Origin of the sequence: Streptomyces niger, assembly GCF_000718305.1 — a bacterium.
Classification (GTDB): Bacteria; Actinomycetota; Actinomycetes; order Streptomycetales; family Streptomycetaceae; genus Streptomyces; species Streptomyces niger.
In genome coordinates, this window is record NZ_JOFQ01000001.1 from 791,161 (window position 1) to 848,831 (window position 57,671).

The following is a 57,671-nucleotide window of genomic DNA, read 5'->3' on the forward strand; positions in this document are numbered from 1 at the left end:
GCGGCCGCGATGCCCGTACCGATGAACGCGGCGACGATGCCCACCGCGATCGTCCACAGGACGCCGATGCGCTGGCGTCCCGGCACGACGAGCCGGCCGAGGACACCGATGACGATGCCGATCACGATCGCGCTGATGATGCCTGAGATTTCCATGCCGGTCTTCCGTGGTTGCTCGTGCCTGCCGCGGAAGGCGGCAGGGCGTCACGCCACAGGCTACGAGATAGTTCTACAGCTCTGTAGAAAGATTCGCGACGGCGATCATTATCGGCCACCCCGGAAGGGCGGCGGCACCCGCGTCGCGCGGGACGGCAGCCCCTAGACTGTGGGGCGCAAAACCGTGCCGACGGCGCGGACCGGGCAGGACGGGAGAGCGATCGTGGCGGCAGGTGCCGGGGACTTCGACGATCCGTCCGCCGAGGTGTTCGCCGAGTCGGCCGCCGTCTTCGGGCTGCTGGCCTCGCCTGCGCGACTGCACATCGTCTGGGCCCTGGCGCAGGGCGAGAGCGATGTGTCGGGGCTCGCGGAGCGGGTGGGCGGCGCACTGCCCGCGGTGAGCCAGCATCTGGCGAAACTGAAGCTGGCCGGGTTCGTACGGTCGCGGCGGGAGGGCCGGCGGCAGGTGTACTTCGTCGACGACCCCGACATGGTGACCGCGGTGCGGCTCATCGTGGGACAGCTCTCGGACCGTACCGCACAGACCCCCGCCCGGCGCCGTCGTGACCTGGGCGCCTGAGACCGACGGGGCTCCCGGCGCACCGTCTGCCGGCGGAGGGGTGCGGACGGCGGAGCGCGGCCCGACGCCGGACGGTGCGTTCTTCGGGGCGGACGCCCTGCCCACGATGCAGCTGTTGCGGCGTCTGGACACCGGACCGCGCGGGCTGACCGAGCGCGCGGCCGAGGAGCGGTTGGCCCGGTTCGGCGAGAACACCCTCCCCGAGTGGCGCACCACGTCCTGGCCGCGCCGTTTCGTGCGGAGCCTGCGCGATCCCTTCACCGCCGTGCTGTTCTGCCTGGCCCTGGTGTCCGCCACCGTGACGGCCTGGGGCACGGCGGGGGTGATCCTCACGCTGGTCGTGATCAGCTGCGTACTGCGCTCCTCCGGCGAGTACCGCGCCGACCGCTCCATGGCCGCGTTGCGCGACCTGGTGGCCACCACCGCCACGGTGCTGCGCCGTACGGAGCGGGACGCGCCGGCGCGGGACCGGGAGACACCCGTCGCCCTCCTCGTGGTCGGGGACGTGGTCCGGCTGGGCCCGGGCGACCTCGTACCGGCCGATGTGCGGCTCCTGCGCGCCACCGGCCTGACAGTGCATCAGGCCGCGCTCACCGGGGAGTCCGCTCCGGTCCCCAAGCACCCGGTCGACGCACCGGAGCCGCCGCGGGCCGGCCTCTTCGACCAGCCGCAGCTGTGTTTCCAGGGCAGCAGCGTGGTCTCCGGCAGCGCCACGGCGGTCGTCGTGGCGACCGGGGCGCGTACCCGCTTCGCCACCGCCAACGGCGGGCCGGCGCGCCGCCCGGCCAGCGCGTTCGACCGGTCGGTGCACCGGGTCTCCTGGCTCCTCGTACGGTTCATGCTGCTCACGCCGCCGCTGGTGCTGATGGCGAGCGCGCTGCTGCGTGGCCGCGGTCTGGAGACGCTGCCGTTCGCGGTGGCGGTGGCGGTCGGGCTGACGCCGGAGATGCTGCCGGTCATCGTCACGTGGTGTCTGGCGCGCGGCGCCTCGCTGCTGGCCCGCGACCACGGTGTGATCGTCAAGCGGCTGCCCGCACTGCACGACCTGGGCGCGATCGACGTGCTGTGTCTGGACAAGACCGGCACGCTCACCCAGGACCGCCCGGTGGTCCACCGCGCGCTGGACACCGAAGGGCGGGACGCGCCCGAGGTGCTCCGGTGGGCGGCCGTGAATGCCTGGTGGACGCTGCACCTCGCCGACCTGCCCGTCCCGGACGCGTTGGACGAGGCGGTCCTCGACGCGGTGGACGAGGCCGCGTTGCCGCCGTACGACGGGGTGGCCGCGCTCCCCTTCGACCCCGTACGCCGGCTCGCCACCGCGGTCGTCCGCTCCCCCGGCCGGCTCGGCGTCCACACGCTCGTCGTCAAGGGCGCCGTCGAGGACGTCCTCCAGCGGTGCGCGCTGGGCGACGAGGAACGGGACCGGCTGCGCGCGCTCGCCGCCCGGGAGACGGCGGACGGGCTGCGGCTGCTCGCCGTCGCCACCGCCGAACGGCCCGCCCGGCACCGCGACTGGACCCCGGCCGACGAGCGCGGCCTCGCCTTCAGCGGCTTCGTCGCGCTGCGCGACGCGCTCACGCCCACCGCCGCCGACGCGCTGGCCGGCCTCGCCCGGCGCGGCCTCGCCGTCAAGGTGCTCACCGGCGACCACCCGGGCACCGGCGCCCGGGTCTGCCGCGACCTGGGTCTGGAGCCCGGCGCCGTGCTCACGGCGGAGGACATCGACGCCCGGTCCGACGCGGAGCTGGCCGCGGCGGCCCACCGTACGACCGTCTTCGCGCGCTGTACGCCCGCCCACAAGGCCCGGGTGGTGGCCGCGCTGCGGGCGGGCGGGCACACCACCGGCTTCCTCGGCGACGGCGTCAACGACCTGCACGCGCTGCACACCGCGGACGTGGGGATCTGCCCGCGGGACGCCGTCGACGTGGTCCGCGACAGCGCCGATGCCGTGCTGGCCGAGAAGGACCTGACGGCGATCGACCACGCGATCACCGCGGGCCGGCACAGCAGCGGCAACATCGCGACGTACCTGCGCATCACCCTCTCCTCCAACCTGGGCAACGTCCTCGCGATGCTCGCGGCCGGCCTGTTGCTGCCGTTCCTGCCGATGCTGCCGGTACAGGTCCTCGTGCAGAACCTGTTCTTCGACACGGCCCAGCTCGCCTTCGCCTACGACCGGCCGCCCCGGTCCGCGCTGCGCCGCCCCACCGAGCTGCTGCCCCGCGCGCTCCTGCGTTTCATCACCGGCTTCGGGCTGCTCAACGCCGTCGCCGACCTCGCCACCTTCGCCGTACTGGCGCTCGCCGGGCACACGGCGGGCAGCGGCGGCGAAGCGACGTTCCACGCCGGGTGGTTCACCGAGAACCTGCTCACCCAGGCCCTGGTGATGGTCCTGCTGCGCACCGGCCGCCGCGCCGCGGAGGGGCGCACGCCGAGCCCCGTACGGTGGGCCGCCGCCGGGCTCGCGGGGGCCGGCATCCTGTTCCCGCTGTCGCCGCTCGGCCCGGTGCTGGACATGGCCGCGCTGCCGCCCGTGTACTACCTCCTGCTGACCGCCGTCCTCACGCTGTACGCGCTCGCCCTGTCGGCCGCCAGGGCGCGCCACGAGCGGGGAGAGCGGGACGGCTGAGGACGCAGCGGGGGTGCTGAGGGCTCCTGCGGGAGGGCTGGGGGCTCCGGCGGGACGGCCGAGGTCGCCTACCGGCCTCGGACCTCCTTGCGCATGCAGACGCGGGGCCACCGGTCCAGGCCGTGGGCGGCCTCCTGGCGCCGGATCCCCTGCAGCAGGGGACCGATCTCGGCGTCGTCGAGGATGCGGAAGCCGCAGCGCGCGTAGTACGGCGCGTTCCACGGGACGTCGGCGAAGGTGGTGAGAGTCAGCGCGGGCAGCCGACGGTCCACCGCATGCTCCGCGCAACGGTCCAGCAGGGCGCGCCCGATGCCCCGGCGCGCGCTGTCCGGGTGCACCGAGACCTGCTCGACGTGCAGGTTGCCGTCGACGTGTGCGGCGATGAGGTAGGCGACCGGGGCGTCGGCATCGTCGGCCGCCACCCAGGCCAGGCCCGTCCGCTGGTGGCGGCCGAGTACGGAGAGCGGGGGCGGTGCGTCGTCGGCGATCTCCGGCATGCCGATGTCGCGGAAGCACCGCCCGGCGGCCCTCTCGATGTCCTGGAGGCGTGGCAGTTCGTCGGCGCGGGCAGCTCGGATACGCATGGGCCCATTGTCCGCCCGAGGCAGTGCCGTGCCGTGCTCGGGGCGGCTGCTCCACGCCGGGCACACCCATGCCGTTCCCCCGGTTCAGCCGTAGGAGAGCCGGGAGCAGGGTGAGTCGGCGGCCGAGCGGGCGTCGTCGGCCACCTCGGACGGGACCTTCGCGGGCACGTCGGAAGCGGCGGCGGAGGGTGCGTCGGAAGCGGCGGCGGATGCGGCGTCCGCGTACGAGCTGCCCAGGGTGACGCTGATGCCCGGCTTGCTCCCCGGGCGGACTTCCGCGTCGGGGAAGAGGCGCGCGACGGTGCGGGCGTGGTCCTTCTCGCCGGGGCCGTACCGGACGACGGTGGTGGCCAGGCCCTGACCGCCGGCGGTGGCCGTGCCGGTGACGGTGAAGCCGTGGTCCTCCAGTGCTTGCGCGCCCTGGGCGGCGAGGCCCGTGACGGTGGTGCCGTTGTAGACGGCCACCTCGATGCCCGCGCCGGAGACCGGTTCGGACGAGGGCGACGGAGAACCGGCGCCTGCGTCCTCGGCCGTGTCCTTGGCGCCGCTCTTCCCGCTCTTCCCTCGCTTGCCGCCGGCGTCCTCACCGTCGATCGTGCGGTCCTCCCGGAGCGCCGCCCACAGCGCGTCCGCATCCGGCTCGACGATCGCCACCCGTGCGCCCTCGTACCGCCAGGGCACCGTGACGAACTTCGTGTTCCGCAGGTCGATGTCCTTCAGCGACAGCACGAAGGAGAGCAGCTTGCCGGCGGAGTCGAGGCCCGGGTCGACGGTCATGGACCGGACGGCGGCGTCCGCGAGCGGCAGCAGCTTGCCGGGGGTCAGCCCATCGCTCTTGACCTTCTTCAGGAGCGCGGCGACGAACGCCTGTTGCCGTTTGATGCGGCCTATGTCGGAGCCGTCACCGATGCCGTGCCGCAGGCGTACGTAGTCCAGCGCGCGTCGCCCGGAGACGTCCTGCTCGCCCTTGGCGAAGATCCGTTCGCCGCGCTCGGTGCGGTGCGGGTCGAGGTCCTTCTCGTACACGTCCTGGGGCAGGCAGACCCGGACGCCGCCGACGACCTCCGTCAGTTCGGCGAAGCCCTGGAAGTCGACGACGACGGTGTGGTCGACGCGTACGCCGGTGAGCTTCTCGACGGTGTTCTGGGTGCAGGCGGGGTTGCCCTGGGCGGTCTCGCCCACGGAGAACGCCGAGTTGAACATGGCGTTGTGCCGCGGCGCGGTCCACGAGCCGTCCGGCAGCCGGCAGGCCGGGATGTCCACCAGGGCGTCGCGCGGCACGGACACCGCGAGCGCGTGCCGGTGGTCGGCGTACACGTGCAGCAGGAACGCCGTGTCGGACCGGCCGATGTCGCCCTTCTTCCCGCCGCCCAGCGCCCGGTTGTCGCCGGTCCGCGCGTCCGAGCCGATGACCAGGACGTTCTGTCCCTCGGACGAGGCGTCCGGCCGGTCCTTGGACAGCCCGTCCGCGTCGAAGGCGGAGATGTCGCCGCCCAGCTCCAGGTAGAGCCAGCCCGCCCCGGCCGTCACTAGCACCAGCAGGGAGAGCGCGAGGAGGAGCGTACGCCGCGCCCAGCCGCGTTTCCGCCGCCGGCTGCGGGCCGCGGACCGTGCGCCACCGTGTCGCGGTGCTGCCGTCCGATGGCCTGTCGTCATGTCTGCGCCCTCACCCGTTCGGTTCCCGTCGGGGGGTGACCGGTTCGGCCAACCCTCGACGGTTGTACAGTTGCGCAATGTAGCAACTAAACGAACGGGGGCTGTTTCCCGGGGTCACGCACTTCGGGAGGGACCACCGTGGACACGAGGAGGATGAGCGGAATGTTGCGCAACGGTCTGGAGCCGTGGCACCTGCTGATCGTGGCAGTGGTGTGCATCCTGCTCTTCGGCGCCAAGAAGCTCCCGGACACCGCCCGCGCCCTGGGGAAGTCGCTGCGCATCCTCAAGAGCGAGGCCAAGGCGATGAAGGCGGACGACGCACCGCCCGCGTCCCCCTCGCCCGCTCCACCCGTTCCGACGCGCGACCGGACCGACGACCGCCCCTGACCGCCGATCCCCTCGCCGCGCCGTCGATGGGCCGTCGATGGGCCAGTAGGCGGCACGCCATGGTGCGAAGCCGGGAAGTTCGGTGTACCGACGTATACCGAACCCGGCCGGATACCGACGTCCGGACGGGCCGCCCGGCGCAGAGTGGGGCGGGCTCGCGGACAGGGGTGGCGCGCGGGCGGAACGCTGCTGGAGGAAGCCATGTCGGAGGCGAGCGACCAGGCACCGACCGACCTGATCGGCCGGGACCGGGAACTGCACGAGTGGGAGCGACTCCTGCGTACCGAACGGCTGGTCACCGTCTCCGGGCCCGGCGGCGTGGGCAAGACCGCACTCGTCACGGAGTTGGCGCACCGCATACGGACCGGACCGTGGCAGACCGTGGCGCGGGCCGACCTGGTCCGACTGGACGATCCGCAGCTGCTGACGTACCGGCTGGCCGGCGCCCTGCTGGGGGGCGGACTCCCCGGCCGGCCGCACGTCGGCGCGCTGGCCGACGCGTTGGGTGACACCCGGGCGTTGTTGGTCGTGGACACCTGTGAGCACCTCGCCGACGCCTGTACCGACGTCCTGACCGAACTCGTCCGTTCCTGCCCTGGATTGCATGTACTGGCCGCCGGCCGCACGCCGATGGCCGGACCGGCCAGCTGTCCGCTGCGCCCGCTCGCGCTCGACAACGCCATCCGGATGTTCGAGGCGAGTGTCCGGCAGTGGGGTGTGGCCGAGGTGCCGGACACCGATGACGTCCAGCACATCTGCGGTTTCCTGGACGGTCTACCGCTCGCCGTGCGCATCGCGGCGGGGCAGCTCACCCGCCATTCGCCCCAGGAAGTCCTGTCCCTCGTCTCCCGTGCGGAGACGCTCCTCGACCTGACCGGGCCCGGGCTGCCCGCGCGCCAGCGCACGTTGCGCGACTCCCTGCTGCGAACGCATCAACTGTGTACGGGCGACGAGCGGTTGCTCTGGGCGCGCTGCTCCGTCTTCCCCGGTGCGTTCGGGCTGCCCGACGCGGCGGAGGTGTGTGCCGACGAGCGGTTGCCCGCCGACGCGCTGGCCACGGCGTTCCACGGCCTGGTCCGGCACGCGCTGGTCCAGCCCCAGGAGCGGGGTGCCACCACGTACCGGATGCCGTGGTCCACGCGGGCGCACGGGCGGCAGTGGCTGGACCGGCTCGGTGAGGAACGGGAGTTCCTGCGGCGCTGCCTCGCCTGGACGCTGCGGGAGGCCTGATCACCACCGCGCGGCCGGCAGGCCGTCGCCGCGCGGCCCGGAACCACCGGGACGAGCCCGCTCGGCCGGGAGCCACATGGGCGAGTCGTCCGCGCGTAGCGTAGGGACTCGTACTTGGGCGCGGAGCAAGCAGAGGGGCGAGCACAGGATGGTGCTGGGACACGTCACGGAGCAGGCCGGCGGGCTGCCCCTCGAAGTCACCGGATTCATCGGACGCGAGCGGGAACTCCGGGAGATCGGGGCGCTGTTCGACAAGGCCCGGCTGGTGTCGCTCGTCGGCCCCGGCGGCGTGGGCAAGACGCGGCTCGCGCTGCGGACCGCCCGTGCCTCCCTGTCGCACTATCCCGACCGCGCCTGCTTCGTCGAGCTGTCGTCACTGCGCGACCCGGTGCTGCTGCCGCACACGGTGGCGGCCGCGCTCGGCCTCTCCGAGCAGGGCGAACGCGATCCGGTCGGGCTGCTCGTCGGCTATCTCGCGGCCAAGCGGCTGCTGCTCGTCCTGGACACCTGTGAGCACCTGCTGGACGCCTGCGCGATGCTCGCCGACCTGGTGCTGCGGACGGCGCCCGGCGTCACGGTGCTGGTCACGAGCCGCCAACCCCTGGACGTACCGGGCGAGTTCGTCTATCCGATCTCCCCGCTGCCCACCGACTGCGACGCGGTGCGGCTGTTCGCCGAGCGGGCCGCGGCCGTCGTGCCCGGCTTCGTCGTCACCGAAGCCAATCGCGCGGACGTGACGTCCGTCTGCCGCCGGCTGGACGGGATCCCGCTGGCGATCGAGCTGGCGGTGGTACGGCTGCGGGTGCTGCCGCTGAGTGATCTGGCGGCCCGGCTGGAGCACCGGTTCCAGGCGTTGACCGGTGGCCGCCGCGGGGCGGTGCCCCGGCACCGGACGCTGCGGGACGCCATCGACTGGAGCCACGACCTGTGTACCGGGCAGGAGCGGGTGTTGTGGCGGCGGCTGACGGTGTTCGCCGGGGAATTCGACGCCGAGGCCGCGGAGACCGTGTGCGGGGGCGGTGAGCTTCCCCCCGACGAGGTGCTGGAGCAGCTCATCGGCCTGGTCGACAAGTCGGTGGTGCTGCGCGTCGAAGCGGACCGCGCGTGCTACCGGTTGCTGGACACCCTGCGCGAGTACGGTGCCGAGCGGCTGACGGCGAGCGGGGAGCAGGATGCTTACCGCCGCGCGCACTTCGACTACTTCGCGGCGTTCGCGGAGCGCGCCGACCGGCCCTTCCACAGCGACCGGCAGGCGGAGCACCTGACCGCCAACGCCCGTCGGCTGCAGGACTTCCGGGTCGCCCTGGAGTACGGCACCGGCACGGAAACGCCCGAACTGGCGGTGCGCGGGCTGGCTTTGGCCACCCGGCTGTGGACGCACTGGATCACGACGGGCCGGCTGCGGGAGGGGGCCTGCTGGCTGCAGCGCGGCCTGGCGAAGGTGGTGCACGACTGCCCGGAGCGGGTCGAGGCGCTGCACCGGCTCACCTGGATCCTGACGGTCCTGGGCCGGCACGACGACGCCGAGCCGTGCATCCTGGAGTCGCTGGCGATGGCCGAACGGATCGGCGACCGGCGCGGTGGGCTGTACGCGACGGGCTTCCGCGGCTGCCTGTGGATGGTCCGGGGCCGGCTGGACGAGGCGCACCGCGACTTCGACGCGGCGCGCCGTGGTTTCCGGGACGTGGGCGACGGCGACGGGCTGGCCGTCACCTGCTTCATCCAGACGTTCGGCGCGGCGGTGACCGGCGATGTGGCGCGTGCGTGGGAGGTGTCCGGCGAGGGGCTGGCGGCGCTGGAGGCGGCCGCCGGTGAGTGCTGGACGCGTAGCTACTGCCTGCTGTACCGGCAGTTGGCGCTGTGGATGTCGCACGACGAGGCCCGGGCCGTGGAGCGTGACCGGCTCGGCCGCGAGGCGCTGGTCCTGAAGTCGGCCGTGGACGACCGGCTCGGCACGGCGGTCGCCATGGAGCTGCTGGCCTGGTCGGCGGCGCGGTCCGGGCGGTTCGAGCGGGCCGCCTGGCTGCTGGGCGCCGCCGAGGCGCTCTGGTCCAGGATCGGCGGCGTGCACCTGTTCAACGTGCCGGCCCTGCTGGCGGAGCACGACACGGCTCGGGTCGCTGCCCGTACGGCGTTGGGCCCCGCCGCGTACGAGGACCATCACGCGCGCGGGGCGGCCTTGGACCTCGCGGAGTCGGTGGCGTACGCGGTGGAGGAACAGGACGTGCTTCCCGGGTCACCGGCCGATGCGGTGGCGTCCCCTCCCGCGGCCGACGACGTCCCGCCCGCGTCGGCCGCGCCCGCCGCCGCGGTGCCGCGGGCGCGGGACCGCGGCGCGGGCGGCGCGCGGCCGGGCGGGCTCACGAACCGGGAGCGGCAGGTGGCCGCGCTGGTCGCGGCGGGGCTGACCAACCGGGAGATCGCGGAACGGCTCGTCGTCTCCAAGCGGACGGCGGACGCGCACGTGGAGCACATCCTGAACAAGCTCGGCCTGACCTCGCGGACGCAGATCACGGGGCTGGAGTGACGCCCCGACGACACCGCCCGATCCGGCTCAGTGCAGGTGGTGCGCCATGACGTCGAGCGCGAGGTCCGTGGGTTCCTCGGTGCCGGGCCGGGTCAGGAAGCCGTGCAGGGTGCCCCGTACGCATACCTGGGTGACGTCGGTGCCGGCCGTGGCCAGTGCGGCGGTGAAGGCTTCGCCGGAGGGCCGGAGGTCGTCGTACTCCGCGTTCAGGACGGTGGTGGGCGGGAATGCCGTGAGGTCCGCGAGTGCGGGGGCCGCGTAGCCGTCGGCGGTGCTGAGCGGGCCGCCGAGATAGTTCTCGAAGACGCGCGCGAAGTCCGTCAGGAGTCGGGCGGCGCGCGGGACGTCCGCCATCAATGCGGTGAGGTGCGGGGACGGCGCCGGGAGGACCGCATGGACGGCCGGATAGACGAGGACCACGTGCGCGGGGGCCCACCCCGCCTCGTCCCGCAGCCGGAGCACGGCGCCGGCGACGAGGTTGGCTCCGGCGCTGGCCCCGCCGACGGACAGCGGCCCGTCGGCGAGCCCGGCGCCGATCTCGTGGCGGTGGTCCCGTACCCAGGTGAGCGCGTCGGCGACGTCGTCCAGCGGTACCGGATAGGCGGTGCCGACCACGGCTTTGCGGTAGTCGACGCTCACCACCGTGGCGCCGCTCCGCGCCACGATCTCGCGGGCCGCCCAGTCGGCCTCGGCCATGTCGAGGTCGCCGAAGACCCAGCCGCCGCCGTGTACCCAGACGAAGCAGCGGCCGGTGGCGGGCGTTCCCTCGGGGGCGGTGTAGACGCGTGCCGGGATCTCGCCGTGCCGTCCGGGAAGGGTGATCGGCTCCACCGTCGCCGCGGGGGGTGTGTAGTCGTGCGCTTCGTTGAAGCGTGCGAGTCGTGCTTCCTGCTCCGGAGTCAGTGGGCAGTCGAACCCTTTGGGCAGATCGTCCAGCAGATACAGCTTCGAGGCGATCGCGGCGTGAAGCGGCATCATGAGCCTTTCTCGTGAGATCCGAGGGCACAGACGTTCTCCAGTGACACACGTTACCGAGGGTAAGAATAGGGTGACCGGTCCGTCGCCGCGCCGTGCGCTGCCAGGCGCCGGACGGGAGGGCAAAATGGCCTGGTGAGGGAGTTCATGACCTGGTCGCGTACGCGTCGCTGGATCCCCGCCCTGGTGATTGTGCTCGCCGCGGTGGTGGATCTGCTCACGCCTCCCTCCGTGTCGTCCGCTCCCCTGCTGGCCGTGGCGCCGGTGGCGGCGGTGACGCTTCTCCGGCCGTCCGGCATCCTGGCCACCGGCCTCGTCGCGATGGCGGTGCACGCGGCGCTGGCCTACGCGAGCGACACCTTCGGCTGGCAGCACGGCGTCGCCAACCAGGTCACCCTCGCGGCCGTCACCGCACTGGCCATCGGACTGAACCGCTCCCTGCACTCCCAGCACGTCAGCGCGAGCCGGGCGCGGTACGCCGCCGAGGTGGCCCAGCGGGCCGTGCTGCCCCGGCCTCCGAACCGGCTGGGTGCGCTGCGCATCGCCGCCCGCTATGTGCCGGCCGAGGACATGGCGTTGATCGGCGGCGACCTGTTCGTCGTGCAGGACACCCCGTTCGGGGTCCGGGCCATGGTCGGCGACGTACGCGGCAAGGGGCTGTCCGCCGTCACCGCGGTCGCCATCGACATCGGCGCGTTCCGCTATGCCGCCGACCACTCGGCCGACCTGCCCGATCTCGTGCAGTGCATGGAGGAAGCGCTGCTGCGCGAGGGGCAGCGCAGGGAGGGGCTGGACGAGACGGAGGGGTTCACCACCGCCCTGATCGTGCAGTTCACCGCGGAGCTGGACCGGGTGCAGCTGGTCAACCGCGGCCACCCCGCTCCCCTGCTGCTGCACGCGGACGGGCAGGCGCGCGTGTTGGAGCCGGCGGAAGAGGCACCGCCCCTGGGCATCACCGCGCTGGGCACCTGGTCGTCGCCGGTGGAGACGTACGACTTCCCGCCCGGGGCGATGCTGCTGTGCTTCACCGACGGTGTCACCGAGGCCCGCGACCGGGCCGGCGTCTTCTACGACCCGGCGGACCGCGTCCCCGACATGGTGCGGTCCTATCTGCGGCAGACCGGGTATCCGCCGGAGCCGTCGGCCGTCCTGGACTTCCTCGCCCGCGACGTGAGCCGGCACAGCGGCGGCGCCCCGCAGGACGACCAGGCCCTGCTGGTCCTGCACCGCCCCCGCCCGCAGAAGGACCTGCTCGCCCGGGGGACCGTCGGGCCGTAGGCCTCCGCGCATGCCACGGCCGGCGGCCGCATTTCCTGTGCATTACCTCGGCGGCAGGTCCCGGACGTGCCGGCAGCCGCTCGCCCGCGCGCTGCTCCGCCGGGCTCCGGTGCTGGTCCTCGACGAGCCGCCGGCCGGGCTCGGCGGGCCGGCGGCGGACGACACGCTGTCGCTTCGCGCCTGAGCAGCCCGCCTCCCCCGCCCGGCAGCGGCGTTTTCCGCGGCGTCGCCCGGGCACCCGACCGGCCGCACCCGGCAACGGGGCGACCGGACGGGCGGGCACGGGAGGCGGACGATGACGGAAGTGGCGGCGGGCGTCGTGCGGGTGACGGAGCGACCGGCTCCGCCCCTGGGCAGGCGGCTGATCCGGCTGACCCGGACCACCGACCACAAGGTGATCGGCAACCTCTACCTGGTCACCTCGTTCTGCTTCTTTCTCTTCGCCGGTGTCCTGGCGATGTTGATGCGGGCCGAGCTCGCGCGCCCCGGACTGCAGATCGTGGACGAGCACACCTACAACCAGCTGTTCACGATCCACGGCACGGTCATGATGCTGCTCTTCGCCACCCCGCTCTTCGCGGGGTTCGCGAACGCCGTCATGCCGTTGCAGATCGGGGCGCCGGACGTGGCCTTCCCCCGGTTGAACGCGCTGTCGTACTGGATGTACCTCTTCGGCGGGCTGATGGTGGTGAGCGGCTTCCTGATACCGGGGGGCGCGGCGGCCTTCGGCTGGTTCGCCTACGCGCCGCTCAACTCCGCCGTCCGTTCGCCGGGCGCCGGCGGCGACCTGTGGACGATGGGCCTGGTCGTGGCCGGGGTGTCCACCACGCTCGGGGCCGTCAACTTCCTCACCACCATCATGTGCCTGCGGGCCCCCGGCATGACGATGTTCCGGATGCCGATCTTCACCTGGAACGTGCTCTTCACCTCGGTCCTGGTGCTGCCCGCCTTTCCGGTGCTGACGGCCGCGCTGCTCGCGCTGGAGGCGGACCGGAAGTTCGGGGCGCACGTCTTCGACGCGGCGAGCGGCGGGGCGATCCTGTGGCAGCACCTGTTCTGGTTCTTCGGCCATCCCGAGGTTTACATCGTCGCGCTGCCGTTCTTCGGGATCGTGACGGAGATCCTGCCGGTCTTCTCCCGCCGGCCGGTCTTCGGCTACCTCGGGCTGATCGGCGCGACCATCGCGATCACCATGCTGTCGGCGGTGGTCTGGGCGCACCACATGTTCGCCACCGGCGCGGTGCTGCTGCCGTTCTTCTCCCTGATGTCGTTCCTCATCGCCGTGCCCACGGGGGTGAAGTTCTTCAACTGGGTCGGCACGATGTGGCGGGGCTCGCTGTCGTTCGAGCCCCCGATGCTGTGGGCGGTCGGCTTCCTGGTGACGTTCCTGCTCGGCGGGCTCAGCGGGGTGCTGATCGCCTCGCCGCCGCTGGACTTCCACCTCACCGACTCGTACTTCATCGTGGCGCACCTGCACTACGTCCTGTTCGGGACGGTGGTCTTCGCGATGTTCGGCGGCTTCTACTTCTGGTGGCCCAAGCTCACCGGCCGGATGCTCGACGAACGGCTCGGGAAGATCCACTTCTGGACCCTGTTCGTCGGCTTCCAGACCACCTTCCTCGTCCAGCACTGGCTCGGCGAGAACGGCATGCCCCGGCGGTACGCCGACTACCTCGCCGCCGACGGCTTCACCCTGCTCAACACCGTCTCCTCGATCGGCGCCTTCCTGCTGGGCCTGTCCACACGGAAGCGCTGCTCTTCACGGGCGTGGCGGCCTTCTTCGCCGTCACCTCGGGCGTCTACGGCAGGTACGGCCACGATCCCGCGGGCACCAGCGTGCTGATCGTGGCCTGCCTGATGGCGGCCGTCGTCGCCTTCTTCCTGGCCGTGCAGTACCGGCGGCGCGGGCGGCGGGCGCAGGACCGGCGCGACGCGGAGGTGGTCGAGACGGCCGGCCCGCTGGACTTCTTCCCGCCCAGCGGACCGTGGCCCATTGTGGTGGCCGCGGGCGGCACCGTCGTCGCGCTCGGCGTCGTCTTCGGAGCGTGGCTGGCACTGCTGGGCGTGGGGGTACTGGCCTTCGGCGTCTTCGAGCTGGTCTTTGAGCACGTGGGCCGTTACGACGACTCCGGCGAGCCGCCGGCCGGGCGCTCGGGCGGCTGACCAGCGGCCGGCAGGCGCTCCTCCAGCAGGCGGCGGCCGGCCGGCGCCGTCCCCGCCGCGAACCAGTGGCTCAGCGCCGACCGCACGCGTCCCGTCCGTGCCCCGTCAGCGCGCCGGCCGCCCACCGGCAGCGGCGCGGCCGCCGGCCGGCTCCCGTGCAGCACCTTGTACCGCTCCGCTGCGTCGACCGGCCGGTGCTCGTCCTCGAAACCGCCCGCGATCGTCTGGCGTACCCGGCCGGTCTCCTCCCCCTCGGCCAGCCGCGTCAGCTCGGCCTCGCGCAGCGCGATGCAGACCCGCTTGGTCACCATGAAGACGACGACGGGCAGCACCACCAGGGCGGTCCGCAGCACCCAGGTCAGGGCGTTGAGGGAGATGCCGAAGGTGTGCGCCACCACGTCGTTGCCGCCGGCCAGCAGCAGGACCGCGTAGCCGGTGACGGCCGCGGCGCCGAAGCCGGTACGGACCGGCCGGTCGCGGGGCCGGTCGCAGAGATGGTGCGCGCGCCGGTCGCCGGTCACCCACGCCTCGACGAAGGGGTACGCGTACAGCAGGGCGAAGAGCGCGAGCGGCAGCACCACGGCGGGCAGCAGCACGTTCCACATCACCGTGTGCCCGGCGACCGACGTCTCCCACGGCGGCACGAGGCGCAGCGCGCCCTCCAGGAAGCCGACGTACCAGTCGGGCTGCGCCCCGGTGGACGTCTGGTCGGGCCGGTAGGGGCCGTACACCCAGACCGGGTTGATCTGCGCCAGCCCGCCGAGGGCCGCGATCACCCCGAAGACCATCAGGGCCAGTCCGCCCGAGGTGGCCGCGAAGCGGGGGAAGAGCGGCTTGCCGACCACATTGCGGTTGGTGCGTCCCGGGGCCGCCCACTGGGTGTGCTTGAGGTGGAAGACCAGGATCAGGTGGACGGTGACCAGCGCCAGGATGAGGCCGGGCAGCAGCAGGATGTGCCCGGCGTACAGCCGGGAGATGAAGTCGTGGCCGGGGAACTCCGCACCGAACGCGAACATGCTGAGGTAGGAGCCGACCAGCGGGACGGACATCATGATGCCCTGGGCGATCCGCAGGCCGGTGCCCGACAGCAGGTCGTCCGGGAGCGAATACCCGGCGAACCCCTCCGCCAGCGCCAGCAGGAAGAGTGTCACTCCGATCAGCCAGTTCACCTCGCGGGGCTTGCGGAACGCCCCGGTGAAGAAGATCCGCAGCAGGTGGACGCCGATCGCCGCGAGGAAGACCAGCGCGGCCCAGTGGTGCATCTGCCGGATCAGCAGGCCGCCGCGGACGTCGAAGCTGATGCGCAGGGTGGAGTCGAACGCCTCGGACACGCGGACCCCGGACAGCGGGGTGTACGCGCCGTGGTACGGCACCTCGCGCATGCCCGGCTCGAAGAAGAGGGTCAGGTAGACGCCCGTCAGGATCAGCACGACGAGGCTGTAGAGGGCCAGTTCGCCGAGGAGGAACGACCAGTGGTCGGGGAACGGCTTGCGTAGCAGGCCGGCCCCCTCGGAGACCGGCAACCGGGCGTCCAGCGCCGTCACGGCGCGCTCCCCGGCCCCGCCGCCTGATCGTCCCGCTCCCCGTACTGCTCCCGGGTCTTCCGCCATGTCCGGGTGTCCCTTCGCCGTCCGCACGTACGCGGCACACGCGTTGCCCGCACGCCGCGCGGCAAACCGCGCGTTTCCGGCGGGCCTGCTCAGCGGGGTGCCGGACGCCCCAGCGTGCTCTCCCGCTCGATCAGCCGGTAGTCCGCCCATACGCGGCGGGGCGCGGCGGCCTCGCCGCTGACCCGGGCCAGGACCGACTCCACCGCCAGCCGGGCGATGGCCCCCTTGTCCGGGGAGACGGAGGTGAGGGTGACGGTGCCGAACCGGCCCTCCTCGACGTCGTCGAAGCCCACCACGGCGACGTCCTCGGGCACCCGCAGGCCGCGCTCGGACAGGGCACGCATCGCGCCGATCGCCACCGGGTCGTTGTAGGCGAAGACGGCGTCCGGGCGCCGCCCGGTCTCCAGGATGCGGTGCATGGCCGCGGCGCCGTCCGCGTGGCCCCAGCCGTCGGTGGTGGCGACCAGACCGTCGTCGCAGGACAGGCCGGCGGCGGACAGCTCCTCGCGCCAGCCCCGTACGCGGAGTTCGGCCGGCCGGCTGTTGCCGCGGCGGGCGCCGATGAAGGCCACCTCGCGCCGCCCCAGCCCGGTCAGGTGGCGGACGGCGAGCCGGGCGGCGGCCACGTTGTCGATGGCGATGTGGTCGTACGGCAGGTCGTAGTGGCGCTCGCCGAGGAGGACGAGCGGGACGTTCTCGGTCCGGTCGCTGAGGTCCTCGGCCTCCAGCTCGATGGGGCTGAGGATCAGACCGTCGATCACCCGGGCCCGGAACCCCTGACTGACCAGGACTTCTTGAGCGCGCCGGCCGCCGGTGTGGTCCAGCAGCACGATGTAGTCGTGCTCGGCCGCGGCGTCGATGACCGCGGCGGCGAGCTCGGCGAAGTAGGGGTTGCCCAGTTCGGGCAGGGCGAGAGCGATCATGCCCGTCCGGCCCTTGCGCAGGTGCCGCGCGGTCAGGTTGGGCCGGTAACCCAGCTCGTCGATGGCCCGCTGCACCCGGTCGCGCATCTCGGGCGTCACGTGCTGGTAGTTGTTCACCACGTTGGAGACGGTCTTGATCGACACGCCCGCATGCGCGGCGACGTCCTTGAGGCTGACCCGCACGACTTTCCTTCCGGCGACAGGTGGCAAGAGAGGACCGACCGCGGCCCGGTCCCCGGGCCGCCCCCCGATTCTGCTGTACGGGGGACGGGCCGGAGTACCGTGGGCCGCGGCCGGCCGGTGGTGCCGACGGGTCAGGACGCCGAGCAGCCCGCCGGGACGGCCTGCGACGCGTCGTGGATCAGCGCCTCGTGGGCCGCCTTCAGCCGCTTCACGTCGGGCTTGACGACCTTGCGGTCGTACGTCAGCAGGCCGTTGAGCTCGCCCTCGACGTCCGAAATCTGCGTGTAGACGGCGCCGTTCCCGCCCTTGCAGGCGAGCTGGTGCACCTCACCGAGCTTGGTCAGGTAGTCGTCGGTGTAGGTCGTGGGGTCGACGTCCACGTAGGACTGCTGGACCGACCAGGCGTGGCCCGGCACCGCGAGTCCGAGGCCGCCGTACTCGCCGGCGACCAGGGCGCGTTCGCCGTCCGGGTGCGGCGGCAGGGCCGGGCTCGGGTAGCCGTGCTCGTCCATGATGTCGCCGGCGTTGCCGTCGGCACCGAGGTTGAGGCCTGACTGGTTGTTCACCAGGCGCGTCGGGTCCCAGGCCTTGGCCTGCTCGGCGACGCGGCCGATGTCGTACTGGCCCCAGCCCTCGTTGAAGGTGACCCACATGACGACCGACGGGCTGCTGACGTGCTCGTCGATCATCTCCTTCATCTCCCGCTCGTACTCGGCGCGGGAGGCGGCGCTCGGGTTCACGCCCGCGGTCATGGCGGGCATGTCCTGCCAGACCATCAGGCCCAGCTTGTCAGCCCAGTAGAACCAGCGGTCGGGCTCGACCTTGATGTGCTTGCGGACCGCGTTGAAGCCCATCGCCTTGTGCATCTTCAGGTCGTACGCGAGGGCCTCGTCGGTGGGCGCGGTGTGCAGGCCGTCGGGCCAGAAGCCCTGGTCGAGCGTGGCCATCATGAAGGTGGGCTTGCCGTTGAGCACCGTGCGCGGCGTGCCGTTGATCTTCTCCACGGCGATGGAGCGCATGCCGAAGTAGCTGCCGACCCGGTCGGCCCCCACCTTGACCTCGAGGTCGTAGAGGAACGGGTCGTCCGGCGACCACAGGTGCGGCTTGGCGATCTTCAGCTTCAGCGGGGTGCCCGTCCGGCCGCTGACCTCGGCGACCTTCTTCTTCCCCGCGTACGCGGTGGCCGTGACCGGCACTCCGGCGCGCACGCCGCGCGGTTCGACGGTGACCTGCTTGTTCGCGACGTCCGGGGTGAGCTTCAGGGAGTCCGCGTGGTCGGCCGCGACCGGCTCCATCCACACCGTCTGCCAGATGCCGGAGGACGGGGTGTACCAGATGCCGCTGGGGTCCAGCCGCTGCTTGCCGACCGGCGGGTTCTCGCCGTCCTTGGCGTCGGTCGGGTCGTAGACGCCGACGATCAGCTCCTGGGTACGCCCTGGCTTCAGCGCGTCGGTGACGTCGGCGCTGAACTTGTCGTAACCGCCCTTGTGCGCGGCGACCTTCCTGCCGTTGACGTACACCTCGGACTGCCAGTCGACGGCGCCGAAGTTCAGCCGCAGCCGCTTGCCGTCGCCGACCTTCCAGTCCCGGGGGACGGTGAAGGTGCGGCGGTACCACATGCGGTCCTCGTGGCGTTCGATGCCGGAGAGCTGGGACTCGACCGGGTAGGGCACGAGGATCTTCTCGTCGAGGTTCTTGCCGACCGGGGGCTGCTCGCCGGCCTCGGCGCCCTGGAACTGCCACCGTCCGTTGAGGTTCTGCCACTTGTCGCGGGTGAGCTGCGGGCGCGGGTACTCGGGCAGGGCGTTGTGCGGGCCCACCTCGTCGGCCCACTTGGTGCGCAGCTCGTACTCGGAGTGGTTCGGGCCGCTCGCCCAGAACGCGTCGACGGTCTTGCCGTCCTTGCCGCTCAGGCCGCCCTCGCCGTCGTAGCGGACGTCGGCGAGGCCGCGCGCGCCGCCGCCCTTCTTGCCGACGACCGGCTCCTTGAGGCCGACCAGCAGGGCCGTGGGGTCGGCCGGGTCGGGCTTCGCCTTGCCCAGCGGCCATTCGGCGCCGCCGATGACGGCCCGCAGGTGGTCGGCGAGGCCGGCCGGGGGCGCGGCGAGGGGCTGCGCGAAGTCGAGGCGGAGCGTGCGGCCGTCCTTCAGGACGTCGGCGGCGAGCGCACCGTTGTACGCGTAACCGTCCGGCAGGCGGAACGCCGAGGAGGGGATCGCCTCCTTGGCCTGGCCGGGCTCGGTCCACCGCAGGTGGAGGTTGGACCCGCCGTAGTGCTCGAAGTACTCGACCTTGATGTCGTAGGCCTTGCCCGCGGTCAGCTCGACCGGCTGGGAGGTCTGCTCCTTGTCCCAGTCGTCGATCCAGTGGTCGATGGCGAGCTTGCCGTCCACCCACAGCCGGAAGCCGTTGTCGCCGGTGACCGAGAAGGTGGTGGGGCCGGACTTCTCGGGGACGACCTTGCCGGTCCACCGGATGCTGACGTCGTCGGACTGTCCGGTGGCGGACTGGAGCCGGGGCTCCAGGTTGTCGAAGTCGATGGCCTGGTCGAAGCCGGTGGCCTTGAGCTCGTGGAAGTCGAAGGCGCCGGGCGCCGACTGGGTGTAGTACTCGCCCTTGAGGCCGTGGGGTTCGGCCGGGTCTCCGGCGGCCGACGCGGACGGGACCGCGGCGAGACCGGTGACGCCGAGGGCCGCCGTGAGCAGTAACGCCAGCTGTCTGACCGGGCGTCTGGTGCGCATGGTTCCTCCTTTGCCGAGAAAACCGAGAAAGCCGAGCAGCTCGACACCGAGCTTGTACAACGTTGAAAGAGAGGGCCGTCGGAATGACAGCACAGCCTCGTACGGGGTGTCCAGAGTGGTGACCGCGCAACGGTCCGTGACGGCCGACGGGTTGAAAGCGCCTCACATGCGGCCCCTGGGTGCCCGGCCGGGTGAGACACGAGCGCGGGCGGGGTGCGCGGTATTGACATCGTCGAGGGGTGTGACAACGCTGTAAAGGCTCTTGCTGACAACGTTGTCTGCCCTCGTTCGGAGGCTGCAAGTGATACGTCCCCCACGCGCCCGGCGCCTCGCCGGACCGCTCGTGACGGTGCTCTGCGCAGGACTGCTGGCCGCCACGCCGCCCGCCACCGCGGCACCGCAGGCCCCGCCCGGCGCGACCGGGGACCTCACCGGCCTCGTCAACCCGTTCATCGGCACCCGCAACGAGGGCAACACCTTCCCTGGTGCCGCCGTCCCGTTCGGCATGGTCCAGCTCTCCCCGGACACCGGGCACAGCACGGGCTACGACTGGGACGAGCGCAGCATCCGCGGCTTCTCCGCCGTGCACCTCTCCGGCGTCGGCTGCGGCCTGGGCGGCGACCTGCCCGTCCTGCCGACGATCGGCGACCTCACCAGCACCGACAACGCCTCGTACGCGGCGCCGTTCAGCCACGACGACGAGAGCGCGAGCCCCGGTTCGTACCGGGTCGCTCTCGGCGAGGACGGCGGGATCGAGGCCGAGTTGACCGCCACCGCGCACACCGGGAAGCAGCGCTACACCTTCCCCGCCACCGACAAGGCCAACGTCCTGCTGAACACCGGCCAGGCGCTGCACAAGGTGACCAATAGCAGCGTGCGGATCCTCGACGACCGCACCGTCGCCGCCGCCGTCACCGGCCAGGGCTTCTGCCAGGACACCAAGCCGTACACGGTCTACACGGTCACCCGCTTCGACCGGCCGTTCGCGTCCGCCGGCACCTGGAGCGGCGACACGGTGACCGCCGGCAGCCGGTCCTCCGAGGGCGGCGGCCGGCGCGGCGCGTACGTACGCTTCGACACCCGCGGCGGCGACCGGGACGTCGAGGCCACCACCGCGCTCTCCTACGTCGACCAGCGGGGTGCCGCGCGCAACCTCGCCGCGGAGGGCGGCCGTTCGTTCGACGCCACCCAGGACGCGGCGCGCCGTGCCTGGCAGGAGCGGCTGGCCGAGGTGCGGGTGAGCGGCGGCAGCCGGGAGCAGCGACGGGTCTTCTACTCCTCGCTCTACCGGGCGCTGTTGCACCCGAACACCGGCCAGGACGTGGACGGCCGCTACACCGGCTGGGACCGGAAGATCCACCGGTCCAGGGGCCACACGTACTACCAGAACTGGTCGCTGTGGGACACCTACCGCACCCAGGCACAGCTGCTCGCCCTGGTGGCGCCGCGCGAGTCCCGGGACATGGCGCTGTCGCTGCTGGACGTGGACGAGCAGGGCGGGTGGCTGCCCAAGTGGGGTTACGGCACCGTCGAGACGAACATCATGACCGGCGATCCGGTCACCCCCTTCCTCACCAACGCCTACCGGCAGGGGCTGCTCAAGGGGCACGAGGAGGCGGCGTACCGGGCGCTGAAGAAGAACGCGGACGGGGTGCCGCCCGCCGATTCGCCGTACTCGGGCCGGATGGGCAACGCGGAGTACCTGAAGAACGGCTTCGTGCCGTACCAGCCGGACCACGCGAAGAAGCCCGGCGACTCCGACTTCGAGCACGGCGCCTCCGCGACCCTGGAGTACGCGCTCGCCGACGCCGCGCTGGCGGGGATGGCGAAGGACCTGGGGCACACGGCGGACGCGGCACGGTACGCGAAGCGTGCGCAGCACTACCGCGACGTCTTCGATCCGGACACCGGCTTCTTCCGGGCCCGCGACGCGGCGGGGACGTTCACCGGGCCCGCCGATCCGGCCAAGAGCGTGGGCTTCCACGAGGGCACGTCCTGGCAGTACATGTGGCTGGTGCCGCAGGACCTGCCGGGCATGATGTCGCTGACCGGCGGCCGCGACGCGACCGAGCGGCGCCTGGACTCCTTCTTCGCCTACGACCAGCTGCTGAAGGACCCGGCGAAGACCGCCCGCGAGGTGTGGGTCAACGGCCCGTACGACTACTACAACGCGGACAAGTACAACCCGCAGAACGAGCCCGACCTGATAGCGCCCTACACCTACCTGTCCACCGGCACGCCGTGGAAGACCACCGACGTGGTGCACGCGGCGCTCGGCCTCTTCACCGACGGGCCCGACGGCGTCACCGGCAACGACGACCTGGGCACCATGTCGTCCTGGATGGTGCTCTCGGCCATCGGTGTGTTCCCGGTCTTCCCCGGGACCGACACCTGGGGCCTGTCCACGCCGGTCTTCGACAAGGTGGAGCTGACGCTCGACCGGGCGTACTACCCGCGCGGGCACTTCACGGTGACCGCGGCGGGGACGAGTGGGACGGACCGGTACGTCCGGTCGGCCGCCCTCGACGGCACCGCCCTGTCGCGCACCTGGCTGACGACGGAGGACATCCGGCGCAACACCACGCTGTCCTTCACGGTCGGCTCGAAGCCGTCCGCCTGGGGCACGGGCGACGGCGACGCGCCGCCGCCCGCCACCCCCTCGTCGGCTCAGTGATCGGAGTAGCTGAAGTCACCCACCGTCCAGGCGCCCACGTCCTTGATGGCGACGCGGTACATCCCACCCGTTTCGGGGATGCCGACACTGCCCTGCAGGATCCGCGCGAGGTGGAAGTGCAGGTGGGTGGGGGTCGGGACGCCGTCGGGCGCGGCGCCGTTCGCGGGTCCGGTCCGGTCGGCCGGGCCCTGGGCGTCCGTGCTGAACAGGGCCGCGAAGGGGCCCAGCCGCTCCGACTCCTCCAGCACCTCGGCCACGCGCTGTCGCCACACCTTTTCCGGAGCCAGCCGGCCGGTGACGACAGCACCTCGGACGACCACGGTGAGGGACATCTGATTGCTCTGCTCCGACTCCACCCTGGCGGCGATGTCGACGAGCAGCTCATCGGGGATCGACATGTCCAAAGATCTTACTCGGGGTGCCCCCGGGCCGACCCCGGTCGGCCGGCATTCCGCCGGTCCGGGGACCGCCCCGCGGGCCGGCGGCTGAACCGGGCGGCCACCACACGCATCCTTTGCGGCTTTCCTTCCGTTTGTCCGGCGGGAATGTGTGCACTCGTGCGGGGCCGCCTCCGCCCGCCGGGTGGGGCGGCGCGGTCGGTGTGCGGGGCAGCGGGAAGAGGAGCGGTTCACGGTGTGGGAACGGATCGCCGCCGGATGGCGATGGCTGGGGCGTGAGGGTGCCGCGGTCGGGCGTACGGTGCGGTACGCGGCGCGCGCTTCGGGTCCGGAGCGCGACACGATGGTGCAGGCGCTGAAGATGGCGGGGGCGGCGATCGCCGCGTGGGCGCTGGCCGGGTGGTGGCTGAAGGCCCCGCTGGCGCTGATGGCACCGTGGACGGCGCTCGCCCTGGTCGACGCGACGGTCTACCGTTCGCTGCGCTCCGGACTGCAGCAGATCTGCGTGATCGTGATCGGCGCCGTGTGGGCGTCCCTCGCGATGGCGATGGCCGGCGGATCCACCCTGGGCGCCATGATCATCGCCCTGCCGGTGCTGGCCCTGGTGGGCACCTACCGCCGTTTCGGCACGCAGGGCGTCTACGGAGCGACGACGGCGTTGTTCATCATCACGTACGGCGCCTACTCGCTCAGCGAAGTGGGCCACCGGCTGCTGGAGACCTGCATCGGCGCCGTCATCGGCATCACCGTGAACGCGTTCGTCTTCCCGCCGGTGCATCTGCGCAACGTCCGTGAGCAGTTGCAGCGCCTGCCGCGCGACAGCGCCGACCTGTTGCGCCGCATGTCCGAGGAACTGCGCGAGGAGTGGGGCACGGCCGAGGCCGAGGAGTGGCGGGACCGGGCGCGGCGCCTCCAGCCGATCCTGCGCTCGCTGGCCGACGCGCGGCAGTGGACCGATGAGAGCCTGCGGCTCAACCCCGCCTGGAACCTGCGGCGGACCGGTGCGCATCCGCCGCCGGAGTCGGAGGACGCCCGCTGGCACGGCATCGCCGAGCACCTGACGGTCATCACCCGGGCGCTGTCCAGGTCGGCGGACGAGGAGAGCCAGCTCGCCCGCCCCACGCCCGCGTTCCTCGACCGGTACGCGAAGCTGGCCGAGTGGACGGCGGAGGCGTGCGCGGCCGAGGCCGACCTGTTCGACGAGCCCGAGGACGGGGCGACGGTACGGGACCGGCAGCACCGGGCGGCGCAGGAGGCCTGGCAGATCTACCACGAGCTGGCGGGCGCCTTCGGCGAGCACACCGGGCCGGCCGCGGCGGTGAGCGGTGAACTGCTGGTCGAGACCCGGCAGCTGCTCTCCGCGCTCCCCCTCCCCGACGGCAGCGGGTCGCAGGAGCCGAAGCGGAGCCCGCGGCGCGGCCGGCGGACGGGCCCGACCGTCAACGGCGTGGCGGGAGGCGGAGCGTGAATCGGACGGTTCTTCCGTCCTCCGTCGGGTGGGCGCCCCGGCTGTCGGCGAGGCCGTCGACGAGGAAGAGGCATCGCCCGGACTCGGCAGCGTATGCACCCCCTCGCCGGGCGCGGCCGGCAGGACCGGCAGGTGTCCGGCCGAGCGGATGGTCAGCTGCCCGGCGTCCGGCCTGATGACCAGGTAGCAGCAGGTGACCAGCCGGCCGGGGAGGTCGGCGACGGCCGTGTCCAGTACCTGTAGGAGCCGGTCCGGTGGTATGCCCGGTTCGGCCAGGGCGTTGGCCGCTGACCGCAGTTGCCCCGTGACGGACGTCTCTCCTACGCCGGGTCGGGGGCGGGCGGGTCGCCCCAGGGGGTTTCGAGGGCCGCGCGCAGGGCGTCGGCCGTCTCGCGGCCGATGCGTGCGGCGAGCCGGCTCTCCAGCCGGGCGAGGACGCGCTCCGCCTGCTGATGCGCGTGCGCGCCCGCCGGGGTGCGCCGGATCAGGCGCTGCCGGGCGGAGGCGGGGTGGGCCGTCTGCTCCAGCAGCCCGGCGTCGACGAGGCCGTGCACGGCCTGGTGGGCGGTCTGCCGGGTGACGCCCATGCGCCGGGCCAGCTCGGAGACGGTGGTGCCCGCCTCGTCCAGGACGGCGAAGAGCTGGAGCTGGGGCAGGGAGACCGGTGTCGCGCCGTCGGCCGCCATGGCTGCCAGCAGGCCCTCGTCGAACCAGCGCCGGGCGTCGCCGAGCAGCTGCGGAAGGCTGCGGTGGGGTTCCGCCGTCACGTCCGCCCCTTTCCTCTGTCGTGCTCACGCCGGGCGTCCGCGATCGGTTGCCACGGCCCGGACTCCCATGTCAGTCTACCTGACACAGCGGTTGTCAGCCTGCCTGACATTCGCCTGCCGCCGTTCAAGGAGAGACCGATGACCCTCGAATACGCCACTCGCTACCGGAGCGCCTCCCGCATACCGCCCGAGCCCGGCAAGCCGTACTTCATCGAGAAGGGCGAGGGCGACCGGGCCCACCTCTTCGGCGACCTGATCACCGTCTACGCCGGCGGCGAGCAGACCGAGAACACCTTCAACTTCTTCACCGTCGAGGGCCCGAAGGGCGACATCATCCCGGCCCACGTGCACGCCGACACCTACGAGGTGTTCTACGTGACGGCCGGCGCGGTCCGGCTCTTCGTCGTGGACACCGAGGGCGAGGAGCAGGAGAAGCTGCTCACCCCCGGCGACTTCGGCTTCGTCCCGAAGAACTGCACGCACGCCTACCGCATGGAGCGCCACCACAGCCAGGTCGTCGGCGTCGCGGCGGGCCCCGGCGGTACCTTCGAGCGGTTCTTCGAGACCCTCGGCGCGCCCACCGAGCAGCCGGGACTGCCGCCGGAGCCGGTCGTCCCCGCGCCGCACAAGTTCGGCACCGTCCCGCACGAGTACGACGTGCGATTCCTCCCCGACCACCAGTGGCGGACCCGGTGACCGCCGCCCCGCCGACGGTCCGGGAGCTGATCCCCGCGCCGCACCCGGACGTCGCCCCGCTGCCGCCGGCCGCCCCGCGCGAGCCCGGCGTACGCGTCCTGCGCGGCGTTCCCTACGGCGAGCTGCCGGGCAGCCGCCCCCTGGAGCTCGACCTGTGGCTGCCCGGGGCCAACGCGTCCGGGCCCGCCCCGCTGGTGCTGTTCGTGCACGGCGGGGCCTGGCGGCGCGGCCGGCGCGACGACATGGGCATGCGGATGCGCGACTGGGCGCCGGGGCCGTTCGCGCGCCTCGCTGCGGCGGGCCTCGCCGTCGCCTGCGCCGACTACCGGCTCAGCGGTGAAGCCGCCTTCCCCGCCCCGCTCGACGATCTGCGCGCCGCGCTTCGCTGGCTCACGCTGCGCTCCGCCGAACTGGGCATCGACACCGGCCGGACGGTGGTGTGGGGCGAGTCGGCGGGCGGCCACCTGGCGTCCCTCCTCGCCCTCGCCCCGGGCCCCGGCGTCCCGGCCCCCGTCGGCGCCGTCGTCTGGTACGGGCCCAGCGACCTGACCGCACCCCGTGCGCCCTTCGACCCGCACGACGCCGGTACGCCCGAAGCGCTGCTGCTCGGCGCGGCCCCGGCCGGCTGCCCGGACCGAGCCCTGGCCGCCAGCCCGCTCGCCCACGCACACGCCGGGGCGCCACCCTTCCTCCTCGTGCACGGCGATGCCGACACGATGGTGTCGTGCACGCACAGCGAAGCCCTCGCCGACGCCCTGCGGTCCGCCGGCGCACCGGCCGAGCTGCGGGTGGAACCGGGCGCCGACCACGGGTGGCACGGACTCACGGACGACCGGGTCGCGGACGTCTTCACCCACTCCCTGCGCTTCGCCCGGCGGCTCGTCGCACGAGGGGACTGAGCGTTCGTCGCACGAGGGGACTGAGCGGGGGCACGAGCCGGACGACCGTACGTGGCCCGGCCCGCCGCCGGCCGGCCTCACCCCGCCGTTCGCGGCATGAGTCGGGGCCCGATACGAGGTCAGCGGCGGGGGGCGACGGTGGGCGGTCAGCGGGGCGCGGCGGAGCCTCCCGCGCGGTCCACCAGGCGGGCCAGCTCCAGCCGGGAGCGCACGCCCAGCACCGCGAAGACGTTCCGCAGGTGGTGGTCGACGGTCCGGGGACTCACCGAGAGCCGGAGGGCCACCTCGCGGTTGGTGGCGCCCTCCGCCACGCAGCGGGCGATCCGCAGCTGCTGCGGGGTGAGGTCCGCGAGCGGGCCGGGTCGCCCGGGGGCCGGTGGCTCGGCGCCGGCCGGTGCGTCCCCGGTGGCACGTAGTTCGGCGCGGGCCTGCTCGGTCCAGGCGCGGGCGCCGCATCCCTCGAACGCGACGAGCGCGTCCCGCAGCAGGCCTCTGGCGGGACCGGGACGGCGGCGGCGCCGCAGCCACTTGCCGTGCAGCAGCAGGGTCCGGGCACGTTCGAAGTCGTTGACGGTGTCCTCGTGGCGCGCGCGGGCCTCCTCGTAGTAGGCGTCGGCCGCCGCGACCCGGCCACCACCGGCCCCGGCCCCCGCCAGCAGCGCACGGCAGCGCGCCAGTTGGGCGGGGGCCGCGGGGTCGGCGCCGAGGTCGGCCCAGACGGCGAACTCCTCGACGGCGGCGCGTGCCGCGTCGGGCGCGCCCGCCTGCACCGCCGCCTCCGCGTAACAGGGCACGGCCAGCATGCGGACGGCGAAATGGCCCTGCCGCGGGCCGGGGCGCACCAGCGGGCCGAGCCGGGCAGCGGCCTCGTCGACGCGGCCGGCGCCCAGGTCGGCCCGCGCGAGGGCCCAGCCGGTGAGGGTGAGGACCTGGACCAGGCCGTGCGGCGCCGCGACGGCGCCGGCCGCGCTCGCATGGGCGGTGAGCGCGTCGGTGTCGCCCTCGACGGAGGCGACGAGCGCCAGGATCGCGTGCTGGTGCGCTGCGATGTTGCGCTGCCCGGTGCGGTACGCGGTCCGCAGTCCTTCCTCGGCGTGGACGCGGGCGCGCGGGTGCCGGCCGGCCCGGAGTTCGCCGTAGGCCAGGTGCTCCAGGGCCTGCGGTACGAGCGTGGTGCGGCCCAGCGCGCGGGCGCTCGCGAGGGCGCGGGCGTTGATTCGGCAGGCCGCCGCGAGGTCGCCGACGATCAGCGCGGCGACCCCGGCCCGCAGCAGTACCTCGGGGGCCGCTGCCTGATCGGTCCGCGCGAGCAGCCGCCGCAGCGGCCCGACCCCGGCGTCGAGCCGCCCGCTCAGCACGGCCGCCATGCCGATGCGGTAGTCCTCGGGAAGCCGCCCGAAGACTCCCCCGCCTGCGTCCCCTCCCCCTCCCCCTCCCCCTTCCCCTTCCTCTTTCTCTTTCTCGTCCGGCGCGTCGCCGAGCGCTTCCACGTACGCGGCCGCGTCGCCCATGGCCCAGGCGGCTTCCGTGGCGGCGAGCCGTGCGGTCAGGGTCGCGGCGGGGTCGTGGGGGCCGAGGAGGGCGGCCGCGAGCAGGAGTTCTTCCCTGGCGTCGGCGACCGGGCCGTCCCGGAGGGACAGCAGGCCGTGGACCAGTTCGGCCCGGCCGCGTACCGGCAGCGCGGCGGGCAGCGCCCGCACCGGGGCCAGCAGCTCGCGGGCGTGTGCGTGGCGGCCCGCGAGGCGCGCGTGGTCGGCCGCCTCGGTCAGCCGGGTGGCCCGCTCGGTGTCGTCCTCGGTGAGACGCGCCGCAACGGCCAGCGCCACCGCGCGTTCCTCGTGCGAGAGGTACGTCCCTTCGGCCTGTGCGGCGCCGGCCAGCCGGGCGGCGAGCGCGGGCGCCGGCCCGTCGGCCGCCAGGGCACGGTGGACCAGGTGCGGCAGCGGACGCCCAGGGTCGCCTTCGCTCGCCGAGGCCAGCAGCGCGTGGGCGGCGCGCCGCCGGGCGAGCGGCGCGCCTTCGTACAGGGCCCGGCGCAGTGGCGCGCCGGCGAAGTGGATTCGGTCGTCCTCGATACGCACCAGCCCCGCGGCCTCCGCCGGTTCCGGAGCGGTGTCTCCGAGCCCGGCGGCAGTGGCGGCCCGCAGGACGAGTGCCGCATCGGCGCCCGGGCCGTCGGGGTGGTGTTCCTGCGCGGCGGCGGCCAGCAGCAGGAACCGGCGGGTGTCGGGCGGCAGTTCGGCGGGGCGGGCGCCGTAGGCGCGGAGCAGCGTGGCGGGGTCGGCGAGCGGGCGCGGCAGCGGGGCGAGGCCGGCGAGCTGTTGCGGGGTGAGGCCTGCTGCGAGTTCGCGGAGCAGCCGGGGGTTGCCATCGGCGGCGCGGGCCAGCGCGTCCCGGACGGCCGGGGCTGCGCGGCCGTCGGTGAGGTCGGCGAGGAGTGCGGCCGCTGCGGGGCCGTCGAGGGGGCCGAGCCGGAGGCGGGGCAGTCCGGCGAGGGCGGGGTCGTGGGCGCGGTGGTCGGCGACCGACAGCAGCAGGCCGACGGGGGCCGGCGAGGTGCGCAGGAGCCGGGCACAACGGCCCAGTTCCATAAGGGTCGGCGTGTCCCACAGGTGGACGTCGTCGACGCACAGCAGGAGGGGGTGGTCCGCGGCCGCGGGCCGTAACGACATGAGCAGGTCGTCCCGTTCGGGTGCCCGGCCGCGGCCGGCCGGCGGCCGGGCGCCGGTGACCGCGTGGACGAGGGCGCGGACTCCCCCGTACGGCCGCGCGCCGTCCGCGGCGGTGGCCCGTACGAGGAGGGCGCGGCCCGGCCGGAATTCCTGGACGGCGCGTTCGAGGAACGCGGTGCGGCCCAGGCCGGGGCCGGCCGCGCACACCAGAGCGCCTCCCGTGCCGTGTGCCAGGCTGCTCATGAGGGTGTGCGCGGTGGACAGTTCGGTGTCCCTGCCGTGGATCCGGAGAGGACTGCGCGCGGTCTGCGATCCGGTCACGTCCGTCACGTTACTGGCGTGTAACCGGTCACGGAACCCCTCCGTCCGGCCGGCTCACCGGCCTCGTCGGTCCCCGTGGGCTCCGGTCAGGAGGTGTGCGGGCAATTGCCCCGGTACTCCTCGATCGTCAGGCTCGGCCGGGGCAGCGGGCAGAGGAACTGCTCGTAGCGGGTGTCGTTGTCGATGAACCGCTTGAGCCACGAAATGCTGTACTTGGCGATGGTGGTGTTGGAGGTGTTCGGCGTGAAGTGGGTGGCGCCGTTCAGCTCCAGGTACGCCTTGTCCAGCGATCCGGGCAGACTCTCGTAGAACGGCTCGGAGTGCGTGGCGACCGGGGCGATGGTGTCCCCGTCCGCGCCGACGACCAGGGTCGGAGTGGAGATCTCCGGCCAGGTCTTGTCCAGGTTCCAGCCGGTCAGCGGGATCGCCGCCTGGAGGGACGGCCGGCTCTTGGCGGCCTCCAGCGTGCCGCCGCCGCCCATCGAGTGGCCCATGACGCCGAGTCGGCTGCTGTCGATGCGGCTGCGCACCGCGCTGCGCTGGGTCAGGTAGTCCAGTGCGGCGAGGAGCTGCCGGCCCCGGCTGTCGGGCTGGTCGAGCGTGGTGTTGGTGTCGATGGTGAACACCACGAAGCCCTGGGAGGCCAGCCGCGGGCCGAGCCAGGCGATGGACGACTGGTAGGCGGTGTAGCCGGGCGAGATCGCGATGGCCCCGAAGGTGCCGTCGGCGGTGGAGGTCGGGTAGTAGATGGTGCCGCCGCCGAAGCCGGTGACGCTGAGGGAGGAGACGGTGGTCTGGGAGACGGCGTACGGGCCGCGGGAGGCCTCGATGCTGGACTCGGTGGGTGCGGGCCCGCGCTCGTACGGATTGTCCGCGGCTCCGGCGGGCAGGGCCTGGGAGGTGAGCAGGGAGCCCGCGGCCAGGAGCCCGGCCAGTCCCCACCGCGTCAGGCGGGTTCTGAGCCGGCCGGGTCCCCGGCGCTGCGGAGCACTGACGGACACACTGCTGTGCTGCTGCACGACGAAGTTCCTCTCGGTCGCGGTCGCTGACGGCTGCCACTTTCGTGCCGCGCCGCTCCCGGCACATCGGCAGAATCACCGGCCTTGACCGTGCGCGCGTCCGGCCGTCGTCAGCGCAGCCGGCCGGCGCCTGCCCGGTGGCCGACGAGGCCGGGCACGGCACGCGGGTCGTCGACGCGGGTCCGCAGGGTGGGCGTCCAGCCGGCACCGGACTGCAGTGGTTCCGCGGGGAACTCCGCGTTGTGCAGGGCGATCAGGTCGGCCGGGCGGCCGTTGACGCGGTTGCCGGCCGCGGTGACCGGCGCCTCCTTCCACTTCTTCAGGACGCGGCCGGCGCCGATGCCCGGTGGCAGGGTGAACGCGTTCTTCTCGGCGACCAGCCGGGACTCGATGCCGATGCCGAGGCTGTAGGCGTACGCCGTGCCCGGCCCCGCCACGTAGTGGTTGTTGTACGCGTCGACCTTGCCGAAGCGGACGCGCGGCGCGCGCTCGGTCACATCGCGGAAGAGGTTGTGGTGCAGGGTGACGCGCAGCTTGCCGCGGTCGGTGGCGCCCGCGCTGTCGCTGTTGCCGATCATCAGGGTCTTGTCGTGGTCGGCGAAGACGTTCCAGGAGACGGTGACGAGGTCGGCGCCCCGCACGACATCCAGTTCGCCGTCGTGCTGCTGGTACACCTCGCCGTAGTACGAGGGCAGTGCGCTGTCGGGGTGGGCGCCGTCGGTGAAGGTGTTGTGGTCCAGCCAGACGTGGCTGGAGCCGGTGACGACCATGCTGTCGTACTCGGAGTTCCAGGCGCCGGTCGCGCCGTCGGTGGGGTCCCACTGCGGGAAGCAGTCCAGCGGGCTCTCCACGGTGAGGTTGCGGACGACGACGTTGTCGGCGCCCTCGATCTGCAGGCTGCCGCCGGTGATCCCGGCGTGCTCGCCGACGCCGACGAGGGTGGTGTGCGACGGGACGTACGCCTTGACGGCAGCGGCCTGTCGGCGTTGCGAGGCGGCGCGGAGGTCTTCCTGCGGACCGCTGACGGGCCGGTCGCGGCCCCAGACGGCGGGGTCGTAGTCGGCGAGGTAGCGGGCGAGGTCGTAGCCGTCGGCCTCGTACGCGGCGCAGCCCGCGGTGGTCGCGTCCAGGGTGCCCTTGATCCTGACGATGCGCGGCGCTCCGGGGTCGTCGGCGAGCGCCGCGCGCAGCTCGTCCCAGGTGGTGACCGTGTAGGTGTGCGCCGCGTCGGCCCGGGCCCCGCCCGTCGTGCCGCCGGTGGCGGACGCCCAGCCGTCGCGCGGCGGCAGGACGTCCCGGCCGGGCGGGGCGGCCTGGGCCGGGCCGGTGGCGGTGAGCGCGAGCAGGGCGCAGGCCGTCGTCGTGAGGGCCAGGGCAGTGGTACGTCTGGTCCTGCTCCCTCTCCTTGTGGACGTCATGTTTCTTCTCCTTCCGGCCAGGTGATCCAGGACGTGGGGACGTCGTCGTCCAGGCGGCGGACCGCGTGCGGTGCGAGCAGCCGCTCCTCGGCCAGTCCGGCCGCGACGAGCCGGGCGACGGCGGTGGCCCCCGGCGGGTTGAAGTGGGTGTTGTCCTGTTCGCTCGGCGTCCAGTTGAAGTACGCCTTGGTCTCCTCGGGGCCGAGCTGCTGCCACAGCGCGAGGGACCGCGCCTGGAGGTCGAGCAGCGGCACGGCCGCCTCGGCGGCCAGGGACCGCATCGCCGCGGGGTACTCGCCGTGGGTGGGCAGGGCGTTACCGCCGGCGTCGAATCTGCGGCGCTCCACGGAGGTGAGCAGCACGGGCCGCGCGCCCCGGTCGCGGGCCCCGTCGAGGTACTGCCGCAGATAGTCCTGGTACGTCGTCCAGGGCTCGGTGTACCGGGCGGGGTCCTCCTTCTTCTCGTCGTTGTGGCCGAATTGCACGAGGAGCAGGTCGTCCGGGCGGAGGGCGGCGAGGGCGGCGGCCAGCCGGCCCTCGTCGACGAAGCTCTTCGCACTGCGGCCGTTGACGGCGTGGTTGACGACGGGCACGTCCCGGTGGAGGAAGAAGGGGAGCGCCATGCCCCAGCCGGTCTCGGGCGCGGCGTCGGCGTACTTCTGGGCGGCGGTCGAGTCGCCGGCGAGGTGGAGTGCGGGCTTACGGCGGTGGCCTCGTGTGGTGGCGAGGGCGGCCGGGGCCGCGGCGCACGCGAGGGGGAGCGCCGCGAGGGCCGCGGCCGCCCGGCGGCGGGCGAGGGTCACTTGTCCTGCTGCTTCCACTCGGCCTGGGCCACGTTGAACTGGTCGGCGAGAGAGTCCAGGAACGCCTTGGGCGTGGTCTTGCCGAGCAGCACTTTCTGGAAGGCGGGTTCGTTGTCGGCCTTGGAGAGGGTGTTCCAGTCGGGGAGGTGGTACGGCAGGTCGACGATCTTCGTGCTGTCGCTGTTCAGTGCCTCGGCGCCGAGCTTGGTGGTCTCGGACTTCTGCACCCACTCGTCCTCGGCGGCTTCGAGGTTGGCGGGGACGGTGCCGGCCGACTCGCTCCACTTGCTGTTGGCCTCGTGCGAGGCGGCGAACTCGATGAACTTCCAGGCGGCGGCCTTGTTCTTGCCGGACTTGAAGAGGCCGAGCCCGTCGACCGGGTTGGAGACCATCACGCGGGTGCCGTCGTCCAGCGTGGGGTTCGGTATGCCGCGGAACTTCTTCGTGCCGAGCGCCTTCACGTGGTCCTGGTAGGAGCCCATGTTGTGGTTGAGCATGCCGATCTCGCCGCTGTCCCACTGGGCGACCATCTTGGTGAAGTCGTTGTTGATGTCGGCCGCCGGGGTGTTTTTCTTGTAGAGCGCGACGTACTTCTCCAGCGCGGCGACGTTCTTCGGGTCGTTGACGGTGGTGTGGAGGCCGTCCGCCTTCCAGAAGCTCGTGATGCCGGACTGGCCGTACATGGCGTCCAGGGCCTGCGCGATGGAGCCGGCGCCGCCGCGGATGGTGTAGCCGAACTTGTTGGCGCCCTTGTCGGTGAGCTTCTCCGCCGCCTTGTAGAACGCCGACCAGGTGGTGGGCGCGGGCAGGCCGGCGGCCTTGAACAAGTCGGTGCGGTAGTAGAGCACGCCGTTGGTGGCGTGCATGGGGACCGTGTAGAGCTGCTTGCCGCCGGCGGCCGAGCGGACGCTCTTCACCATGCGCGTGTTGAGCTTGCCGTCCAGCGCGCTGTCCTTCAGGCGCCCGTCGAGCGGTTCCAGCGCGCCCTGGGCGCTGATGCCGGCGAGCATGGCCGCGCCGATGCCGCCGACGTCGGGCAGCCCGCCGCCCTGGATGGCGGTGTCGTACTTGGACTGCGCCTCGGTCGCGGCGACCCCGACGTAGTCGACCTTGATGTCGGGGTGCGCCTGCTCGAAGTCCTTGATGATCTCCTTCCACACGTCGGTGCGCACCCCGCCGTTGTTGTCCCAGAAGGTGATCGTGCCCTTGCCCGAGCCCTCGGCGCCGGACTCGCCGGCGACGCCACTGCCGTCGTCGCCACAGGCGGTGGCGGTCAGCGCGAGGATCGCGGTCACGGCGAGCGCGGCGGTGCCGCGAGGTCTGCCGGGCTTACGGAAAATGGTCATGGTCGGCTCATTTCTGTGCGGGTGGATGAGGTGTCAGCGGCGGTGCGGAGCCCAGCCGTCGGTGCCGCGGAGGTAGTCGGCGACCTCGTGGCGGGCGGCGTCGGCGGTGCTCAGTTGCGGCCGGTCGGCGGTGACCGCCGCGCCCGGGCCGCGGTTGTGGTACTCGCCGAAGCGCGCGTCCCGCCAGGAGAAGCCGCCCATGTCGGTCCAGGGCGACGCCTTGATCGCGGCGGGCAGTGCGGTGTCGCGAATGAGGACCTGGCCGACCGCGTCCGGTTCACCGCCCGGATGCCAGGGGCGGCCGAGGTGGAAGGTGCCGGCCGGTGCGTCGCTCTCGATGCGCGAATCGGTGATGAGGAACCCGTACGGGTTGCCCCGCCAGGTGGACGGGGCCGTGATGTAGCCGTTGTTGGTGTCCGAGCCGCGGCTCAGCGCCTTGATGACGGAGTCCTCGACGACGGTGGTGGCACGCCCGTAGAGGAAGTCGACGTCGCCCTCGATGTACGCGTCGTGGACGTACACCCGGCTGACGGTGTCCAGCTTCGGGCTGTCCGTCATCAGGGTGTCCTGGTTGCCCTTGAAGGCGGTGTCCTCGAAGACGATCCGGTCACCGGTCGTCTTCACGGCGAGGGCCTGTTCGCTGTCGAGGTCGTGCGCGGCCTCGTCGAAGTCGTTGACGAAGGTGAGGTGGCGCGCCGTGGTGTCGTGCGCGGCGAGCAGCACGGTGGCGCTGCCGGAGGAGCCGCCGTACTCGTTGGGCGTGTCGTACACGATGACGGTGTCGCCGCGGTCGTCGCCGGTGCCGAGAAAGGTGAGGTACGGCTTGCCGGCCGGGACGCGGACCTGCTCGCGGTAGGTGCCGGGTGCGAGGGCCAGGGTGACGGCGCCGTCGTTGCCGTCCGGCACGGCGTCGACGGCGGCCTGCACGGTCGGGTAGTCGGCGGGAACGCGCAGGACGGTGCGGGTGCCGAGCGACCGCTGCGGCCCGGCGGCCTTCTTCACCAGGGCGGGCACGGCGGCTGCCGGGTCGGCCCGGTACGGGTAGAAGTCGTGCGGGTCGAAGGCGGTGCCGCGGGTGTCGTGCCGCCCTGTGGTGTTCTTCAGGACGGAGCCGCGCTGCACCAACTCCGCCGTGTCGTCGGCCTGGTAGGGATGCTGGACGCCGTCGTAGTAGCTGTTCTCGATGACCATCTTGGTGCGACCGCGCGCCCAGTTGCCGTACGTCCACACCGGGTCGTCGTCGTCGACCTGCCCGGAGAGGTAGTTGTTGTAGAGGTGGGCGTAGGCGCAGTTGTCGGCGGAGGGGTTGCGCTGCTTGGTGCCGTGGAACCAGTTGTGGTCGATGGTGATCCGGGTCTTGACGTCCTCGGTCCAGCCGATGCCGAAGGCCTTGTTGTGGGTGTCGAAGCGGTTGTAGGAGACGGTGAGGTACTCACTGGCCTTGCGGACGTCGAGCAGGCCGTCGCCCATGTGCGTGAAGCGGTTGTGGTCGATCCAGACGTGGTGCACGGAGTCCATCTGGATCGCGTCGAAGTCCTGCGTCTTGCCGTCCCGGTCGCCCTCCACGTAGGAGTCGCGGATGGTGAGATTGCGGATGATGACGTTGTGCGTGCCGGGGTTCAGGTGCAGCTCGCCGTGGACGATCTCACCGCTCGTGCCGACGCCGACGATCGTCTTGTCGGAGGCGACGACAATGTCCGAGCCGAACGGCGCCACCTCGATGGCGGCTGCCACGCGGATGATGTACGGCTCGTCGGCTGCGGCGTACTCGGCCAGCTCGGCCTGCGTGCGGACGGTGACGACCTTGCCGCCCGCGCCGCCGGTGGTGGAGCCGGCGAGGGAGGCGAAGCCGTGCGGGCGGTCGGCCCACGGGCCGTTCGCCGACGTGTGGCGGGCGGTCTCCCGCGGCCGGGGCGCGGCGGCCTCGGCGGGGGTCAGCGGGCCGAGGGCGAGGGCCGCGGCCAGGGCGGTGGCGGCGGCCAGGGCGCTGCCCAGTAAGCGCTTGCTGCGGAGGTATGTCATAACGACTCCCGAGGGGCGTTGCGGGTGACGGAGGGGCTCGGCTCAGCCGGCCGGGGCAGGACCGGCGGGCGCGATGCGGAAGTGCCTGAAGAGCGCGGTGCCGGCGGGTTGGGCGCCGGTGGCGGCCTCGGCGGGCTCGGGCGTGGCGGCGAACAGGCCGAGCAGGGCGCCGACCCAACGCCAGGGCAGGGCGGCGAAGACCTGTCCGTACGGGGTCCAGCCGGCGCCCGTGTCGGCGGCGAAGCGGCAGCGGGCGCCCGGACCGACGGCGATCCGCAGCCGGGCCTGCCCGTCGGGCGCGGGCGTGGCATGCGCGGCGTCCCGCTCCGCCTCGGCGACGGACTCGGCGAACCGGTGGACGAGCCGCACCGTCCCGTCCGTGCCGCGCTCCAGCCCGATCCAGCTGAACGCGTCGCCGAGCACGGCCAGTCCCGCCCTCGCGCCCGGCTCGGTGCTCTCCAGCCGCAGCCCGACCTCGACGGTGACCGGGCGCGCGGGCAGCCGCTGGGTGAGGACGTGCGGCAGCCGGCGCAGGTCGAGCGCGTCGGCGGAGCGGACACAGGTGAGCCGCAGCCCGTCGCCGGAGTGGGGCAGTGTCCACCCCTCCGCGGGGTTGGCGGTCCACTGCCACTGGCGGCCGAACCGGCCGCCGGGGAAGTCGTCGTCGGTGACGGGCGCGGCGGGCGGCTGCGGCGGCAGGGTCGGCTTGCGGTGCTCCCGTACCGGGCTGCCGTCCTCGCCCAGCACCGGCCAACCGCCCGCATCCCAGCGCATCGGCTGGAGGTGGCCGAGGCGCCCGTACGCGCCCAGCTCCTGGAAGTGCACGAACCAGTCCTCGCCGGCCGGAGTGCGCACCCAGCCGCCCTGGTGCGGTCCGTTGATGTCGGTGTCGCCCTGGGCGAGGACGACGCGTTCCTCGTACGGGCCGAAGAACGCGCGCGAGCGGAAGGCGCCCTGCCAGCCGGTCGCCACGCTCCCGGCGGGCGCGAGGATCCAGAACCACCCGTCGTGCCGGTAGAGCTTGGGCCCTTCGAGGGTGAACCAGCCGGGGAGGCGGTCGGCGTCGACGAGTGTGGTGCCGTCGTCGAGCAGGCCGGTGGCGTCGGGGCGCATGCGGTGGCCGGTGAGCCGGTTCTTGATGCCGGAGCGGGACCGGGCCCAGGCGTGCACGAGGTAGGCCGCACCGGTCTCCTCGTCCCACAGCGGGCACGGGTCGATGAGCCCCTTGCCGGCCTTGAGGAGGTGCGGTCGGCTCCACGGGCCGCGTACGTCCTCGGCGTTGACCTGGAAGATGCCGTGGTCCGGATCGCCCCAGAAGATCCAGAAGCGGCCGTCGTGGTGCCGGATCGAGGGCGCCCACACCCCGCAGTCGTGGCGCGGGACGGCGAACGCCTCGGCCGGTTCCAGCCGCTCCAGGGCGTGCCCGATCAGCGTCCAGTTGACCAGGTCGCGGGAGTGCAGCAGGGGCAGGCCGGGGACGCGGCCGAAGCTGGAGGCGGTCAGGTAGTAGTCGTCGCCGACGCTTACGACGTCGGGGTCGGACCAGTCGGCGGCGAGGACGGGGTTGCGGTAGGTGCCGTCGCCGCGGTCGGCGGAGAGCCAGGCGGCGTGCCGGTCGGCGGCGGTCATGCCGTCACCGCCTTCCGTGCCAGCCCCGCGGCTTCCTCGCGGGTCAGGCGCCCGTCGGCGACCACCGTGACGATGCGGCGGACGACGGTGCCGCCCGCGGCGACGGGTAACGGCTCGGTGTGCGCGAGCGAGGAGCCCACGCCCGGGTAGTCGGCGGCGCGGACGAACCACGGGTCCCGGCGGGTCGGTTCGGTGGCGCCGGCGAAGACCAGCGTCCATCCCCCGCCGCTGAGCGCGAGCCAGTCCGCGGGGCGGCCGTGCACGGCCGCTTCCCCCTCGGCGTCGGCGGTGTACGCCTCGGGCACGTCGGCCTCCTTGGGGGCGCGCCAGAAGAAGCCGCCGTACGCGGCGCCCGGGCGGCCGTTGGTCGCGGGGCTGCCCAGGGAGACCGTCCCGGCGGTGGTGTTGGTGAGGGAGAAGGTGAAGTCCAGCGCCCAAGCGGTGTCGGTCAGCGCGGTGGCCGCCACGGTGCGCCGCTCGCGCAGCAGTTCCTCCTCCCCCACGCTCCAGCTGAGCTCCTGCACGAAGCCGTCGGGGTCGCGGAGGTTGAAGGCGGTGTGCCGCTGCACGCCGTGGTTGTCCAGTGCGGTCGGGCCGCGGTCGCGTACGTAGGTCCGGCCGCCCCAGAAGTTGTGGCCCGCCACGTCGGGGACGGCGATGCCCACGCCGAGGTGGTGCGGGTGGTCGGCGGGCATCAGCTCGGTGACGGGGGTGCCGTGCAGGGTGGTCACGGGGTGCAGGTACGGGCGCGGGGCGAGCCGGGCGTCGAGGTGGGGGCGGTAGGTGTACCGGGCGACGGGGCGGCCGGCGCAGCACAGGGTGAGGGGCGGGGTCGTGCGGGGCGCGGTCATCCGGAGCGCACCTCCTGCGGGAGCGCCCAGCGGGCGCCGAGTTCGGAGTAGAGGGAGAGGGTGTCGGCGCTGGCGGCCACCAGGCCGTCGATGCCGGGGACGACGCGGCGGAGCGTGCTGCCGTCGGCCGTCGTGCCGGGCGCGGTGTGCCACGCGTCCGACGGCAGCGCGGCCGGGTCCGGGGCGCACCGCACCGCTTCGAGGACACGCATGAAGGCGCCGGTGGCGGCGGGCGGGACGAGCAGCGGCGTGCCGTGGGTGAGGTGGTCGAGGAGGTTTTCCAGCAGGTCGGTGCGGCCGTACGTGGTCTCCTCGGGTGCGTGTCCCGCGCGCTGGAGCAGGACGCGGTCCTGCTTGTACCAGAAGGTGAGGCGGCCGCGGGTGCCGTGGACCACGACGTACGGCTCGGCGGCCGTCGCGGCGCAGAGGGTGGCGGCGACCGTGACGCGGCTGCCGCGCGCGGTGGTGACGCGGACGCAGGAGGTGTCGTCGGACTCGATGGCGTGGGCGCGGAAGAGTTCGGTCTCCACTCGGGTGACGTCCTCGGCGGCGGTGCTGCCGTCCAGCGCGAGCGCGGTGGCGACGGCGTGCGCGAGCGGGTTGGTGAGCACCCCGTCCAGCACGTCGGTGCCGTCGAGCCTGCGGTGGCCGGCCCAGGGGGCGCGGCGGAAGTAGGCCTCGTCGCGCACCCAGGCCCCGGCGGCGCCGATGCCGGTCGGTTCGCCGAGGGCGCCGTCGGCGAGCAGGGCGCGGACGGCCGGGAGGGCGTGCGAGCCGAGCGACTGGAAGCCGATGGTGCAGGCCACGCCGGCTGCCTCGACGCCGTCCGCCAGCCGCCGGAACTCCGCGTACGAGGGTGCGGGGGGCTTCTCGACGAGCAGGTGGACGCCGTGCCGTGCCGCCGTCAGGGCCAGGTCGGCGTGGGTGGGGATGGGCGTGCAGAGGACGGCGACGCGGGCTCCGGTGGCGGCGAGCAGCTCCTCGAAGTCGTCGGACTGCGCGACGGGCCCGAGGCCGTCGAGTTCGGCGGCGGTCAGCGGGGTCAGGTCGCAGACGCCGGCGAGGCGTACCGTGCCCTGCGCGGCCAGCCGGCGGAGGTTGGCGAGGTGCCACCGGCCGTGGCCGCGAGCACCCACCAGCACGACGGGCCAGGGGAGTTGGGGGGTGGTGCCGGTCATCCCTTCACCGCCCCCGCGCTGAAGCCGGTGATCAGCCACTTCTGGATGTACGCGAAGACGATGACGACCGGTACGGCCGCGATGACGCCGCCGGCGGCGAGCGCGCCGAGGTCGACGCTGTCCGCGCCCATCAGGGTGTTCAGGCCGACGGGGATGGTCTGCTTCTCCTGGTCGCTGAGGAACATCAGCGCGAAGAGGAAGTGGTTCCAGGCGTGCACGAAGGCGAAGGAGCCCACGGCGACCAGGCCGGGCCGCAGCAGGGGCAGGACGACGACGCGGAAGGCCCGCAGCCGCCCGCAGCCGTCGACCCAGGCGGCCTCCTCCAGCGCGTACGGCACGTTTTTGATGAAGCCGCTGATCAGGATCATGGACAGCGGGAGCTGGAAGACGGTCTCCGCGAGGATGACGCTGCCCAGCGAGTTGATCATCCGCAGCTCGGCGAAGATCTGGAACAGCGGCACCAGCAGCAGCGCCCCGGGCACGAACTGGGAGCACAGCAGGGCCAGCATGAAGCCCTTCTTGGCGCGGAAGTCGAAGCGGGCGAGCGCGTAGCCGCCGGCCAGCGCGACGAGCGTGGTGAGCACCAGGGTGGCGATGCCGATGAGCACGCTGTTCTGGAAGTACGTCGCGAAGCTGCGCTCGGTCCACACCTTCGCGAAGTGCTCGAAGGTGATCGGCCAGGGCACCAGGGAGGTGGAACCGGCGGGGCGCAGTGCGAAGAGCAGGATCCAGTAGAAGGGGACGAGGGTGAAGAGGAGGTAGAGGGCGAGCGGCAGGTGGATCTGCCAGCGGGGGGCCTGGTCCCAGGCGCGCCGCTTCCCGGTGACGGTCAGCGTGGTCACTTGTCGTCACCTCCGAACTTGCTGAGCCGTAGGTAGACGAGTGAGCAGAAGAGCAGGATCACGAACGCGACGGTGGTCAGCGCGGACGCGTAGCCGAAGTTGTGCGCGTCGACGGAGGTGTTGGCGATGTAGAGCGGCAGGGTGGTGGTCTCCCCCGCCGGGCCGCCGCCGGTCAGGGTGTAGAGCAGGTCGACGTTGTTGAACTCCCACACCGCGCGCAGCAGCGTGGAGAGGATGATGGCGTCCTTCAGGTGCGGCAGGGTGATGTGGAAGAACTGCCGGAACCTGCTCGCGCCGTCCACCTCGGCCGCCTCGTAGAGGTCCTTCGAGACGGATTGGAGGTCGGCGAGGATGAGGATGGCGAAGAAGGGCACCCCGCGCCAGAGGTCGGCGACCACCACGGCCGGGAAGACGGTGGCGGTGTCGGAGAGCCAGGAGGTGCCGTACTCCCCGATGCCCGCGTCCGCGAGGTAACGGCTGATGCCGGTCTGGGAGTTGTAGAGCAGGACCCAGATCGCGGAGGTGAGGACGCCGGATACGGCCCAGGGCGAGAAGACCAGTGCGCGGGCCAGCGCCCGGCCGGCGAAGGTCTGGTTGACGATCAGGGCGAGGGCCAGCCCGAAGAGCAGTTGGAGCCCGACCTCGACGACGACCCACTTGAGGCTGAACGTCAGGGTGCCCCAGAAGAGGGGGTCGCCGGTGAAGATCTCGGTGAAGTTGTCCAGCCCCGCGAAGCCGTTCCGCCACGGCTTGGTGGGGTTGGCGTGCTGGAGCGCCGTCCAGAAGACGCTGAGCACCGGGTAGGCGATGAAGCCCAGCATCAGCAGGACCGCGGGCGCGATGAGCAGGTAAGGCAGCCGGCGCGGGTGGCTGCCGGTGCCGCGGCGGCGGCGCTCGGGCGGTGGCGTCGTCCCGTGGCGGCTTCTGGGCGGTGACTCGGCCACGGCTGCGGCTTGGGCCATGACTCTTCTCCGTTCTGGGTGACCGGGGATTCCGGGTAACCGGAAAGCAGGACGCTGTTCGACATATCGGCCGTGCCGGTGCATCGACCGGAAGGAGAGGGGCGGGCGCCGGGTGCGGCTCAGCCCGCGTACGGATCGGGCACGGTGCCGGGGCGGGCCAGGAAGGCGAAGTCGCAGCCGGTGTCGGCCTGGGTGATCTGCTCGGCGTAGAGCGCGCCGTAGCCGCGCTCGTACCGCTCGGGCGGCGGGGTCCAGGCGGCGCGGCGCTCCGCCAGCTCCTCGTCCGACACCTCCAGGCGCAGGGTGCGCGCGGCGACGTCGAGGGTGATGAGATCGCCGCTGCGGACGAGGGCGAGCGGCCCGCCCACGTAGGACTCGGGGGCGATGTGCAGCACGCAGGCGCCGTAACTGGTACCGCTCATCCGGGCGTCGGAGATCCGCACCATGTCCCGCACGCCCTGCTTCAGGAGGTGGTCGGGGATCGGCAGCATGCCGTACTCGGGCATGCCGGGGCCGCCCTTGGGCCCGGCGTTGCGCAGTACGAGCACATGGTCGGCGGTGATGCCGAGCGCCGGGTCGTTGATGGTGCGCTGCATCGCCTTGTAGTCGTCGAAGACGACGGCGGGTCCGGTGTGCCGGAGCAGGTGCGGTTCGGCGGCGATGTGCTTGATGACCGCGCCGTCGGGGCAGAGGTTGCCGCGCAGCACCGCGACGCCGCCCTCGGCGGCCACCGGGTTCGCCCGGGTGCGGATGACGTCGTCGTTGTGGACCAGGGCGCCGGCCAGCTGCTCCCGCAGCGTGGGGTGGGCGACGGTGGGCCGGTCCAGGTGGAGCAGGTCGGTGATCCGGGAGAGGAAGCCGGGCAGCCCGCCGGCGAAGTGGAAGTCCTCCATGAGGTACGGGCCGCCGCCGGGGCGGACGTTGGCCAGCACCGGCACCTTGCGGGCGATCCGGTCGAAGTCGTCCAGGGTCAGCCGTACCCCGGCGCGGCCGGCCATCGCGATGAGGTGGATCACGGCGTTGGTCGAACCGCCGAGGCCGAGGACGGTGGTGACGGCGTCCTCGAAGGCCTCCGCGGTCAGCAGGTGCGTCAGCCGCACGTCCCGGCGGACGAGGTCGACGATGCGGATGCCGGAGGCCGCGGCCATCCGGTCGTGCCCGGAGTCGACGGCGGGGATGCTCGACGCGCCCGGCACCGTCACGCCCAGGGCCTCGGCCGCGGCGGTCAGGGTGGAGGCGGTGCCCATCGTCATGCAGTGGCCCGGCGAGCGGGCCAGCCCGCTCTCCAGTTCGGCCAGCTCGCAGTCGCCGATGAGGCCCGCGCGCCGGTCGTCCCAGTACTTCCACATGTCCGTGCCGGAGCCGAGGGTCTCGCCGCGCCAGTGCCCCGGCAGCATCGGCCCGGCGGGCACGAAGACCGTCGGCAGGTCGACGCTGGCGGCGCCCATCAGCAGCGCCGGCGTGGACTTGTCACAGCCGCCGAGCAGCACCGCGCCGTCCACCGGATAGGAGCGCAGCAGCTCCTCGGTCTCCATCGCGAGCATGTTGCGGTAGAGCATCGGCGTCGGCTTCTGGAAGGTCTCGCTCAGCGTGGCGACCGGGAATTCCAGCGGGAAGCCGCCGGCCTGCCACACCCCGCGCTTGACGGCCTGCGCGCGGTCGCGGAGGTGCTGGTGGCAGGGGTTGATGTCGGACCAGGTGTTGAGGATCGCGACGACCGGCTTGCCGAGGTGTTCCTCGGGCAGGTAGCCGAGCTGCCGGGTGCGGGCGCGGTGGCTGAAGGAGCGCAGGCCCGATGAGATGCCGCTGCCGTACCACTGGTGGCTGCGGTACTCCTCCGGGCGTCTCACACCGACCACCCGGCGGCGAGCGCCGCGACCTCGGCGCGCTGCTCCTCCGGCAGTGGTTTGCTCGGCGGCCGGACGTCGCGGCGGCACAGTCCGAGCGAGGCCAGCGCCTCCTTGACCACCGTCACGTTGTTGGCGGAGCCGTTCGCGCCGCGCAGCTCCTCGAAGCGGCGGATCTGCTCCCAGACCTTCATGGCGGCCGGGTAGTCGCCCGCCCGGAGCGCGTGGAGCATGTGCAGCGACACCGCGGGGGCGACGTTCACCAGACCGGAGGTGAAGCCGGTGGCCCCGACCGAGAAGTACGCGGGGGCGTAGGTCTCGGCGAGGCCCGCGATCCACACGAAACGTTCGAGGCCGGCGTCCCGCGCGAAGGCGGCGAAGTGTGCCGCGTCCGGGACGGCGTACTTCACGCCGATGACGTTGGGGCAGGCGTCGGCGAGTTCGGCGAGGCGTAAGCCGCTCAGTGCCGGATTGCGCAGGTAGGGGACGACGCCGACCTCGGGTACGGCCTCGGCGATCGCGCGGTGGTAGTCGACCCAGCCGCCCTCCGAGACGTAGGGGTGGACCGGCTGGTGCACCATCACCAGCTGCGCGCCGACGTCGCGGGCGTGCCGTGCGGCGGCCACCGCGGTCGGCACGTCGTGGCCGATGCCGACCAGGACGGTGGCCCGGCCGCCGGCCTCCTCGACGGTCAGCTCGGTGACGGCGCGCCGCTCGTCCGGGGTGAGGGCATAGAACTCGCCGGTGTTGCCGTTCGGGGTCAGGGTGCGGATGCCGCCGTCGAGCAGGCGGCGCAGCAGGGTGCGGTGGGCTTCGGTGTCGAGGGCGCCGTCCGCGGTGAACGGGGTGACCGGGATGGCCACCACATCGGCGAGTGCCGCCCGGTGGGTCTCGTACGCGGCCGCTGTCATCTCTGCGTCCCTCCTCCGGTGGGGGCCTCGTCCGTCGCGGGGAAGGCCCGCTCGACGAAGGAGGCGATGTGGGTGTGGACCGCGCGGGCCGCGCCGTCGGCGTCGCCGGCCGTGGCCAGCCGGAGGATCTCCTCGTGCTCGGCGGCCTCCCGCTCCCAGGACGGCACGGCCGCCCAGGCGACGGTGGACACCAGGGCCGCCTGGTCGCGGACCTCGTCGAGCATGCGGGTCAGCAGCGGGTTGCCGCAGGGCAGGTACAGCGCGCGGTGGAAGTCGCGGTTGGCGAGCGACCGGTCGGCGGGGTCGGCGGCCTCGGCCGCGCGGGTCAGCGCCGTGCGGGCGTCCTCCACGGAGGCGGCGCTGCGCACGGTGCGGCGGACCGCCTCCGGCTCCAGCAGCAGGCGTACGTCGTAGACCTCGCGGGCCATGGTCGCGTCGACCGTGCGGACGGTGACGCCCTTGTACTGGCTCATGACGACGAGTCCGGTGCCGGCCAGGGTCTTCAGCGCCTCGCGCACCGGGGTCTTGGAGACCCCGTACTGGGCGGCGAGTTCGGTCTCCACGAGCGACTGCCCGGGGCTCAACTGCCCGGTGAGGATGCGGTGTTTGACCGCCTCCAGCACGTACTGCGTGCGGGAGGGGATCGGGGCGGGGGCGAAAGTCATGGGCGGCCGCTCTCAGTTCTCATATCTCGCGCATCACGTCTCATATATGACGTATGAAGTACGACGCGATGAAGCTAGAGCGACCCGGAGGGTTCGTCAACGCTTCTGACAGAGAACGCGGAAAGAGCGGCCGCCCGGCGGCCTACCGGCCCTGGAACAGGGTCAGTTGTACGAGATGTCGGACGCCGAGTAGCGGCAGTAGGTGCCGTCCGGGCCGCTGCCCGTCTCGACCGGCTCCTTGCCGGTGTTGTTGCCGGTGTAGCGCACGCACGGCTTGATCTTCTTGCTGCTGTCGCCGTGGATGCGGATGCTCCTCAGCGTCGCGGTGTCGCCGTAGTTGGTGTTGATGCCGACCAGGGCCTTGCCCGGCGCGGTCACGTCGACGTCGCTGACGCTGATGGTGCGCTTGTACTGGGTCGAGCAGTTGCCGCAGCTGCGCACCAGCTTGCCGAAGTCGGCGACCTGGAAGCCGCTGATGTTCAGCTTGCCGGCGCCGTTGAACTGGAAGACCTTGTCGTCGGCCTTCTTCGCGCCGCCGCCGGTGACGGTGTACGTCGCGCCGGAGGAGGTGCCCTTGAAGGTGGCGGCGTCCTCGCCGACGTCCTCCCACCACACGTTCTGCAGGGTGCAGCTGCCCGAGCAGTGGATGCCGTCGGCGGCCGGCGAGCCGATGACGACGTTCTTGAGTACCGCCCCGTCCTTCAGCTTGAAGATCGGATCCTGGCCCTCGTCCTGGCCGTCGCCGCCGAGATCACCGCTGCCGTAGAACCGCTTGAGGCCGCCGTCGTAGGTGCCGGACACCTCGATGGTCTTGCTGACCGCCTGGCTGCCGCCGGGCGTCGGCCAGCCGGCGGCGTTCGCCGTACCGGTCAGCGACGTGGCGAGGAGGGCGGCGCCGGTCAGCCCGGCCGCGGTGATCCCGCCGAACACCGCCTTGCGGCGGGCGAGCGTCCTGCGGTGGCGGCCGGCGGGCCGCCGTGCTGCTGATGTCATGTCCGATGCCCTTCGATGGGGGGTGCATTCGGTGGGACCGAGACCCACGCCGTGCTGTCGCCACCGGAGGCGGAAGGGTTGCCGGGGCCCGAAAAAATCTCTCCTCAGCCGCGTCGGGGCGCGAAGTCGCCACGCACCGCCGCCCGTTCGTCGCCGTACCGCACGGTGACCGCGTAGTCGTCGGCGCCGGCGTCCCGGCCACCGCGCGCGTGGTCGTACTGGCCCGCGAAGACATGCCGGCCCGCGGGCACCGTACGGCCGTCCTTCAACGTCCAGCGGTAGACCAGGAAGTCACCCTCGGCGCGTGCGGTGGAGGTGAAGTCGGTCTCGGGCAGCGTGCGCCAGGCCCCGGTCGGCCGCACCCCCGCGGTCCGCGCGATGCGCAGCTCGACGGTCAGCGCGGTGAGCGGCTCCGCCGTCTGCAGGGTCACGTTGCTCTGGGCCCAGTAGTCGTTGCTGTGCGGGTCGACGGAGCCGTCGCTCCACAGCGGGCCGTCCTCGGTGCGGGTGCCGTGCGGCGCACCACCGGGCGATGCGGAGGCGCGGGGCGCGGGCGGTGCGCTGTGCGCGGGCGGTGCGGCACGCTCGGGTCCGGCATCGCGGTCCTGGTCGTGCAGTACCGCGGCCACGCCGTAGCCTCCGGCCGCCAGGACCCCGGCGACGGCCGCGGTGGCGGTCACGATGCGCAGCCAGGGCGCCGCGCGTCGGGAGCGTCCCGGCACCGGCCGCTCGGTGGGAGTCATGCCGCGCTCGACCCGGGCCAGCATGCGTGCGCGGTCCGGGCGGTGGGCCGCCGCGGCCTGCCGCAGCTGGCGGCGCACCTCGTCCATCACGTCCTCCTGCCGACGAGTTCCCCCGCGGCGCGGGCACCCAGCAGCCGTTCCAGCTGCGCCATCCCCTTGGAGGTCTGGCTCTTCACCGTACCCACCGAGATGCCGAGCGCGAGCGCGGTCTCCCGTTCGGACAGGTCGAAGGCGTGCCGCAGCACGACACAGGCCCGCTTGCGGAACGGCAGGGTGCGCAGCGCCTGTTGCACGTCGACGACGGCGGGCACGTCCGGCGCGTCGGCGTGCTCGGAGCACTGCGCCCAGAACAGCGCGATGCGGCGGCGTTCCCTTATGGCGCTGCGGATGTGGCTGCGGGCCAGGTTGGCGACGACGCCCCGGGCGTACGCGGCGGGGTGGTCGGCGGCGCGGACCCGGTCCCAGCGGTGCCACAGGGCGACCAGCGCATCGGCCGCCAGGTCGTCGGCGCCTTCGGTGTCACCGGTCAACAGCCTGGCCAGCCGGCCGAGTTCGGCGTAGTGGGCTTCGAAGAACGCGCGGAACTCCGTGGCGGCGTCGACGGGAGCGGCCACCGCTCCGTCCACGAACCCGTTCACCCACCCACCCCCTCGTTCGGCATTTCGACCGCTCCTCGACATGGCGAACACAGGCTAGGGGTGGGCCGTTCATCGAGCAACCGCCCGGAAGGCCCGCTCCGGTTCGGCGGACGGCGGCGATGACGGCAAGGACGGCAACCCTTCCGGGCGCGGCGCCCACCGGAGCACACGGGAGCCCTCCCGTACCCCACTCGCCCCGCACGCCAGGAGGAAACGTGCAGCATCCCCACCTCCCCCGCCCCCGGCGGAGACGACCCCACGACCGCCGGCGCGTCCTGATCACCGCCGTGCTGGCCGGCGCGCTCGCCGCGGCCGGGCTCGCCGCGCTGCCGGACACCGCGTCCGCCGCGCCCGTCCGGCAGGCCGAGCAGCTCGACCGCGGCGTGGTCAGCGTCCACACCGGCGGCGGCAACCTGGTCAGCTGGCGCTGGCTCGGCACCGACCCGGACGACGTGTCCTTCAACGTCTACCGGGCCGGCACCAAGGTCAACTCCACCCCCGTCACGCGGTCGACGAACTACTTCCATGCGAGCGCCCCCGAACAGGCCGACTACACGGTCCGCGCGGTCGTGAACGGCGTCGAGCAGGGCGACTCGGTGCACGCCGTGCAGTTCCGCGCCGGCTACAAGGACGTGCCGATCGCTCCCCCGGCGGGCGGCACCACCCCGGACGGGGTGGCGTACACCTACGAGGCCAACGACGCGTCGGTGGCCGACCTCGACGGCGACGGCGCGCTGGACTTCGTACTGAAGTGGCAGCCCACCAACGCCAAGGACAACTCGCAGTCCGGCTACACCGGCAACACGATCGTGGACGGCATCAGGCTCGACGGCACCCGGCTCTGGCGCGTCGACCTGGGCCGCAACATCCGCTCCGGGGCGCACTACACGCAGTTCCAGGCGTACGACTACGACGGTGACGGCCGGGCGGAGGTCGCCATGAAGACCGCCGACGGGACGGTCGACGGACAGGGCAAGGTGATCGGCAGCGCCTCCGCCGACCACCGCAACGGCAGCGGTTACGTGCTGTCCGGGCCCGAGTACCTGACCATGTTCGACGGCCGCACGGGGGCCGCGCTGGGCACCACCGACCATGTGCCCGCACGCGGCAACGTGGCCTCCTGGGGCGACAGCTACGGCAACCGCGTGGACCGCTTCCTCGCCGGCACCGCCTATCTGGACGGCGCCCGGCCCTCCCTGATCATGGCGCGCGGCTACTACACCCGCAGCGTGATCGCCGCCTGGGACTGGCGCAACGGCGCCTTCACCCGGCGCTGGACCTTCGACACCGACTCCACCACCAACAAGGGCAAGGGCTACGACGGCCAGGGCTCGCACAGCCTCTCCGTCGGTGACGTGGACGGCGACGGCAAGGACGAGATCGTCTACGGAGCGATGGCCGTGGACGACAACGGCAACGGATTGTGGACCACGAAGACCGGGCACGGCGACGCCCAGCACCTCGGCGACCTGGACCCGGGCACGGCGGGCCTGGAGTACTTCAAGGTCTCCGAGTCCACCGGGCAGCCCGCCGAGCTCTACATCGACCCGAGGACCGGCTCGGTGCGCTGGAAGCTCGCCGCCTGCTGCGACAACGGGCGCGGCGTCGCCGGGGACATCTGGGCCGGCAACGACGGGGCCGAGGTGTGGTCCGCCGCCGACACGCAGATCCGCGACGAGGCCGGCGCCACCAAGGGCCGCGAGCCGTCCTCGGCGAACTTCCTCAGCTGGTGGGACGGGGACACCACGCGCGAACTGCTGGACGGCACGCACATCGACAAGTACGGCACCGGCGGTGACACCCGCCTGCTGACCGGCGCGTCGGTGTCCTCGAACAACGGCACCAAGGCGACCCCGGTGCTCTCCGGAGACATCCTCGGCGACTGGCGCGAGGAGGTCGTCTGGCGCACCTCGGACAACCGCAACCTGCGGATCTACTCGACGCCGCACGAGACCGACACCAGGATCACCACACTGCTGCACGACACCATGTACCGCACCGGCCTGGCCTGGCAGAACTCCGGCTACAACCAGCCGCCGCACCCGAGCTTCTTCCTCGGCGCCGGCATGGCGACGCCGCCCCGGCCGCGAATCACCACTCCGTAAACACATCCGACGCACCGTCAGCCCAGCCGGATGACGTGCCACGACAGCGGCTCCAGGGTGGCGCGCAGGGTGCCGCCCTGGAGCACCGTCCCCGCCACCTCGTGCGGCAGGACCCGGTCCGGCGCGTCGAGGGTGTTGCGGGCCTCCGGGTCCGCGTCGGCCAGCGCGCTGTGCCCGGCGACCCGCGTCACGTCCAGCCCGTGCAGCGCCACTTCCAGCGACAGCGCGACGTCCTGGCTGCGGTTGACCGCGAAGACGGTGACCGCGCCGGACCCCGGATCCCGTACCGCGGTGGCGTGCAGCAGCGGCACCTCGCCGTACTTCGCCGTGTCGTACGTGGGCGAGTCCACCCGGACGTCCAGCACCTGCCCGCGGCCGTACCGCGAGGCCTGCGCGAAGGGGAAGAACGTGGTCTGCCGCCAGGCCGGGCCGCCCGGCTCGGTCAGGATCGGCGCGATGACGTTGACCAGCTGAGCGAGGCAGGCGACGGCCACCCGGTCGGCGTGGCGCAGCAGCGCGATCAGCAGCGAACCGACGACGACGGCGTCGGTGACGCTGTAGTGGTCCTCCAGCAGCCGCGGCGCCTCGGCGACGCCCCGGGTGCCGAGGTTCAGCGCCATCATCGGCTCCGCCTGCGGGCCCAGCTTCCTGAGGAAGCCGGCGTACTCGGAGAGGCCGAAGCGGTGGGTCTCGGTCGACCGCCAGGCGAGGTCCAGGCGACGGGGCCGTTGCGCGACGGGTCCGACGGAGTCCTCCCACTTGTAGCCGGACACGAAGTTTCCGCCCGGGTAGCGGATCACGGTGACGCCCAGCTCGCGGATCAGGTCCAGTACGTCGGTGCGCAGTCCGGCCTCGTCGGCGGCGGGATGGTCCGGTTCGAAGATGCCGGTGTAGACGCAGCGGCCGAGGTGCTCGACGAACGCACCGAAGAGGCGCGGGCCGGACTCGCCGACGGTGAAGGCGGGGTCGAGGGTGAAGGCGGGGTCGAGGGTGAAGCGGGCCGTGTGCGTCATCGGGGCTCCCCCAGCAGTGCCAGATTCTCGATGGCGGCGAGGCCGTAGAGCGCGGTGTCGTTGGTGGAAACCCAGGGGGCCTCGGCACCGGGGACGAGGGCGTCCGGCCCGGACACCTTCTCCGTCTTCCACGGGGCGGTCTCCGGGTAGCCGTCGGAGCGCAGGAACTTGTCCCACGCGCGCTGCGCGAGCTTCTTGTCGCCCGTCCGGTGGGCCGCGTACGCGTCGAGCCGCGAGTGGCCCTGGAAGAGGATCAGGGAGCCGAAGTCGGCGCCGTAGCGGGCCTTCTGCTCCGCCTTGGTGGCGTTGAAGTAGCGGCAGTAGTCGAGGTACGCCGCCTCGAACCTCTCGTTGTCGACCAGGTCGATGAGCTCCGCGCACAGCTCGTTGAGGCCGAAGACCGCCGACAGGTGCGACACGCTCACGACCGGCTTGCCGGCCACCGCGAACCTCCCCGTGTCCAGGTCGTACAGCCCACTGCCCTGGACGAAGCCGTTGGGTTGGGCGGCGATGGTCTCCATGGTGGACAGCACCCGCGCCCTGGCCTTCTCCCACTTGGGGCCGCGCCGCTCCCACTCGGTCAGCCACGCGGAGACCAGCCCGGACCAGTCGGTGCCGAAGCCGATGGACAGGGCGTGCCGGTCGGGCTTGTAGTCGGGGTCGGGGCGGACCTTGCGCTGCGGGTCGAGGACGAGGAACGTCTCGTCGGAGTCGACGTTGGCGTGCATCAGGTCGCCGACCCGCTCGTCGGCGGTGAGGAAGTAGTAGAAGCGGCGGTAGGTGGTGTTCGCGATGCGCTGCTGCTTGGCGCTGTCGGCGTAGTGCTGGACGCCGTGCCGGGTGCCGAGCCCGGCCCACTTCCCGAGGTGGTAGACGTCGACCTCGCCGGTGTGGCGGGTCATGGCCTCGGCGAAGCGGAAGATGTCGGCGCGACCGGAGCGCAGGTAGGCGTACCAGAGCCAGAGGTCGGGCGAGAGTTCGGAGTTGTCCCAGGCGTACCCGCCGACGTCGTAGCGCCACTGGTGGCGGGTGGTGTCATAGGAGTGCATCACGTCGCCGTAGTCCCAGAAGCCGTACCAGCGCCGCTGCTCGACCTGGCCCCGGTAGTAGGTGAAGAGGAAGTCGAGGTGGTCTTCGATCTTCGCCTTGGCGGAGGTGGAGCGGTCCGGTTCGGCGTAGAGACCGGGTCCGAAAACACTGGCGGTGATGAACTGGCGCGGCGGCGCCGTGAGTTGGGGCGGCGTGCGGACGGCCTCAACCTGGCGCGCGAGGGCCTCGGCGGCTGGGGTGCTGTCGTGCGCCCAGAAGAAGAGCTCGCTGGTGCGGGCGATGCCGTACGGGGTACCGAACTCCGGCTCGTAGTCCTCGTAGGTGATCTCCAGGCCTTCGAGCTGCTTCGCGTACGTGTCCTGACCCATGCCGTCGTGGTAGAAGCGCAGGTCCATGGGCGGGGCCTCGGGCGACCAGAGCCAGAGGGTGACCTCGGCCTCGTCCGTCTGCGCCCCGCGGATGTCCAGCCCCGCCGGGTGCTTCTCCCAGAAGTCGCGGAGCCCGAAGGCGAGTCCGCCGCTCGCGCCGCCCACGTAGCCGAAGCCGGAGGCGCGGTGTCCGCCGCCGGCCGCGATCCAGCCGTGGCCCTTCTTGGTGCGCTTGCGCACGGTGAAGCCGTCGGCGGAGAGCTGGGAGAGGGTGTAGTCGCCCCACTCGGGAATGAGGTGCAGACGGCTGGTCACCCGCTGGTCCCAGGTGGCCGGGTCGGGCAGCTTCTGCCCTTCGAACTGGGCGGCCCGCACCGCGGCGCCCGGGTCCCGGCGGAGCCCGGTGATGCCCTTGACCGCCTCGCGCAGCAGGCCGGTGCCGTCGCCGCCGATGCGGAGGTGCCGGTCGTACGCCGCGTCCCGCATCGGCACGGTGAAGCGCACGCCGAGCCCGCGGATGAAGTCGCCGCTCGCCCTGCCCGGCTCCTGCTTCCCGTCGTAGGTGATCGTGTGGACCATGCGGAAGGACTCGGCACCGGCGTAAAAGTACAGCCGGACGGAGAACGGCAGCCAGGAGCGGCCACCCCGGCGGTGTTTCCCGTCGATGCGGACCACCGCCCGGACCGGGCCGTCCTGCTCGACCTGCACCTCGCCGATGGCGCTCTCGAAGCGCTCGTACTTCTCGGTCCCCTGGTCACCGTCCTCGATCTCGCCCTGCCGCAGCAGGACGAGACGGCCGTCCTTGGCGATCTCGGTGGTGCCCCGGCGGACGGACTTCACGAGGATGGCGCCGCTCGTGCCGATCCGTGCGGTGATGACGCCCGTATCGACCTCGACGGTGCCGCCCCCGCGGTCGACGGTGACCTTCTTCGCGGGGGCCGCGGGGGCACCGGCCTCAAGGGTGTACTTCTCGGCGGCGGACTGCGGGCCGACAGCGTGCGCGGTCCACTTCAAGGAGCCGTCGGGCCAGTAGGCGAGCGGCCACGTCTGCACGGGCACGGCCTTGCCGCCGCCGTCGGTGAGCGTGAACTCCTGGCCGGCCTCGTACGCGCCCTTGGGCCAGGGCACGCCCACGGTCGAGCCCGGCGCCGCGCCGAGCCCGCCGTCCTCCAGCCAGGTCAGCTCGACGGGGCCGCCGGCGGCGCGTCTGCCGGGCCCGTCGGCGGCGACCGCCGAGGCGCTGCCCAGGGACCAGCTGAAATGGGCCGCAGCCCCGACGGCCGCGGCCGCCTTCAGGAGGGATCTGCGGGGCATCGGAGACATGGTCGTTCCCTTCGGTTCGCTACTCGTCAGCAGTTGCGGTCCCCGGCGTCCGGCGCCGGCAGGCCCTACGGCGCGCCCGCGCGCCGCCCGTACCGCTCCTCCACCGCGACCGCCCCCGCCGCCACGGCCCCCAGGACGGGCACCGCCAGCGGCAGCACCGCCCAAGCGGACACCGCGACCATCACCACCCCGCCCACCAGCAGGAACGACCCGGCCGGGTCGAGGACCGTGCGCCGCCCGGCCGCGGCCAGCAGCGCCCGCCAGGACGCGCCCGGCTCCCACACCGCAGCCGCCCGCAGCCCCGCCACCACGGCCCCGCACAACGCCAGGACACCGGCCGCGCCGACCACCGGCCCGCCGGGCAGCCCGTTGCGTACCGCCGACAGGTCCAGCCGGATCAGCCCGCAGGCCACCCAGCCACCGACGCCGACGAGCCAGCCGCGCCGGGCCGCCGCGCGCACGTCGGCGGCGAACTGCCGGAAACCGGCGGGCCGGTGGCTCAGGTGACGCCGCAGATGCCGGGCGCCGGCCGCGAACGCCGCCGGGTACGTGACCAGTGGCAGCGCCGCCAACGCGATCCACACGCCGGTCAGCAGCGCCTCCGCGAAGAGCGCGAAGCGCTCCTGGAACCGGGACTCCCCCATGGCCCTGCGACGCGCCGCCCGGGACCCGTTCACCGTGGTCATGGTCAGCCCTTCAGTCCGGACGTGGCCATGCCGTCGATGAGGTACCGCTGGAAGGCGAGGAAGAAGGCCAGTACCGGCAGCAGTGCCACCAGAGCCATCGCGATCATGCCGCCGTAATTGGCCACGCCCTCCTGGTCCCGGAACATCATCATCCCGAGGGACACGGTGTACTTGCCCGGCTCGTTGAGGTAGATCAGCGGGCCCATGAAGTCGTTCCAGGCGTTGATGAACGTGAAGATGGCGCTGGTGATCAGCGCGGGCCGGCACAGCGGCAGCACCACGGACCAGTAGGTCCGCAGGTGTCCGCAGCCGTCGAGGCGGGCCGCCTCGTCCAGCTCACCGGGCAGGTTGCGCATGAACTGCACCATCAGGAAGACGAAGAACGCCTCGGTGGCGAGGAACTTCCCGATCAGCAACGGCACATAGGTATTGATGAGTTCCAGCTTCTGGAACATCACGTACTGCGGGATCAGCAGCACGTGGTACGGCAGCAGCAGCGTGCCGATCATCAGCGTGAACAGCAGCTTCCGCCCGGCGAACCGGATCTTGGCGAACGCGTACGCCGTCAGCGAGGCGGAGACGAGCACGCCCACGACGGAACCCGCCGCGTAGAACAGCGAGTTGCCGAAGAACGTGGCGATCGGGATGTCGGCGATGCCGTCCGCCAGCCCGCGGAAGTTGTCCAGCACCGGGCGGACCGGGAACAGCTCCAGGCTGCCGACGATCTCCCGGCTCGGCTTGAACGCGGCCCCGACCACCCAGACCACCGGGTAGAGGACGACCGCGAGAACGACCCACGCACCGAGGTGCCAGGCGACACCGGCGCGCCGACGCGACGACGTACTGGATGCACTGGACGCGCTGGACGCACCGGACGCGCTGGATGTGCCGGATGTGCCGATCACGCCGGACGTACCGAGGCCGCTCATCGGGCCGCCTCCTCGTAATGAACCCACCGTTTCTGGGACCAGAACAGCACCGCCGTCACCAGCGCCACGGCCACCAGCAGCATCCACGCCATCGCCGAGGCGAATCCCATCTGCGCCTCCTTGAAGCCCTTCTGGTACAGGTAACAGGTGTAGACGAGGGCGGAGTCGGCCGGGCCGCACGTGGCGTTGGACACCACATACGCCGAGCCGAAGATCTGGAACGCATGGATCGTCTCCAGCAGGACGTTGAAGAACAGCACCGGTGAAATCATCGGCAGGGTGACGCTCCAGAACCGGCGCAGCGGCCCCGCGCCGTCCACCGCCGCCGCCTCGTACAACTCGCGCGGCACCTGCTTGAGGCCGGCCAGGAAGATGACCATCGGCGCGCCGAACTGCCACACGGTGAGCGCCGCCAGGCTGTACAGCACCCACTCCGGATCGCCGACCCAGCCGCCCACGTGCAGGCCGAGGAGCGACTGCGCGCGGTCGACGATCGCGTCGTCGGAGAAGAGCGCACGCCAGACGAAGCCGACGGTGACGCTCGCGCCGATGAGCGAAGGGGCGTAGAAGGCGGCCCGGTAGAAGCCCTGGCCCCGCCCGTTCCGCGCGAGGAGCAGGGCCACACCGAGCGCGAGCAGCAGCTTCAGCGGCGTACCGATGACGACGTACTTGGCGGTGACCTCGACCGACTTGCGCCAGCGGGGATCGGCGAACATCTGGGTGAAGTTGTCCAGGCCGATCCAGGACGGCGTGTTGAAGAGGTTGTAGTCGGTGAAGGCGAAGTAGAGGGACGCGATCATCGGGCCCGCGGTGAGCAGCAGGAACCCGGCGATCCACGGGGACATGAAGAGGTAGCCCGCGAGAGTGTCACGGCGGTCGCGGCGCCGGAACGCGGGCGGAGCCGCGAGGCGTCGTGCCCGCACGCGGCCGGGCGGATCCTTGACGAGGGTCACGGCGACTCCCCTCAGCCGGCCAGCGCGGACTTCGCCTCGGAGAAGAACTGCCGCACGGCATCGGCGGTCTTCGTCTTCCCCACGCCCAGGTCCGTCCCGATCCGCAGGAACGCGGCCTCGACGGTGTCGGCGCCGGCCGGGTGCGGGGTGATCGGCCCGAAGACCCCGGCCGCCGCGGTCTTCTCCTCGTAAGCGGCGATCGCCTTGTTCACCGGATCGCTCGGCCGGAAAGCCTCGTACTGCGCCTCGGTCGCGAGGATGCCGCGGTCGTATCCCATGATCTTGCCGACCTCGGGGTCGTGCACCATGAAGTCGATGAACTGCGCCACCTGCTGCGGGTACTTGGTGCGGGCCGAGGCGCTCAGCATCAGCGAGGAGAGGTACTGCCCGGTCTTCTTGCCGTCGGTGGTCGGCACCGGCGCGAGCCCGTACGTGCTGTCGCCCTCCGAGTCGTACCGGACGGAGAAGTTGTCCCAGGTGAACTCCGAGGCCGCCATGCCGTCGGAGACCGCCGACTTGGGCGCGATCTGCACGACCTTCTTGGGGTCCGCGACCAGGCCTGAGCGCACCGCGTCGTAGCCGTCCGCCCACCACTCCCGCAGATCGGTCTCATCGAAGCCGAGGCCTTTCTCGGTGAAGAACGCCTTGCCCTGCTGCCGCAGGTACAGGTCGTAGAGGTACATGACGCCGAAGTAGCCGCTGTCCCCGGCGCGGTGCTGGGTGTCGCGGATCTTCTTGAGCGCGGCGAAGTACTGGCCCCAGGTCCAGCCCTGTTTCGGTGCGATGCCGGCCTTTTCGAACACCTTCTCGTCGATGACGAGCGACATCGTGTTGGAGCCGACCGGCACGCCGAGCAGCTTGCCGTCCACCTCGCCGACCTTCTCCAGGCCCGACCGGAAGCCCGTCATCTTCAAGTGGCCCGCGTCGACCTGCTGTTTCAGGTCGAGCAGCACGCCCCGCTTGTCGTACTTCCGCAGGAAGGCGACGGCGCACTGGAACACGTCCGGCGGGTTCCCGCCCGCCGCCTGGGTCTGGAACTTCTCCCAGAACGCCACGTAGTCCTGGAAGTCCGTCTTGACCTTGATCTTGGGGTGCTTCTTCTCGAAGAGCGCGATGCTCTTGTTGATCCGCTTGGCCCGGTCGTCGGCGCCCCACCACGCGTACCGGATCGTGATGGTCCCGTCCGTCGATCCCCCGCCGGTGCCGCAGCCGGCCGCCGTCAGACCGAGGGCGGCGACCGAGCCCCCCGTGATCTTCAGCAGGCCGCGCCGGTCAACTCTCCCACTGGCACGCACAGTCGTCCTCCGCACGTATCCCGCACAGCCCACACGGGCGTCGAAGCAGCCCACAGGGGTGTCCATTCGAAACGTTTGAATCGCTTGAAACGCTTGAATCGTTCAAGGAAAGCGCTTGCTGTCTGAGCAGACAAGGTAGGGACGCACGGGTGTGGGGTCAACGGCTCGGACAGAACTGGGGAGGGAAGGATGAGCGAGGCGCGACGAACGGAGACGGCGGTAGGGTGAATCGATTCATGCCACTCAGTGGCTCATACCGTTTGATCGGCCGGGGGTTGATCCGTCATCCCTGACCTGGTGCCTGGTGCCTGATTCCTGGCCCCTGGTGGTACCGGTTCCATCAGCTGGTTCTCGTGTGCTGCGGGGCCGGGCTCGTCGAACCGCGGACGACGAGTTGGGTGGGCAGCCGCAGCACCCGGGGTGTCTGCCGCTCGCCCGCGACGGCGCGTGCCAGCAGGTCGAGGCTGAGCGAGCCGGCCCGGTCCATCGGCACGGCGATGCTGGTGAGCGCCGGATGCGACACGGCAGCGAACGGGATGTCGTCGATGCCGATGACGCTCAGCTCT

The 57,671-nt window shown here is 72.5% G+C and carries 47 protein-coding genes and 1 pseudogene (2 of these 48 only partly in view); 14 read left to right on the top strand and 34 right to left on the bottom strand.

What is annotated here, in order from left to right; genetic code table 11:
• On the bottom strand, positions 1-155 hold the 5' portion of the coding sequence (locus tag IF20_RS03550) for a GlsB/YeaQ/YmgE family stress response membrane protein (RefSeq protein WP_052863377.1). 109 nt of this gene lie to the left of the window's left edge; only the first 155 of its 264 coding nucleotides appear in the window; its start codon is at positions 153-155; its stop codon lies off the left edge, out of view.
• Between the two features lie 223 nt (positions 156-378).
• Here IF20_RS03550 and IF20_RS03555 point away from each other — a divergent pair, with 223 nt between their 5' ends.
• Together IF20_RS03555 and mgtA are read left to right on the top strand one after the other, a co-directional pair.
• Positions 379-735: an ArsR/SmtB family transcription factor gene (locus IF20_RS03555; RefSeq protein ID WP_407702435.1), complete on the top strand. Its 357-nt coding sequence runs from the start codon at positions 379-381 to the stop codon at positions 733-735.
• A gap of 97 nt (positions 736-832) precedes the next feature.
• Positions 833-3,364 (top strand): magnesium-translocating P-type ATPase, encoded by a 2,532-nt coding sequence (gene mgtA / locus IF20_RS03560; RefSeq protein WP_407702439.1) that lies wholly within the window; start codon positions 833-835, stop codon positions 3,362-3,364.
• Between the two features lie 68 nt (positions 3,365-3,432).
• Here mgtA and IF20_RS03565 read toward each other — a convergent pair whose 3' ends face one another.
• On the bottom strand, positions 3,433-3,948 hold the full coding sequence (locus tag IF20_RS03565; RefSeq protein ID WP_052863379.1) for a GNAT family N-acetyltransferase: 516 nt from the start codon (positions 3,946-3,948) through the stop codon (positions 3,433-3,435).
• Between the two features lie 84 nt (positions 3,949-4,032).
• Positions 4,033-5,604, bottom strand: a complete 1,572-nt coding sequence (locus tag IF20_RS03570) for an LCP family protein (RefSeq protein WP_052863380.1) — start codon at positions 5,602-5,604, stop codon at positions 4,033-4,035.
• 162 nt (positions 5,605-5,766) lie between these two features.
• Between IF20_RS03570 and tatA the strand changes: the two genes are divergently transcribed.
• From tatA to IF20_RS03585, 3 genes are all read left to right on the top strand, one after another.
• On the top strand, positions 5,767-5,991 hold the full coding sequence (gene tatA / locus IF20_RS03575; RefSeq protein WP_052863381.1) for a Sec-independent protein translocase subunit TatA: 225 nt from the start codon (positions 5,767-5,769) through the stop codon (positions 5,989-5,991).
• A 201-nt stretch (positions 5,992-6,192) separates the two neighbouring features.
• Positions 6,193-7,221: an ATP-binding protein gene (locus IF20_RS03580; protein ID WP_052863382.1), complete on the top strand. Its 1,029-nt coding sequence runs from the start codon at positions 6,193-6,195 to the stop codon at positions 7,219-7,221.
• A 148-nt stretch (positions 7,222-7,369) separates the two neighbouring features.
• Positions 7,370-9,748, top strand: a complete 2,379-nt coding sequence (locus IF20_RS03585) for an ATP-binding protein (protein WP_052863383.1) — start codon at positions 7,370-7,372, stop codon at positions 9,746-9,748.
• Between the two features lie 27 nt (positions 9,749-9,775).
• On the opposite strand, the gene IF20_RS03590 is transcribed toward IF20_RS03585, so the two are convergent.
• Positions 9,776-10,726, bottom strand: coding sequence for an alpha/beta hydrolase (locus tag IF20_RS03590; protein ID WP_052863384.1), 951 nt, complete (start codon positions 10,724-10,726; stop codon positions 9,776-9,778).
• Positions 10,727-10,870: 144 nt separating this feature from the next.
• Between IF20_RS03590 and IF20_RS03595 the strand changes: the two genes are divergently transcribed.
• From IF20_RS03595 to ctaF, 4 genes are all read left to right on the top strand, one after another.
• Entirely contained in the window at positions 10,871-12,001 is a 1,131-nt protein-coding gene (locus IF20_RS03595; RefSeq protein ID WP_052863385.1) for a PP2C family protein-serine/threonine phosphatase, read from the top strand.
• A 10-nt stretch (positions 12,002-12,011) separates the two neighbouring features.
• Entirely contained in the window at positions 12,012-12,185 is a 174-nt protein-coding gene (locus IF20_RS38935; RefSeq protein WP_199896463.1) for a hypothetical protein, read from the top strand.
• A gap of 111 nt (positions 12,186-12,296) precedes the next feature.
• On the top strand, positions 12,297-13,844 hold the full coding sequence (locus tag IF20_RS03600) for a cbb3-type cytochrome c oxidase subunit I (RefSeq protein ID WP_110943749.1): 1,548 nt from the start codon (positions 12,297-12,299) through the stop codon (positions 13,842-13,844).
• Entirely contained in the window at positions 13,769-14,164 is a 396-nt protein-coding gene (gene ctaF, locus IF20_RS03605) for an aa3-type cytochrome oxidase subunit IV (RefSeq protein ID WP_234426468.1), read from the top strand. Before IF20_RS03600 ends, ctaF begins: the two co-directional genes overlap by 76 nt.
• On the opposite strand, the gene qcrB is transcribed toward ctaF, so the two are convergent.
• From qcrB to IF20_RS03620, 3 genes are all read right to left on the bottom strand, one after another.
• Positions 14,119-15,708 carry a cytochrome bc1 complex cytochrome b subunit gene (gene qcrB, locus IF20_RS03610; RefSeq protein ID WP_456112763.1) on the bottom strand — a complete coding sequence of 530 codons (1,590 nt, stop codon included), beginning with the start codon at positions 15,706-15,708 and terminating at the stop codon, positions 14,119-14,121. The two genes, ctaF and qcrB, sit on opposite strands and share 46 nt — an antisense overlap.
• A 155-nt stretch (positions 15,709-15,863) precedes the next feature.
• The gene (locus tag IF20_RS03615) at positions 15,864-16,880 is read right to left on the bottom strand and encodes a LacI family DNA-binding transcriptional regulator (protein ID WP_052863386.1); all 1,017 of its coding nucleotides are present in this window, start codon (positions 16,878-16,880) and stop codon (positions 15,864-15,866) included.
• A gap of 131 nt (positions 16,881-17,011) precedes the next feature.
• Complete coding sequence (locus tag IF20_RS03620) at positions 17,012-19,621, bottom strand: glycoside hydrolase family 2 (RefSeq protein ID WP_052863387.1); 2,610 nt, start codon at positions 19,619-19,621, stop codon at positions 17,012-17,014.
• A gap of 343 nt (positions 19,622-19,964) precedes the next feature.
• On the opposite strand from IF20_RS03620, the gene IF20_RS03625 reads away from it, so the two are divergent.
• Positions 19,965-22,295 (top strand): GH92 family glycosyl hydrolase, encoded by a 2,331-nt coding sequence (locus IF20_RS03625; protein WP_052863388.1) that lies wholly within the window; start codon positions 19,965-19,967, stop codon positions 22,293-22,295.
• Here IF20_RS03625 and IF20_RS03630 read toward each other — a convergent pair.
• The gene (locus IF20_RS03630) at positions 22,289-22,693 is read right to left on the bottom strand and encodes a hypothetical protein (protein ID WP_052863389.1); all 405 of its coding nucleotides are present in this window, start codon (positions 22,691-22,693) and stop codon (positions 22,289-22,291) included. The genes IF20_RS03625 and IF20_RS03630 overlap by 7 nt on opposite strands.
• Positions 22,694-22,928: 235 nt before the next feature.
• Here IF20_RS03630 and IF20_RS03635 point away from each other — a divergent pair, with 235 nt between their 5' ends.
• Positions 22,929-24,161 (top strand): FUSC family protein, encoded by a 1,233-nt coding sequence (locus IF20_RS03635; RefSeq protein WP_234426469.1) that lies wholly within the window; start codon positions 22,929-22,931, stop codon positions 24,159-24,161.
• A 141-nt stretch (positions 24,162-24,302) separates the two neighbouring features.
• Here the strand turns inward: IF20_RS03635 and IF20_RS37330 are convergent.
• Positions 24,303-24,515 (bottom strand): annotated as a pseudogene (locus IF20_RS37330) (SpoIIE family protein phosphatase); the annotation flags it as partial.
• On the bottom strand, positions 24,482-24,928 hold the full coding sequence (locus IF20_RS03640) for a MarR family winged helix-turn-helix transcriptional regulator (RefSeq protein WP_052863390.1): 447 nt from the start codon (positions 24,926-24,928) through the stop codon (positions 24,482-24,484). The gene IF20_RS03640 and the pseudogene IF20_RS37330, both read right to left, overlap by 34 nt.
• Before the next feature lie 138 nt (positions 24,929-25,066).
• Here IF20_RS03640 and IF20_RS03645 point away from each other — a divergent pair, with 138 nt between their 5' ends.
• Both IF20_RS03645 and IF20_RS03650 read left to right on the top strand, forming a co-directional pair.
• Complete coding sequence (locus IF20_RS03645) at positions 25,067-25,624, top strand: quercetin 2,3-dioxygenase (RefSeq protein ID WP_052863391.1); 558 nt, start codon at positions 25,067-25,069, stop codon at positions 25,622-25,624.
• Positions 25,621-26,523 carry an alpha/beta hydrolase gene (locus tag IF20_RS03650; protein WP_052863524.1) on the top strand — a complete coding sequence of 301 codons (903 nt, stop codon included), beginning with the start codon at positions 25,621-25,623 and terminating at the stop codon, positions 26,521-26,523. Before IF20_RS03645 ends, IF20_RS03650 begins: the two co-directional genes overlap by 4 nt.
• Before the next feature lie 146 nt (positions 26,524-26,669).
• Here IF20_RS03650 and IF20_RS03655 read toward each other — a convergent pair whose 3' ends face one another.
• The 17 genes from IF20_RS03655 to IF20_RS03735 all read right to left on the bottom strand — a co-directional run bounded on the left by IF20_RS03655 (position 26,670) and on the right by IF20_RS03735 (position 47,383).
• Positions 26,670-29,516 (bottom strand): helix-turn-helix transcriptional regulator, encoded by a 2,847-nt coding sequence (locus IF20_RS03655; protein WP_234426470.1) that lies wholly within the window; start codon positions 29,514-29,516, stop codon positions 26,670-26,672.
• A gap of 86 nt (positions 29,517-29,602) precedes the next feature.
• Positions 29,603-30,535, bottom strand: a complete 933-nt coding sequence (gene bdeA, locus IF20_RS03660) for a bis(hydroxyethyl) terephthalate hydrolase (protein ID WP_052863392.1) — start codon at positions 30,533-30,535, stop codon at positions 29,603-29,605.
• Positions 30,536-30,645: 110 nt separating this feature from the next.
• Positions 30,646-31,953: a pectate lyase family protein gene (locus IF20_RS03665; protein ID WP_110943751.1), complete on the bottom strand. Its 1,308-nt coding sequence runs from the start codon at positions 31,951-31,953 to the stop codon at positions 30,646-30,648.
• The gene (locus tag IF20_RS03670; RefSeq protein WP_052863393.1) at positions 31,950-32,756 is read right to left on the bottom strand and encodes a rhamnogalacturonan acetylesterase; all 807 of its coding nucleotides are present in this window, start codon (positions 32,754-32,756) and stop codon (positions 31,950-31,952) included. Before IF20_RS03670 ends, IF20_RS03665 begins: the two co-directional genes overlap by 4 nt.
• The gene (locus IF20_RS03675) at positions 32,753-34,102 is read right to left on the bottom strand and encodes an ABC transporter substrate-binding protein (protein WP_052863394.1); all 1,350 of its coding nucleotides are present in this window, start codon (positions 34,100-34,102) and stop codon (positions 32,753-32,755) included. The genes IF20_RS03670 and IF20_RS03675 overlap by 4 nt, the downstream gene beginning before the upstream one ends.
• A 33-nt stretch (positions 34,103-34,135) precedes the next feature.
• Positions 34,136-36,124 carry a pectinesterase family protein gene (locus IF20_RS03680; RefSeq protein ID WP_052863395.1) on the bottom strand — a complete coding sequence of 663 codons (1,989 nt, stop codon included), beginning with the start codon at positions 36,122-36,124 and terminating at the stop codon, positions 34,136-34,138.
• A gap of 42 nt (positions 36,125-36,166) precedes the next feature.
• The gene (locus tag IF20_RS03685) at positions 36,167-37,753 is read right to left on the bottom strand and encodes a glycoside hydrolase family 43 protein (protein ID WP_052863396.1); all 1,587 of its coding nucleotides are present in this window, start codon (positions 37,751-37,753) and stop codon (positions 36,167-36,169) included.
• A complete protein-coding gene (locus IF20_RS03690; RefSeq protein WP_052863397.1) occupies positions 37,750-38,604 on the bottom strand; it encodes a DUF6807 domain-containing protein in 855 nt (284 codons plus the stop codon). The genes IF20_RS03685 and IF20_RS03690 overlap by 4 nt, the downstream gene beginning before the upstream one ends.
• The gene (locus IF20_RS03695) at positions 38,601-39,782 is read right to left on the bottom strand and encodes a Gfo/Idh/MocA family protein (RefSeq protein ID WP_052863398.1); all 1,182 of its coding nucleotides are present in this window, start codon (positions 39,780-39,782) and stop codon (positions 38,601-38,603) included. Before IF20_RS03695 ends, IF20_RS03690 begins: the two co-directional genes overlap by 4 nt.
• Complete coding sequence (locus IF20_RS03700) at positions 39,779-40,624, bottom strand: carbohydrate ABC transporter permease (protein WP_052863399.1); 846 nt, start codon at positions 40,622-40,624, stop codon at positions 39,779-39,781. Before IF20_RS03700 ends, IF20_RS03695 begins: the two co-directional genes overlap by 4 nt.
• Positions 40,621-41,586: a carbohydrate ABC transporter permease gene (locus IF20_RS03705; RefSeq protein ID WP_052863400.1), complete on the bottom strand. Its 966-nt coding sequence runs from the start codon at positions 41,584-41,586 to the stop codon at positions 40,621-40,623. Before IF20_RS03705 ends, IF20_RS03700 begins: the two co-directional genes overlap by 4 nt.
• A 119-nt stretch (positions 41,587-41,705) precedes the next feature.
• Positions 41,706-43,445 (bottom strand): L-arabinonate dehydratase, encoded by a 1,740-nt coding sequence (araD, locus tag IF20_RS03710; protein ID WP_052863401.1) that lies wholly within the window; start codon positions 43,443-43,445, stop codon positions 41,706-41,708.
• The gene (locus IF20_RS03715; RefSeq protein ID WP_052863402.1) at positions 43,433-44,344 is read right to left on the bottom strand and encodes a dihydrodipicolinate synthase family protein; all 912 of its coding nucleotides are present in this window, start codon (positions 44,342-44,344) and stop codon (positions 43,433-43,435) included. The genes araD and IF20_RS03715 overlap by 13 nt, the downstream gene beginning before the upstream one ends.
• Positions 44,341-45,009 (bottom strand): GntR family transcriptional regulator, encoded by a 669-nt coding sequence (locus tag IF20_RS03720; protein WP_052863403.1) that lies wholly within the window; start codon positions 45,007-45,009, stop codon positions 44,341-44,343. The genes IF20_RS03715 and IF20_RS03720 overlap by 4 nt, the downstream gene beginning before the upstream one ends.
• Before the next feature lie 162 nt (positions 45,010-45,171).
• The gene (locus IF20_RS03725) at positions 45,172-46,002 is read right to left on the bottom strand and encodes a pectate lyase (protein WP_052863404.1); all 831 of its coding nucleotides are present in this window, start codon (positions 46,000-46,002) and stop codon (positions 45,172-45,174) included.
• 104 nt (positions 46,003-46,106) lie between these two features.
• Positions 46,107-46,832: a hypothetical protein gene (locus IF20_RS03730; RefSeq protein WP_052863405.1), complete on the bottom strand. Its 726-nt coding sequence runs from the start codon at positions 46,830-46,832 to the stop codon at positions 46,107-46,109.
• The gene (locus IF20_RS03735) at positions 46,832-47,383 is read right to left on the bottom strand and encodes a SigE family RNA polymerase sigma factor (RefSeq protein ID WP_407702436.1); all 552 of its coding nucleotides are present in this window, start codon (positions 47,381-47,383) and stop codon (positions 46,832-46,834) included. Before IF20_RS03735 ends, IF20_RS03730 begins: the two co-directional genes overlap by 1 nt.
• Before the next feature lie 215 nt (positions 47,384-47,598).
• Here IF20_RS03735 and IF20_RS03740 point away from each other — a divergent pair, with 215 nt between their 5' ends.
• Positions 47,599-49,488: a rhamnogalacturonan lyase gene (locus IF20_RS03740; RefSeq protein WP_052863406.1), complete on the top strand. Its 1,890-nt coding sequence runs from the start codon at positions 47,599-47,601 to the stop codon at positions 49,486-49,488.
• A gap of 17 nt (positions 49,489-49,505) precedes the next feature.
• On the opposite strand, the gene IF20_RS03745 is transcribed toward IF20_RS03740, so the two are convergent.
• The 7 genes from IF20_RS03745 to IF20_RS03775 form a co-directional block, all read right to left on the bottom strand.
• Positions 49,506-50,501: an alpha-L-arabinofuranosidase C-terminal domain-containing protein gene (locus IF20_RS03745; RefSeq protein WP_052863407.1), complete on the bottom strand. Its 996-nt coding sequence runs from the start codon at positions 50,499-50,501 to the stop codon at positions 49,506-49,508.
• Positions 50,498-53,242, bottom strand: a complete 2,745-nt coding sequence (locus tag IF20_RS03750) for an exo-rhamnogalacturonan lyase family protein (protein WP_052863408.1) — start codon at positions 53,240-53,242, stop codon at positions 50,498-50,500. The genes IF20_RS03745 and IF20_RS03750 overlap by 4 nt, the downstream gene beginning before the upstream one ends.
• Positions 53,243-53,307: 65 nt before the next feature.
• A complete protein-coding gene (locus IF20_RS03755; protein ID WP_052863409.1) occupies positions 53,308-53,928 on the bottom strand; it encodes a hypothetical protein in 621 nt (206 codons plus the stop codon).
• Positions 53,929-53,930: 2 nt separating this feature from the next.
• The gene (locus IF20_RS03760; protein ID WP_052863410.1) at positions 53,931-54,857 is read right to left on the bottom strand and encodes a carbohydrate ABC transporter permease; all 927 of its coding nucleotides are present in this window, start codon (positions 54,855-54,857) and stop codon (positions 53,931-53,933) included.
• Complete coding sequence (locus tag IF20_RS03765) at positions 54,854-55,810, bottom strand: carbohydrate ABC transporter permease (RefSeq protein ID WP_052863411.1); 957 nt, start codon at positions 55,808-55,810, stop codon at positions 54,854-54,856. The genes IF20_RS03760 and IF20_RS03765 overlap by 4 nt, the downstream gene beginning before the upstream one ends.
• Before the next feature lie 11 nt (positions 55,811-55,821).
• Positions 55,822-57,105 (bottom strand): extracellular solute-binding protein, encoded by a 1,284-nt coding sequence (locus tag IF20_RS03770; RefSeq protein ID WP_052863412.1) that lies wholly within the window; start codon positions 57,103-57,105, stop codon positions 55,822-55,824.
• 340 nt (positions 57,106-57,445) lie between these two features.
• Positions 57,446-57,671, bottom strand: partial view of a LacI family DNA-binding transcriptional regulator gene (locus IF20_RS03775; RefSeq protein ID WP_052863413.1) — the 3' end only. The gene runs 776 nt beyond the window's last position; the window shows 226 of its 1,002 coding nt (coding positions 777-1,002); its start codon lies beyond the right edge, outside the window; it ends in the stop codon at positions 57,446-57,448.

What these genes read in the sequence shown, in the direction of transcription:
- IF20_RS03755 (WP_052863409.1), bottom strand. Translation starts at nt 53,928, where the DNA reads ATGACCACGGTGAACGGGTCCCGGGCGGCGCGTCGCAGGGCCATGGGG.
- IF20_RS03730 (WP_052863405.1), bottom strand. Translation starts at nt 46,832, where the DNA reads ATGGACGAGGTGCGCCGCCAGCTGCGGCAGGCCGCGGCGGCCCACCGC.
- tatA (WP_052863381.1), top strand. Translation starts at nt 5,767, where the DNA reads ATGTTGCGCAACGGTCTGGAGCCGTGGCACCTGCTGATCGTGGCAGTG.
- IF20_RS03585 (WP_052863383.1), top strand. Translation starts at nt 7,370, where the DNA reads ATGGTGCTGGGACACGTCACGGAGCAGGCCGGCGGGCTGCCCCTCGAA.
- IF20_RS03745 (WP_052863407.1), bottom strand. Translation starts at nt 50,501, where the DNA reads ATGACGCACACGGCCCGCTTCACCCTCGACCCCGCCTTCACCCTCGAC.
- IF20_RS03705 (WP_052863400.1), bottom strand. Translation starts at nt 41,586, where the DNA reads ATGGCCCAAGCCGCAGCCGTGGCCGAGTCACCGCCCAGAAGCCGCCAC.
- IF20_RS03695 (WP_052863398.1), bottom strand. Translation starts at nt 39,782, where the DNA reads ATGACCGGCACCACCCCCCAACTCCCCTGGCCCGTCGTGCTGGTGGGT.
- IF20_RS03580 (WP_052863382.1), top strand. Translation starts at nt 6,193, where the DNA reads ATGTCGGAGGCGAGCGACCAGGCACCGACCGACCTGATCGGCCGGGAC.
- IF20_RS03715 (WP_052863402.1), bottom strand. Translation starts at nt 44,344, where the DNA reads ATGACAGCGGCCGCGTACGAGACCCACCGGGCGGCACTCGCCGATGTG.
- IF20_RS03685 (WP_052863396.1), bottom strand. Translation starts at nt 37,753, where the DNA reads ATGACCGCCGCCGACCGGCACGCCGCCTGGCTCTCCGCCGACCGCGGC.
- IF20_RS03590 (WP_052863384.1), bottom strand. Translation starts at nt 10,726, where the DNA reads ATGATGCCGCTTCACGCCGCGATCGCCTCGAAGCTGTATCTGCTGGAC.
- IF20_RS03565 (WP_052863379.1), bottom strand. Translation starts at nt 3,948, where the DNA reads ATGCGTATCCGAGCTGCCCGCGCCGACGAACTGCCACGCCTCCAGGAC.
- IF20_RS38935 (WP_199896463.1), top strand. Translation starts at nt 12,012, where the DNA reads ATGCCACGGCCGGCGGCCGCATTTCCTGTGCATTACCTCGGCGGCAGG.
- IF20_RS03665 (WP_110943751.1), bottom strand. Translation starts at nt 31,953, where the DNA reads ATGACGTCCACAAGGAGAGGGAGCAGGACCAGACGTACCACTGCCCTG.
- IF20_RS03760 (WP_052863410.1), bottom strand. Translation starts at nt 54,857, where the DNA reads ATGAGCGGCCTCGGTACGTCCGGCGTGATCGGCACATCCGGCACATCC.
- IF20_RS03630 (WP_052863389.1), bottom strand. Translation starts at nt 22,693, where the DNA reads ATGTCGATCCCCGATGAGCTGCTCGTCGACATCGCCGCCAGGGTGGAG.
- IF20_RS03570 (WP_052863380.1), bottom strand. Translation starts at nt 5,604, where the DNA reads ATGACGACAGGCCATCGGACGGCAGCACCGCGACACGGTGGCGCACGG.
- IF20_RS03720 (WP_052863403.1), bottom strand. Translation starts at nt 45,009, where the DNA reads ATGACTTTCGCCCCCGCCCCGATCCCCTCCCGCACGCAGTACGTGCTG.
- IF20_RS03690 (WP_052863397.1), bottom strand. Translation starts at nt 38,604, where the DNA reads ATGACCGCGCCCCGCACGACCCCGCCCCTCACCCTGTGCTGCGCCGGC.
- IF20_RS03595 (WP_052863385.1), top strand. Translation starts at nt 10,871, where the DNA reads ATGACCTGGTCGCGTACGCGTCGCTGGATCCCCGCCCTGGTGATTGTG.
- IF20_RS03600 (WP_110943749.1), top strand. Translation starts at nt 12,297, where the DNA reads ATGACGGAAGTGGCGGCGGGCGTCGTGCGGGTGACGGAGCGACCGGCT.
- IF20_RS03725 (WP_052863404.1), bottom strand. Translation starts at nt 46,002, where the DNA reads ATGACATCAGCAGCACGGCGGCCCGCCGGCCGCCACCGCAGGACGCTC.
- IF20_RS03750 (WP_052863408.1), bottom strand. Translation starts at nt 53,242, where the DNA reads ATGTCTCCGATGCCCCGCAGATCCCTCCTGAAGGCGGCCGCGGCCGTC.
- IF20_RS03620 (WP_052863387.1), bottom strand. Translation starts at nt 19,621, where the DNA reads ATGCGCACCAGACGCCCGGTCAGACAGCTGGCGTTACTGCTCACGGCG.
- IF20_RS03675 (WP_052863394.1), bottom strand. Translation starts at nt 34,102, where the DNA reads ATGACCATTTTCCGTAAGCCCGGCAGACCTCGCGGCACCGCCGCGCTC.
- IF20_RS03645 (WP_052863391.1), top strand. Translation starts at nt 25,067, where the DNA reads ATGACCCTCGAATACGCCACTCGCTACCGGAGCGCCTCCCGCATACCG.
- IF20_RS03680 (WP_052863395.1), bottom strand. Translation starts at nt 36,124, where the DNA reads ATGACATACCTCCGCAGCAAGCGCTTACTGGGCAGCGCCCTGGCCGCC.